The 56,993-nt window shown below is 55.0% G+C and carries 59 protein-coding genes (2 of these 59 cut by a window edge); 37 read left to right on the plus strand and 22 right to left on the minus strand.

Annotated features, from left to right (window positions below; translation table 11 throughout):
• The 10 genes from miaB to rihA form a co-directional block, all read left to right on the plus strand.
• Window positions 1–843 carry the 3' portion of a tRNA (N6-isopentenyl adenosine(37)-C2)-methylthiotransferase MiaB gene (gene miaB / locus SK51_RS20310; protein ID WP_023305691.1) on the plus strand. The gene continues 582 nt to the left of window position 1, outside the view, so only the last 843 of its 1,425 coding nucleotides appear in the window; its start codon lies off the left edge, out of view; it ends in the stop codon at window positions 841–843.
• A gap of 163 nt (window positions 844–1,006) precedes the next feature.
• Window positions 1,007–2,053 (plus strand): PhoH family protein, encoded by a 1,047-nt coding sequence (locus tag SK51_RS20315; RefSeq protein ID WP_003858674.1) that lies wholly within the window; start codon window positions 1,007–1,009, stop codon window positions 2,051–2,053.
• Window positions 2,050–2,517 carry an rRNA maturation RNase YbeY gene (gene ybeY, locus SK51_RS20320; RefSeq protein WP_003858677.1) on the plus strand — a complete coding sequence of 156 codons (468 nt, stop codon included), beginning with the start codon at window positions 2,050–2,052 and terminating at the stop codon, window positions 2,515–2,517. The genes SK51_RS20315 and ybeY overlap by 4 nt, the downstream gene beginning before the upstream one ends.
• Window positions 2,518–2,601: 84 nt before the next feature.
• Window positions 2,602–3,480, plus strand: a complete 879-nt coding sequence (gene corC / locus SK51_RS20325; protein ID WP_003858679.1) for a CNNM family magnesium/cobalt transport protein CorC — start codon at window positions 2,602–2,604, stop codon at window positions 3,478–3,480.
• Between the two features lie 5 nt (window positions 3,481–3,485).
• Window positions 3,486–5,024: an apolipoprotein N-acyltransferase gene (gene lnt, locus SK51_RS20330; RefSeq protein ID WP_022647439.1), complete on the plus strand. Its 1,539-nt coding sequence runs from the start codon at window positions 3,486–3,488 to the stop codon at window positions 5,022–5,024.
• Window positions 5,025–5,407: 383 nt separating this feature from the next.
• The gene (locus SK51_RS20335; RefSeq protein ID WP_048207007.1) at window positions 5,408–6,313 is read left to right on the plus strand and encodes an amino acid ABC transporter substrate-binding protein; all 906 of its coding nucleotides are present in this window, start codon (window positions 5,408–5,410) and stop codon (window positions 6,311–6,313) included.
• A gap of 155 nt (window positions 6,314–6,468) precedes the next feature.
• Window positions 6,469–7,209, plus strand: a complete 741-nt coding sequence (gltJ, locus tag SK51_RS20340) for a glutamate/aspartate ABC transporter permease GltJ (protein ID WP_015571133.1) — start codon at window positions 6,469–6,471, stop codon at window positions 7,207–7,209.
• Window positions 7,209–7,883, plus strand: a complete 675-nt coding sequence (gene gltK / locus SK51_RS20345) for a glutamate/aspartate ABC transporter permease GltK (RefSeq protein ID WP_022647437.1) — start codon at window positions 7,209–7,211, stop codon at window positions 7,881–7,883. Before gltJ ends, gltK begins: the two co-directional genes overlap by 1 nt.
• Window positions 7,883–8,608, plus strand: a complete 726-nt coding sequence (locus tag SK51_RS20350; RefSeq protein ID WP_006809622.1) for an amino acid ABC transporter ATP-binding protein — start codon at window positions 7,883–7,885, stop codon at window positions 8,606–8,608. Before gltK ends, SK51_RS20350 begins: the two co-directional genes overlap by 1 nt.
• A 119-nt stretch (window positions 8,609–8,727) precedes the next feature.
• Window positions 8,728–9,669, plus strand: a complete 942-nt coding sequence (rihA, locus tag SK51_RS20355) for a pyrimidine-specific ribonucleoside hydrolase RihA (protein ID WP_023305690.1) — start codon at window positions 8,728–8,730, stop codon at window positions 9,667–9,669.
• Window positions 9,670–9,736: 67 nt separating this feature from the next.
• On the opposite strand, the gene SK51_RS20360 is transcribed toward rihA, so the two are convergent.
• Complete coding sequence (locus tag SK51_RS20360) at window positions 9,737–10,219, minus strand: zinc ribbon-containing protein (RefSeq protein WP_032621827.1); 483 nt, start codon at window positions 10,217–10,219, stop codon at window positions 9,737–9,739.
• Window positions 10,220–10,433: 214 nt separating this feature from the next.
• Here SK51_RS20360 and leuS point away from each other — a divergent pair, with 214 nt between their 5' ends.
• From leuS to lipA, 14 genes are all read left to right on the plus strand, one after another.
• Window positions 10,434–13,016 carry a leucine--tRNA ligase gene (leuS, locus tag SK51_RS20365; protein WP_015571136.1) on the plus strand — a complete coding sequence of 861 codons (2,583 nt, stop codon included), beginning with the start codon at window positions 10,434–10,436 and terminating at the stop codon, window positions 13,014–13,016.
• A 14-nt stretch (window positions 13,017–13,030) separates the two neighbouring features.
• On the plus strand, window positions 13,031–13,600 hold the full coding sequence (lptE, locus tag SK51_RS20370) for an LPS assembly lipoprotein LptE (RefSeq protein ID WP_022647432.1): 570 nt from the start codon (window positions 13,031–13,033) through the stop codon (window positions 13,598–13,600).
• The gene (holA, locus tag SK51_RS20375; RefSeq protein WP_023305689.1) at window positions 13,600–14,631 is read left to right on the plus strand and encodes a DNA polymerase III subunit delta; all 1,032 of its coding nucleotides are present in this window, start codon (window positions 13,600–13,602) and stop codon (window positions 14,629–14,631) included. Before lptE ends, holA begins: the two co-directional genes overlap by 1 nt.
• Entirely contained in the window at window positions 14,624–15,289 is a 666-nt protein-coding gene (gene nadD / locus SK51_RS20380; RefSeq protein WP_032670982.1) for a nicotinate-nucleotide adenylyltransferase, read from the plus strand. Before holA ends, nadD begins: the two co-directional genes overlap by 8 nt.
• A gap of 268 nt (window positions 15,290–15,557) precedes the next feature.
• Complete coding sequence (gene rsfS, locus SK51_RS20385; protein ID WP_003858696.1) at window positions 15,558–15,875, plus strand: ribosome silencing factor; 318 nt, start codon at window positions 15,558–15,560, stop codon at window positions 15,873–15,875.
• Window positions 15,876–15,878: 3 nt separating this feature from the next.
• Window positions 15,879–16,346, plus strand: coding sequence for a 23S rRNA (pseudouridine(1915)-N(3))-methyltransferase RlmH (rlmH, locus tag SK51_RS20390; protein WP_048207010.1), 468 nt, complete (start codon window positions 15,879–15,881; stop codon window positions 16,344–16,346).
• Window positions 16,347–16,374: 28 nt separating this feature from the next.
• Window positions 16,375–18,276, plus strand: a complete 1,902-nt coding sequence (gene mrdA / locus SK51_RS20395) for a peptidoglycan DD-transpeptidase MrdA (protein ID WP_015571138.1) — start codon at window positions 16,375–16,377, stop codon at window positions 18,274–18,276.
• Between the two features lie 2 nt (window positions 18,277–18,278).
• Complete coding sequence (gene mrdB / locus SK51_RS20400) at window positions 18,279–19,391, plus strand: peptidoglycan glycosyltransferase MrdB (RefSeq protein ID WP_022647428.1); 1,113 nt, start codon at window positions 18,279–18,281, stop codon at window positions 19,389–19,391.
• 16 nt (window positions 19,392–19,407) lie between these two features.
• Entirely contained in the window at window positions 19,408–20,514 is a 1,107-nt protein-coding gene (gene rlpA, locus SK51_RS20405) for an endolytic peptidoglycan transglycosylase RlpA (RefSeq protein WP_023305687.1), read from the plus strand.
• 139 nt (window positions 20,515–20,653) lie between these two features.
• Window positions 20,654–21,865 carry a D-alanyl-D-alanine carboxypeptidase DacA gene (gene dacA / locus SK51_RS20410; RefSeq protein WP_003858714.1) on the plus strand — a complete coding sequence of 404 codons (1,212 nt, stop codon included), beginning with the start codon at window positions 20,654–20,656 and terminating at the stop codon, window positions 21,863–21,865.
• Window positions 21,866–21,972: 107 nt separating this feature from the next.
• Complete coding sequence (ybeD, locus tag SK51_RS20415) at window positions 21,973–22,236, plus strand: DUF493 family protein YbeD (RefSeq protein WP_003858718.1); 264 nt, start codon at window positions 21,973–21,975, stop codon at window positions 22,234–22,236.
• Window positions 22,237–22,330: 94 nt separating this feature from the next.
• Window positions 22,331–22,972: a lipoyl(octanoyl) transferase LipB gene (gene lipB, locus SK51_RS20420; protein ID WP_023299587.1), complete on the plus strand. Its 642-nt coding sequence runs from the start codon at window positions 22,331–22,333 to the stop codon at window positions 22,970–22,972.
• 291 nt (window positions 22,973–23,263) lie between these two features.
• Window positions 23,264–24,217, plus strand: a complete 954-nt coding sequence (locus SK51_RS20425; protein ID WP_022647425.1) for a YbeF family transcriptional regulator — start codon at window positions 23,264–23,266, stop codon at window positions 24,215–24,217.
• Between the two features lie 206 nt (window positions 24,218–24,423).
• Window positions 24,424–25,389, plus strand: coding sequence for a lipoyl synthase (lipA, locus tag SK51_RS20430; RefSeq protein WP_023305686.1), 966 nt, complete (start codon window positions 24,424–24,426; stop codon window positions 25,387–25,389).
• An 80-nt stretch (window positions 25,390–25,469) separates the two neighbouring features.
• On the opposite strand, the gene tatE is transcribed toward lipA, so the two are convergent.
• On the minus strand, window positions 25,470–25,673 hold the full coding sequence (gene tatE, locus SK51_RS20435) for a twin-arginine translocase subunit TatE (RefSeq protein ID WP_022647424.1): 204 nt from the start codon (window positions 25,671–25,673) through the stop codon (window positions 25,470–25,472).
• Between the two features lie 128 nt (window positions 25,674–25,801).
• Entirely contained in the window at window positions 25,802–26,590 is a 789-nt protein-coding gene (locus tag SK51_RS20440; protein ID WP_022647423.1) for a deaminated glutathione amidase, read from the minus strand.
• 67 nt (window positions 26,591–26,657) lie between these two features.
• Here SK51_RS20440 and crcB point away from each other — a divergent pair, with 67 nt between their 5' ends.
• A complete protein-coding gene (crcB, locus tag SK51_RS20445) occupies window positions 26,658–27,041 on the plus strand; it encodes a fluoride efflux transporter CrcB (RefSeq protein ID WP_017382474.1) in 384 nt (127 codons plus the stop codon).
• A gap of 219 nt (window positions 27,042–27,260) precedes the next feature.
• Here crcB and cspE read toward each other — a convergent pair whose 3' ends face one another.
• From cspE to SK51_RS20480, 7 genes are all read right to left on the minus strand, one after another.
• Complete coding sequence (gene cspE / locus SK51_RS20450) at window positions 27,261–27,470, minus strand: transcription antiterminator/RNA stability regulator CspE (protein WP_002439184.1); 210 nt, start codon at window positions 27,468–27,470, stop codon at window positions 27,261–27,263.
• A 190-nt stretch (window positions 27,471–27,660) separates the two neighbouring features.
• On the minus strand, window positions 27,661–28,236 hold the full coding sequence (gene pagP / locus SK51_RS20455; RefSeq protein WP_032621658.1) for a lipid IV(A) palmitoyltransferase PagP: 576 nt from the start codon (window positions 28,234–28,236) through the stop codon (window positions 27,661–27,663).
• A 161-nt stretch (window positions 28,237–28,397) separates the two neighbouring features.
• Window positions 28,398–31,514, minus strand: coding sequence for an efflux RND transporter permease subunit (locus tag SK51_RS20460; RefSeq protein WP_032676365.1), 3,117 nt, complete (start codon window positions 31,512–31,514; stop codon window positions 28,398–28,400).
• Entirely contained in the window at window positions 31,511–32,710 is a 1,200-nt protein-coding gene (locus SK51_RS20465) for an efflux RND transporter periplasmic adaptor subunit (RefSeq protein ID WP_023305684.1), read from the minus strand. The genes SK51_RS20460 and SK51_RS20465 overlap by 4 nt, the downstream gene beginning before the upstream one ends.
• Window positions 32,707–33,963: a TolC family protein gene (locus tag SK51_RS20470; protein ID WP_023305683.1), complete on the minus strand. Its 1,257-nt coding sequence runs from the start codon at window positions 33,961–33,963 to the stop codon at window positions 32,707–32,709. The genes SK51_RS20465 and SK51_RS20470 overlap by 4 nt, the downstream gene beginning before the upstream one ends.
• A gap of 11 nt (window positions 33,964–33,974) precedes the next feature.
• Window positions 33,975–34,268, minus strand: a complete 294-nt coding sequence (locus SK51_RS20475) for a copper-binding protein (RefSeq protein WP_022647418.1) — start codon at window positions 34,266–34,268, stop codon at window positions 33,975–33,977.
• 53 nt (window positions 34,269–34,321) lie between these two features.
• Window positions 34,322–34,723: a hypothetical protein gene (locus tag SK51_RS20480; RefSeq protein WP_023305682.1), complete on the minus strand. Its 402-nt coding sequence runs from the start codon at window positions 34,721–34,723 to the stop codon at window positions 34,322–34,324.
• Between the two features lie 342 nt (window positions 34,724–35,065).
• Here SK51_RS20480 and dcuC point away from each other — a divergent pair, with 342 nt between their 5' ends.
• Window positions 35,066–36,433, plus strand: coding sequence for an anaerobic C4-dicarboxylate transporter DcuC (gene dcuC / locus SK51_RS20485; RefSeq protein WP_017382481.1), 1,368 nt, complete (start codon window positions 35,066–35,068; stop codon window positions 36,431–36,433).
• Window positions 36,434–36,527: 94 nt separating this feature from the next.
• On the plus strand, window positions 36,528–37,337 hold the full coding sequence (gene rna, locus SK51_RS20490) for a ribonuclease I (RefSeq protein WP_023305681.1): 810 nt from the start codon (window positions 36,528–36,530) through the stop codon (window positions 37,335–37,337).
• Here the strand turns inward: rna and SK51_RS20495 are convergent.
• Window positions 37,331–37,957: a flavin reductase family protein gene (locus SK51_RS20495; protein ID WP_023305680.1), complete on the minus strand. Its 627-nt coding sequence runs from the start codon at window positions 37,955–37,957 to the stop codon at window positions 37,331–37,333. The genes rna and SK51_RS20495 overlap by 7 nt on opposite strands.
• A 262-nt stretch (window positions 37,958–38,219) precedes the next feature.
• Here SK51_RS20495 and rnk point away from each other — a divergent pair, with 262 nt between their 5' ends.
• The gene (gene rnk / locus SK51_RS20500; protein ID WP_023305679.1) at window positions 38,220–38,630 is read left to right on the plus strand and encodes a nucleoside diphosphate kinase regulator; all 411 of its coding nucleotides are present in this window, start codon (window positions 38,220–38,222) and stop codon (window positions 38,628–38,630) included.
• 138 nt (window positions 38,631–38,768) lie between these two features.
• Here rnk and SK51_RS20505 read toward each other — a convergent pair whose 3' ends face one another.
• Window positions 38,769–40,007 (minus strand): zinc-dependent alcohol dehydrogenase, encoded by a 1,239-nt coding sequence (locus SK51_RS20505; RefSeq protein ID WP_048207014.1) that lies wholly within the window; start codon window positions 40,005–40,007, stop codon window positions 38,769–38,771.
• 181 nt (window positions 40,008–40,188) lie between these two features.
• On the opposite strand from SK51_RS20505, the gene uspG reads away from it, so the two are divergent.
• On the plus strand, window positions 40,189–40,617 hold the full coding sequence (gene uspG / locus SK51_RS20510) for a universal stress protein UspG (RefSeq protein WP_022647413.1): 429 nt from the start codon (window positions 40,189–40,191) through the stop codon (window positions 40,615–40,617).
• A gap of 59 nt (window positions 40,618–40,676) precedes the next feature.
• On the opposite strand, the gene ahpF is transcribed toward uspG, so the two are convergent.
• A complete protein-coding gene (gene ahpF / locus SK51_RS20515; RefSeq protein WP_032676369.1) occupies window positions 40,677–42,242 on the minus strand; it encodes an alkyl hydroperoxide reductase subunit F in 1,566 nt (521 codons plus the stop codon).
• 241 nt (window positions 42,243–42,483) lie between these two features.
• A complete protein-coding gene (gene ahpC / locus SK51_RS20520) occupies window positions 42,484–43,047 on the minus strand; it encodes an alkyl hydroperoxide reductase subunit C (protein WP_014882974.1) in 564 nt (187 codons plus the stop codon).
• Window positions 43,048–43,668: 621 nt separating this feature from the next.
• Here ahpC and citR point away from each other — a divergent pair.
• The 3 genes from citR to SK51_RS20535 all read left to right on the plus strand — a co-directional run bounded on the left by citR (window position 43,669) and on the right by SK51_RS20535 (window position 46,552).
• Window positions 43,669–44,589: a DNA-binding transcriptional repressor CitR gene (citR, locus tag SK51_RS20525; RefSeq protein WP_022647411.1), complete on the plus strand. Its 921-nt coding sequence runs from the start codon at window positions 43,669–43,671 to the stop codon at window positions 44,587–44,589.
• A gap of 128 nt (window positions 44,590–44,717) precedes the next feature.
• Window positions 44,718–45,941: a phosphoadenosine phosphosulfate reductase gene (locus tag SK51_RS20530; protein WP_048207017.1), complete on the plus strand. Its 1,224-nt coding sequence runs from the start codon at window positions 44,718–44,720 to the stop codon at window positions 45,939–45,941.
• A complete protein-coding gene (locus SK51_RS20535; RefSeq protein WP_023305676.1) occupies window positions 45,926–46,552 on the plus strand; it encodes an IbrB-like domain-containing protein in 627 nt (208 codons plus the stop codon). The genes SK51_RS20530 and SK51_RS20535 overlap by 16 nt, the downstream gene beginning before the upstream one ends.
• On the opposite strand, the gene SK51_RS20540 is transcribed toward SK51_RS20535, so the two are convergent.
• Complete coding sequence (locus tag SK51_RS20540) at window positions 46,553–47,713, minus strand: pyridoxal phosphate-dependent aminotransferase (protein WP_032676370.1); 1,161 nt, start codon at window positions 47,711–47,713, stop codon at window positions 46,553–46,555.
• Window positions 47,714–47,835: 122 nt separating this feature from the next.
• On the opposite strand from SK51_RS20540, the gene SK51_RS20545 reads away from it, so the two are divergent.
• The 3 genes from SK51_RS20545 to SK51_RS20555 are packed head-to-tail and all read left to right on the plus strand — an operon-like array spanning window position 47,836 to window position 49,675.
• The gene (locus SK51_RS20545) at window positions 47,836–48,450 is read left to right on the plus strand and encodes a methylthioribulose 1-phosphate dehydratase (RefSeq protein WP_022647407.1); all 615 of its coding nucleotides are present in this window, start codon (window positions 47,836–47,838) and stop codon (window positions 48,448–48,450) included.
• Window positions 48,447–49,136 (plus strand): acireductone synthase, encoded by a 690-nt coding sequence (mtnC, locus tag SK51_RS20550; protein WP_023305674.1) that lies wholly within the window; start codon window positions 48,447–48,449, stop codon window positions 49,134–49,136. Before SK51_RS20545 ends, mtnC begins: the two co-directional genes overlap by 4 nt.
• Complete coding sequence (locus tag SK51_RS20555; RefSeq protein ID WP_023305673.1) at window positions 49,133–49,675, plus strand: 1,2-dihydroxy-3-keto-5-methylthiopentene dioxygenase; 543 nt, start codon at window positions 49,133–49,135, stop codon at window positions 49,673–49,675. The genes mtnC and SK51_RS20555 overlap by 4 nt, the downstream gene beginning before the upstream one ends.
• A gap of 109 nt (window positions 49,676–49,784) precedes the next feature.
• On the opposite strand, the gene SK51_RS20560 is transcribed toward SK51_RS20555, so the two are convergent.
• Complete coding sequence (locus SK51_RS20560; RefSeq protein WP_023299573.1) at window positions 49,785–50,009, minus strand: helix-turn-helix transcriptional regulator; 225 nt, start codon at window positions 50,007–50,009, stop codon at window positions 49,785–49,787.
• Between the two features lie 106 nt (window positions 50,010–50,115).
• Between SK51_RS20560 and SK51_RS20565 the strand changes: the two genes are divergently transcribed.
• On the plus strand, window positions 50,116–50,388 hold the full coding sequence (locus SK51_RS20565; protein WP_023305672.1) for a helix-turn-helix domain-containing protein: 273 nt from the start codon (window positions 50,116–50,118) through the stop codon (window positions 50,386–50,388).
• A 61-nt stretch (window positions 50,389–50,449) separates the two neighbouring features.
• Here SK51_RS20565 and SK51_RS20570 read toward each other — a convergent pair whose 3' ends face one another.
• Window positions 50,450–50,920, minus strand: a complete 471-nt coding sequence (locus SK51_RS20570) for an SRPBCC family protein (protein WP_022647402.1) — start codon at window positions 50,918–50,920, stop codon at window positions 50,450–50,452.
• Between the two features lie 43 nt (window positions 50,921–50,963).
• Entirely contained in the window at window positions 50,964–51,980 is a 1,017-nt protein-coding gene (mtnA, locus tag SK51_RS20575) for an S-methyl-5-thioribose-1-phosphate isomerase (protein WP_032676371.1), read from the minus strand.
• Window positions 51,981–52,082: 102 nt separating this feature from the next.
• Here mtnA and mtnK point away from each other — a divergent pair, with 102 nt between their 5' ends.
• The gene (gene mtnK, locus SK51_RS20580) at window positions 52,083–53,282 is read left to right on the plus strand and encodes an S-methyl-5-thioribose kinase (RefSeq protein WP_023305670.1); all 1,200 of its coding nucleotides are present in this window, start codon (window positions 52,083–52,085) and stop codon (window positions 53,280–53,282) included.
• An 87-nt stretch (window positions 53,283–53,369) separates the two neighbouring features.
• Here mtnK and SK51_RS20585 read toward each other — a convergent pair whose 3' ends face one another.
• The 4 genes from SK51_RS20585 to SK51_RS20600 all read right to left on the minus strand — a co-directional run.
• A complete protein-coding gene (locus SK51_RS20585; RefSeq protein WP_023305669.1) occupies window positions 53,370–54,611 on the minus strand; it encodes an LVIVD repeat-containing protein in 1,242 nt (413 codons plus the stop codon).
• Between the two features lie 83 nt (window positions 54,612–54,694).
• Window positions 54,695–55,759 carry a sugar ABC transporter substrate-binding protein gene (locus SK51_RS20590; protein WP_032676373.1) on the minus strand — a complete coding sequence of 355 codons (1,065 nt, stop codon included), beginning with the start codon at window positions 55,757–55,759 and terminating at the stop codon, window positions 54,695–54,697.
• 19 nt (window positions 55,760–55,778) lie between these two features.
• The gene (locus SK51_RS20595; RefSeq protein WP_022647397.1) at window positions 55,779–56,774 is read right to left on the minus strand and encodes an ABC transporter permease; all 996 of its coding nucleotides are present in this window, start codon (window positions 56,772–56,774) and stop codon (window positions 55,779–55,781) included.
• On the minus strand, window positions 56,771–56,993 hold the 3' end of the coding sequence (locus SK51_RS20600) for a sugar ABC transporter ATP-binding protein (RefSeq protein WP_023305667.1). It continues 1,280 nt past the right edge of the window; 223 of the gene's 1,503 nt are visible here — the last part of the coding sequence; its start codon lies off the right edge, out of view; its stop codon occupies window positions 56,771–56,773. The genes SK51_RS20595 and SK51_RS20600 overlap by 4 nt, the downstream gene beginning before the upstream one ends.

Consider the following 56,993-nt stretch of genomic DNA (forward strand, 5'->3'; position numbering starts at 1 on the left):
GAAGTGAACCTGCTGGGCCAGAACGTGAACGCCTGGCGCGGGGAAAACTACGACGGCACCACTGGCAGCTTTGCTGAACTGCTGCGTCTGGTGGCGGCGATTGACGGCATTGACCGCATTCGCTTTACCACCAGCCATCCGATGGAATTTACCGACGACATTATTGACGTCTATCGCGATACGCCAGAGCTGGTGAGCTTCCTGCACCTGCCGATCCAGTGCGGCTCTGACCGCGTGCTGAACATGATGGGTCGTCCACATACGGTGCTGGAGTATAAGTCCACCATCCGCAAGCTGCGTGAAGCACGCCCGGATATCCAGATTAGCTCCGACTTTATCGTCGGCTTCCCTGGCGAAACCGCTGATGACTTCGAGCGCACCATGAAGCTCATCGGCGAGGTGAATTTCGACGTCAGCTACAGCTTCATCTTCTCAGCACGCCCGGGCACCCCAGCGGCCGATATGGTTGACGATGTGCCGGAAGAAGAGAAAAAGCAGCGTCTGTATATTTTGCAGGAGCGTATCAACCAGCAGGCCAACGCCTGGAGCCGTCGTATGCTCGGCACTGTCCAGCGTATTCTGGTGGAAGGCACTTCCCGTAAGAGCATCATGGAACTGTCTGGTCGAACCGAAAATAACCGCGTGGTGAATTTTGAAGGCACCCCGGACATGATTGGTAAGTTTGTGGACGTCGAGATTGTCGAAGTGCTCACGAACTCGCTGCGCGGGAAGGTGGTACGTACTGAGGACGAAATGGGTCTGCGTATTGCACAGACTCCGGAATCCGTTATCTCTCGCACCCGTAAAGTCAACGATTCTGGCGTAGGTATTTACCAGCCCTGATCCCTCTGGCCTGCCTGTCCGGCAGGCCTTGTATTTCCTCTCATCACCCCCAATATCTACCGCAACGCTTGCGCCTTTATTCTATGGCGTGAATAATTTCGGTAATGACCGTTTTATTACGCCGTGTGGCCACAGGTCAGTTAACCAAATAAAGAGGAACAGTTTGAACATAGATACGCGTGAAATTAGCCTTGAGCCCGCAGACAACGCTCGCCTGCTGAGCCTGTGCGGGCCGTTTGATGACAACATCAAACAACTGGAGCGACGTCTGGGTATCGAAATCAATCGTCGCGATAACCATTTCAAACTCACCGGACGCCCAATCTGCGTCAACGCCGCGGCAGATATTCTCCGCAGCCTGTATGTTGATACCGCCCCGATGCGCGGTGAGATCCAGGATATTGAACCTGAACAGATCCACCTGGCCATCAAAGAGGCGCGCGTGCTTGAGCAGAGCGCGGAAAGCGTGCCGGACTATGGCAAAGCCATCAACATTAAAACCAAACGCGGCGTGATTAAGCCTCGTACCCCGAACCAGGCACAGTACATCGCCAACATTCTCGACCATGACATCACCTTTGGCGTGGGTCCGGCGGGTACGGGTAAAACCTATCTGGCCGTTGCTGCTGCTGTCGATGCGCTTGAGCGTCAGGAGATCCGCCGTATCCTGCTGACCCGCCCTGCTGTAGAAGCCGGTGAGAAACTCGGCTTCCTGCCGGGCGATTTAAGTCAGAAAGTGGACCCCTACCTGCGCCCGCTGTACGACGCGCTGTTCGAAATGCTCGGCTTCGAGAAAGTTGAAAAGCTCATCGAGCGTAACGTGATTGAAGTGGCCCCGCTGGCCTACATGCGTGGGCGTACACTTAACGACGCGTTCATCATTCTGGATGAGAGCCAGAACACCACCATCGAACAAATGAAGATGTTCCTGACGCGTATTGGCTTTAACTCGAAAGCGGTTATTACCGGTGACGTCACCCAGATTGACCTGCCGCGTAACACCAAATCGGGTCTGCGTCACGCCATCGAAGTCCTGGCCGAGGTAGAGGAAATCAGCTTCAACTTCTTCCACAGCGAAGACGTGGTACGCCACCCGGTGGTCGCGCGTATCGTTAACGCTTATGAGGCCTGGGAAGAGGCAGATCAGAAGCGCAGGGCCGAGCTGGCCGCAGAACGTAAGCGCGAAGCGCAGGAGCATGAACAGAAATGAGTCAGGTGATCCTCGATTTACAGCTGGCCTGTGAAGATAATTCCGGCATGCCAGAAGAGGCACAGTTTCAGAAATGGCTGGATGCCGTTATCCCCCAGTTTCAGGAAGAATCAGAGGTCACGATTCGCCTGGTGGATGAAGCAGAAAGCCATGAGCTCAACCTGACCTATCGCGGGAAAGATAAGCCGACCAATGTGCTCTCTTTCCCATTCGAAGCCCCTCCGGGCATTGAGATGCCGCTGCTGGGCGATCTGATCATCTGCCGTCAGGTGGTTGAGCAGGAAGCCAAAGAGCAGCAAAAGCCGCTGGAAGCGCACTGGGCACACATGGTGGTGCACGGTAGCCTGCATCTTCTGGGTTACGACCATATTGAAGATGACGAAGCGGAAGAGATGGAATCCCTCGAGACAGAGATAATGCTTGCTCTGGGCTATGAGGATCCGTACATTGCCGAGAAAGAATAGTCAGTCACTGACTACCATGCCGCCGCGCAGGGACATAGCGCGGCGGTTAACGTTGAACTAACAAGAGAACCCTTAACAAACGCCATGAGCGACGACAATTCACACAGTAGCGACACGACAACCACTAAAAAGGGATTTTTCTCCCTCATCCTGAACCAGCTTTTCCACGGCGAACCGAAAAACCGTGACGAACTGCTGGAGCTGATTCGTGATTCCGGGCAGAACGACCTTATCGACGAAGATACGCGCGAAATGCTCGAAGGGGTGATGGACATCGCCGACCAGCGCGTCCGCGACATCATGATCCCCCGCTCGCAGATGATTACCCTGAAACGCAACCAGACGCTGGACGAGTGCCTCGATGTGATTATCGAATCGGCTCACTCACGTTTCCCGGTCATCAGCGAAGACAAAGATCACATCGAAGGGATTTTGATGGCGAAAGATCTGCTGCCGTTTATGCGCAGCGATGCCGAAGCCTTCAGTATGGAAAAAGTGTTACGCCCGGCCGTGGTTGTGCCGGAAAGTAAACGTGTGGATCGGATGCTGAAGGAGTTTCGCTCCCAGCGCTATCACATGGCGATTGTTATTGATGAATTTGGTGGCGTTTCCGGTCTGGTCACAATCGAAGACATCCTTGAGCTGATCGTGGGCGAAATCGAAGATGAGTATGACGAAGAAGAGGATATCGACTTCCGTCAGCTGAGCCGCCACACCTGGACCGTGCGCGCGCTGGCCTCCATTGAAGACTTCAATGACACCTTTGGCACCAGCTTCAGCGATGAAGAAGTGGACACCATTGGTGGTCTGGTGATGCAGGCCTTCGGCCATCTTCCGGCCCGCGGTGAAACCGTTGACATCGATGGTTACCAGTTCAAGGTCGCAATGGCTGACAGCCGACGTATTATTCAGGTTCATGTCAGAATGCCGGACGACTCACCGGTGCCAAAACTGGAAGATTAATGTAAATGGCATTTGCCCCACTCTTTGAACGCCAGCGCGTCCGTTTGCTGCTGGCGCTGTTACTCGGAGCCAGCGGTACGCTGGCTTTTTCTCCTTACGATATTTGGCCAGCCGCTATTCTCTCCCTGATGGGGCTACAGGGTCTTACCCTGAACCGTCGTCCGGTACAGGCCGCGGCCATAGGCTACTTCTGGGGGCTGGGGCTGTTTGGCTCTGGTATCAACTGGGTCTACGTCAGTATCGCGCAATTTGGCGGAATGCCGGGGCCGGTTAACGTCTTCCTGGTTGTGCTGCTCGCCGCCTATCTTTCGCTCTACACTGGCCTGTTCGCCGGTATTCTATCTCGTCTGTGGCCTAAAACGACCTGGCTGCGCGTCGCGATAGCGGCTCCCGTTGTCTGGCAAATCACCGAATTTCTGCGCGGCTGGGTACTGACCGGCTTCCCGTGGTTGCAGTTCGGCTATAGCCAGGTGGACGGCCCGCTGAAAGGTCTGGCTCCCGTCATGGGCGTGGAGGCGATTAACTTCCTGCTCATGGCGGTCAGCGGCCTGCTGGTGCTGGCTCTGGTGACACGTAACTGGAAGCCGCTGGTTGCCGCGTTAATCCTGTTTGCCCTGCCTTTCCCACTGCGTTATATCCAGTGGTTCACGCTGGAGCCCGCGCGCGCCACGCAGGTATCGTTGATACAGGGCGATATCCCGCAGTCATTGAAATGGGATGAGAATCAGCTGCTGAACACGCTGAAAATCTACGCCAACGCCACTGAAAAGGTGATGGGCAAATCGCAGCTCATCATCTGGCCTGAGTCTGCGATCCCGGATCTGGAGATCAATCAGCAGCCCTTCCTGAAGATGATGGACGATCTGCTGCGCGCGCGCGGCAGTACGCTGATTACCGGAATTGTGGATGCGCGTCTCAATCAGCAGAACCGCTATGACACGTACAACACGATCATTACGCTCGGTAAGGACAGCGAATACAGCTATACCTCCACCAATCGTTACAACAAAAATCACCTTGTACCGTTTGGCGAGTTTGTTCCGCTGGAGTCTATTCTGCGCCCACTGGCACCGTTCTTTGACCTGCCGATGTCCTCATTCAGCCGGGGCCCTTACGTTCAGCCGCAGCTGCATGCGCACGGTTTTGCCCTGACGGCCGCTATTTGCTACGAGATTATCCTCGGCGAGCAGGTGCGCGATAACTTCCGCCCGGACACCGACTATCTGCTGACCATCTCAAACGATGCGTGGTTCGGTAAATCGATCGGCCCGTGGCAGCACTTCCAGATGGCACGAATGCGTTCTCTGGAGCTGGCACGTCCGCTGTTGCGCAGCACCAATAACGGCATCACCGCCGTGATTGGCCCGCAGGGTGAAATCCAGGCCATGATCCCGCAGTTCACCCGTGAGGTGCTGACCACGAAAGTCACGCCAGCTACGGGCCTGACGCCTTATGCGCGCACCGGGAACTGGCCGCTGTGGATCCTGACCACGCTGTTCGGTTTTGCCGCCGTAGTGATGAGCCTGCGTCAGCGTCGTAGATAACCTGGCCTTCTGTTGCCGGGTGGCGGCTACGCCTTACCCGGCCTACTCTCCGGCGCAGCCGCCACCCGACAATTTCCTCCTAAACTTCAATTCTGGCACGCCTGTTGCTTTGTTTAATTACGCAAACGCTGTCTGGCTTAACGTGCAACCTTGTCGCACCAGCATGGATCTCCGGTAGCACCGAAACGGTGCAACGAGAGATTATTGCCTCTGAATGGTGCGGCGCGCTTCGCAAAAATAAACAATAACGCAGCAAAATCTTTACATTAAGCCAGACTAAATGTTAACAAGCTTGCATAACACTGCACTCGCATTGCGCGAGATATAACAACATCACAATGGGTATCAAAGCGTCACTGGCGCTGATAAGAAAGGAGTTGGGTATGCAATTACGTAAACTGGCCACAGCAATGCTGGTTATGGGAATGTCTGCGGGCATCGTTCACGCTGAAGAGGCTCCGGCAGCAGGAAGCACTCTCGACAAGATTGCCAAAAACGGCGTGATCGTGGTCGGCCACCGTGAATCTTCTGTCCCGTTCTCTTACTACGACAACACGCAAAAAGTCGTGGGCTATTCACAGGATTACTCCAACGCCATCGTTGAAGCCGTGAAGAAAAAGCTGAACAAACCTGACCTGCAAGTGAAGCTGATCCCCATCACTTCACAGAACCGTATTCCTCTGCTGCAAAACGGCACATTTGATTTTGAATGTGGCTCAACCACCAACAACCTTGAGCGTCAGAAACAGGCCGCTTTCTCGGACACCATCTTCGTTGTAGGCACCCGCCTGCTGACGAAGAAAGGCGGCGATATCAAAGATTTTGCTGACTTGAAAGGCAAAGCGGTTGTCGTGACCTCCGGTACCACGTCCGAAGTGCTGCTGCACAAGCTGAACGACGAGAAGAAAATGGACATGCGCATCATCAGCGCGAAAGATCACGGCGACTCCTTCCGTACCCTGGAAAGCGGTCGTGCCGTTGCGTTTATGATGGATGACGCTCTGCTGGCAGGCGAGCGCGCCAAGGCGAAGAAACCAGACAACTGGGAAATCGTCGGGACTGCGCAGTCGAAAGAAGCTTACGGCTGTATGCTGCGTAAAGGCGATGAAGGCTTCAAAAAGCTGATCGATGACACCATCGCTCAGGCGCAAACCTCTGGCGAAGCGGCAAAATGGTTCGACAAATGGTTCAAGAACCCAATTCCACCAAAAAACCTGAACATGAACTTTGAACTGTCTGACGACATGAAAGCGCTGTTCAAATCACCAAACGACAAAGCTCTTAACTAACTAGAACGACAGGGGCGGGATCTCCTGCCCTCTCGATTGTCGGGAAGCATGGACAGACTATACGTTGAGTGGTCGTTCCCCACTCAGCGCAAAAATTGAGCTTCTCACCAATCTTCGAGGGTAGCGCTGCTACCCTCTTTTTTCTGGAGTTTACTATGTCAATTGACTGGAACTGGGGCATCTTTCTGCAACAAGCCCCGTTCGGCAACACCACCTATCTCGGCTGGCTGTGGAGCGGCTTTCAGGTTACCGTTGCGTTATCGATAACGGCGTGGATTATCGCGTTTCTTGTCGGTTCGCTGTTCGGTATTCTGCGTACCGTCCCTAACCGTTTTCTCTCTTCGATTGGCACGCTCTATGTGGAACTGTTCCGTAACGTTCCGCTGATCGTGCAGTTCTTTACCTGGTATCTGGTGATCCCGGAACTGCTGCCGGAAGATCTCGGCATGTGGTTCAAGGCCGAGCTGGATCCTAACGTACAATTCTTTGTCTCCTCCATGCTGTGTCTGGGACTGTTCACCGCTGCGCGCGTCTGCGAGCAGGTGCGTGCCGCCATACAGTCACTGCCACGCGGACAAAAGAATGCGGCACTGGCGATGGGCCTGACCCTGCCACAAGCCTACCGTTACGTACTGCTGCCTAACGCTTACCGCGTCATCGTTCCGCCGATGACCTCCGAGATGATGAACCTGGTAAAAAACTCGGCCATCGCCTCAACCATTGGTCTGGTAGATATGGCGGCGCAGGCGGGCAAACTGCTGGATTACTCCGCTCACGCATGGGAATCCTTCACGGCAATCACGCTCGCCTATGTTCTGATTAACGCTTTCATCATGCTGGTGATGAACCTGGTTGAACGCAAAGTACGCCTGCCGGGCAATCTGGGGGGCAAGTAATGTACGAATTTGACTGGAGTTCCATTGTTCCCTCCATGCCTTATCTGCTGGATGGACTGGCGATCACCTTAAAGATCACCGTAATCGCCATTATCGTCGGTATTGTCTGGGGCACCCTGCTGGCAGTGATGCGCCTGTCGAGCTTTAAACCGCTCGCCTGGTTTGCTACGGCTTACGTTAACGTGTTCCGCTCCATTCCACTGGTCATGGTGCTGTTGTGGTTTTACCTGATTGTTCCCGGCTTTTTACAGAACGTGCTGGGACTGTCGCCGAAAACCGATATCCGCCTGATCTCTGCCATGGTGGCATTCTCCATGTTTGAAGCCGCCTACTACTCCGAGATCATCCGCGCAGGTATTCAGAGTATCTCGCGCGGGCAGTCCAGCGCTGCGCTGGCGCTCGGTATGACGCACTGGCAGTCCATGAAGCTCATTATTCTGCCGCAGGCGTTTCGCGCCATGGTTCCGCTGCTGCTGACGCAGGGCATCGTCCTGTTCCAGGATACCTCCCTGGTCTACGTGCTGAGCCTGGCAGACTTCTTCCGTACCGCCTCCACCATTGGCGAACGTGACGGAACGCAGGTTGAGATGATCCTCTTCGCGGGCGGGGTCTATTTTGTGATTAGTTTAAGCGCATCGCTGTTGGTCAGCTGGCTGAAGAAAAGGACCGTATAATGATTTCCCTGAAAAATGTTTCTAAATGGTATGGGCACTTTCAGGTGCTGACCGACTGCTCAACAGAAGTGAAAAAAGGCGATGTGGTGGTGGTATGCGGCCCGTCCGGCTCCGGTAAGTCGACGCTTATCAAAACCGTTAATGGGCTGGAACCTGTCCAGCAGGGCGAGATTGTCGTTAACGGCACCAAAGTGAATGACCGCAAAACCAACCTTGCCCAGCTTCGCTCCCACGTTGGGATGGTGTTCCAGCATTTTGAGCTGTTCCCTCACCTCTCCATCATTGAGAACCTGACGCTGGCGCAGGTGAAAGTGCTGAAGCGCGACAAAAAAGCGGCGCGTGAAAAGGGGCTGAAGTTGCTGGAACGCGTCGGGCTGTCTGCACATGCGGATAAGTTCCCTGCGCAGCTTTCAGGTGGCCAACAGCAGCGCGTGGCAATCGCGCGTGCGCTGTGCATGGATCCGGTGGCGATGCTGTTTGATGAGCCGACGTCCGCGCTCGATCCTGAGATGATCAACGAAGTGCTGGACGTTATGGTGGAACTGGCGCACGAAGGGATGACCATGATGGTGGTGACGCACGAAATGGGCTTCGCCCGTAAAGTGGCCAACCGTGTGATCTTCATGGATGAAGGGAAAATTGTTGAAGACTCACCGAAAGAAGAGTTCTTCGCAAATCCTAAATCTGAACGTGCAAAAGACTTCCTCGCCAAAATCCTGCATTAATCTTTTTAGTGCGCAATCTGTGGATTGCGCACTGCTTCACGCTTTAGATCTCTTTTTCTATTCGGCGTCACATCGCAGCGTTAACCTTGTCACAAATAATGCTAAGAATGGAGAACGCCATGGCACAGCCTATTATTCTCGACTGCGATCCGGGTCATGATGACGCAATCGCACTCGTCCTTGCTCTTGCCTCCCCTGAACTGGACGTAAAAGCTGTCACCTCCTCTGCAGGGAACCAGACGCCGGATAAAACCCTGCGAAACGTGTTGCGCATGTTAACGCTGCTAAAACGCACCGATATTCCGGTCGCAGGTGGCGCCATTAAGCCGCTAATGCGCGAGCTGATCATTGCGGATAACGTTCACGGTGAAAGTGGGCTGGATGGCCCGGCGCTGCCGGAGCCGGGTTTCGCACCACAAAACTGTACTGCCGTCGAGCTCATGGCGAAAGTTCTGCGTGAAAGCGCAGAGCCCGTGACGCTGGTGTCGACCGGCCCACAGACCAACGTAGCGCTGCTGCTGAACAGCCATCCTGAACTGCACAGCAATATCGCCCGTATCGTCATCATGGGCGGGGCAATGGGGCTGGGGAACTGGACGCCAGTCGCGGAGTTCAACATCTTTGTTGACCCGCAAGCCGCGGAAATCGTCTTCCAGTCGGGCCTGCCGATTGTGATGGCGGGGCTGGACGTTACCCACCGCGCACAAATTATGGCGCAGGACATCGAACGATTTCGTACTGTGGGTAACCCGGTTGCAACAACCGTGGCAGAGCTGCTCGATTTCTTTATGGTGTATCACAAAGCCGAGAAGTGGGGATTCCACGGCGCCCCGCTGCATGACCCATGCACCATCGCCTGGCTACTGAAGCCGGAAATGTTTACCACGGTCGAGCGTTGGGTTGGTGTGGAAACACAGGGGAAATATACCCAGGGAATGACGGTGGTGGACTATTACTCGCTGACGGGAAACAAGCCGAATACCACAGTGATGGTGGATATCGATCGGAAAGCGTTTGTGGATTTGCTGGCGGAGAGGCTGGCTTATTATTCTGCGGCCTGATGCCCTCACCCACAGGGAGAGGGAGCAGACACTAAAAACGGCAACGACGTTGCCGTTTTGCTTTTACCTACGGCTCAAACGGCCGACGCTGGAACTGGTCGTGCCCGCATTTCGGACACAGCGACAGCACCTCCGGCGTATAAACGGCGATATGGTGGTGGCACTTCTCACACACCAGGTTCCCCAGCCCCACCACTTCGCCGCTGTGATAGACACCGTGGTGGTTTAAATCCTGGAATACCTCGCGCCACTCCAGTTGGGTTTTATCGGTAATATCCGCCAGCTCCTGCCACAGGCTCTCTTTAATTACCCGCATAAAAACACTGTCGGCGATTTCGTCCTGGCTCTCTTCATAGCTTCGCGCAAACTCTTCCAGGTCGCGGCGCACGGCGCGCGTCACCTCTTCCACTTCGGTTCGCGATAACTCACCCGTTTGCGTCACGCGTGCGCGTGCCTGTTCGACCAACGCGTCGATATCACGCTCGCCGTTACGCAGCCTTTCCGTCAGAGTCGCTACCAGTTCACGGTAAAATTGAGCAACCTTGTTCATCATTTTGCCTCCCGGGTAAGTAACTGTCTCTAATAATAGACCTTATTTCGTCGCAGCTTTGTCAGGTGAAGCACAGACCCGGTAAATTCCTGCAAAGTGCATTTGCGTGAAAGGCTGTTTTGACGCGGGCGTTTGGGCTATGCTATGCGGATCTGAATTACCACATCCATTGGCTACATTTGTAGCTGTATTGAACACAGGACCACTGGCTGCCATGCAAGAGCAATACCGCCCGGAAGAGATAGAATCAAAAGTCCAGCAACACTGGGACGAGAAGCGCACCTTTGAAGTAACCGAAGACGAGAGCAAAGAGAAGTATTACTGCCTGTCGATGCTTCCCTATCCTTCTGGTCGACTACACATGGGCCACGTGCGTAACTACACCATCGGTGACGTGATTGCACGCTACCAGCGTATGCTGGGCAAAAACGTACTTCAGCCTATCGGCTGGGATGCGTTCGGCCTGCCTGCTGAAGGCGCGGCGGTGAAAAACAACACGGCACCGGCTCCGTGGACGTACGACAACATCGCGTACATGAAAAACCAGCTGAAAATGCTGGGCTTTGGCTATGACTGGAGCCGCGAGCTGGCAACCTGTACCCCGGAATACTACCGCTGGGAGCAGAAGTTCTTCACCGAGCTGTATAAAAAAGGCCTGGTCTACAAGAAAACGTCCGCCGTTAACTGGTGCCCGAACGACCAGACCGTTCTCGCGAACGAGCAGGTTATCGATGGCTGCTGCTGGCGCTGCGACACCAAAGTTGAGCGTAAAGAGATCCCGCAGTGGTTTATCAAAATCACCGCCTACGCTGACGAACTGCTGAACGATCTGGATAATCTGGATCACTGGCCTGACACCGTTAAGACCATGCAGCGCAACTGGATCGGCCGTTCCGAAGGTGTGGAAATTACCTTTAACGTAGAAAACTACGACCAGACGCTGACCGTCTACACCACCCGTCCGGACACCTTCATGGGCGCGACCTACCTGGCCGTGGCCGCAGGTCACCCGCTGGCGCAAAAAGCGGCGGAAAACAATCCGGAGCTGGCGACCTTTATCGACGAATGCCGCAACACGAAAGTGGCCGAAGCCGACATGGCGACGATGGAGAAAAAAGGCGTTGATACCGGCTTCAAAGCGATCCACCCGCTGACGGGCGAAGCCATCCCCGTCTGGGCCGCCAACTTCGTACTGATGGAATACGGCACAGGCGCCGTGATGGCCGTGCCGGGTCACGATCAGCGCGACTACGAATTTGCCACCAAATACGGCCTGACCATCAAGCCTGTTATTCTTGCTGCTGACGGCTCTGAACCCGATCTCTCTGAGCAAGCGCTGACTGAAAAAGGCACCCTGTTTAACTCCGGTGAGTTCAGCGGCCTGAGCTTCGAAGAGGGCTTCAACGCCATCGCCGACAAACTGGCCTCGCTGGGCGTGGGCGAGCGTAAAGTCAACTACCGTCTGCGCGACTGGGGCGTTTCCCGTCAGCGTTACTGGGGTGCGCCAATCCCAATGGTGACCCTGGAAGACGGCACCGTGATGCCAACGCCGGAAGATCAGCTGCCGGTGATCCTGCCGGAAGACGTGGTCATGGACGGCATCACCAGCCCGATCAAAGCCGATCCTGAGTGGGCAAAAACCACCGTCAACGGTCAGCCAGCGCTGCGTGAAACCGACACCTTTGACACCTTTATGGAATCCTCCTGGTACTATGCGCGCTACACCTGCCCGCAGTACAAAGAAGGCATGCTGGATTCCGATGCTGCAAACTACTGGCTGCCGGTAGACATCTATATCGGTGGCATTGAACACGCCATCATGCACCTGCTCTACTTCCGCTTCTTCCACAAACTGATGCGTGACGCAGGCCTGGTCAACTCCGACGAACCGGCAAAACAGCTGCTGTGTCAGGGTATGGTGCTGGCAGATGCGTTCTACTACGTTGGCGCGAACGGTGAACGTAACTGGGTTTCTCCGGTTGATGCGATTGTGGAGCGCGACGAGAAAGGCCGTATCGTGAAGGCGAAAGACGCCGAAGGTCATGAACTGGTTTATACCGGCATGAGCAAGATGTCCAAGTCTAAAAATAACGGTATCGACCCGCAGGTGATGGTTGAGCGTTACGGCGCTGACACCGTGCGTCTGTTCATGATGTTCGCCTCCCCGGCAGATATGACGCTGGAATGGCAGGAATCCGGCGTTGAAGGGGCAAACCGCTTCCTGAAACGCGTCTGGAAACTGGTTTACGAGCACACCTCACAAGGTGATGCGCCAGCGCTGAACGTAGCTGCACTGAGCGAAGATCAGCAGGCGCTGCGTCGTGATGTTCATAAAACCATTGCGAAAGTCACCGATGATATTGGTCGTCGTCAGACCTTCAATACCGCAATTGCGGCTATTATGGAACTGATGAACAAGCTGGCGAAAGCCCCGCAGGACGGCGAGCAGGATCGCGCGTTAATGCGCGAAGCGCTGCTGGCGGTCGTTCGCATGCTGAACCCGTTCACGCCGCACGTTAGCTTCACCCTGTGGCAGGAGCTGAAAGGCGAAGGGGATATCGACAACGCGCCGTGGCCAGTGGCGGATGAATCCGCTATGGTGGAAAACACCACGCTGGTTGTGGTGCAGGTTAACGGTAAAGTGCGCGGTAAAATTACCGTCGCGGTCGACGCAACCGAAGAACAGGTTCGCGAGCGCGCAGGCCAGGAGCATCTGGTCGCGAAATACCTTGAGGGCGTTACCGTACGTAAAGTGATCTACGTACCCGGTAAACTGCTGAATCTGGTCGTTGGCTAAGCGCGGGAGGAAACGTGCGACACCTGGCAACAATACTCTTATCTCTGGCGGTGCTGGTCACCGCTGGCTGCGGCTGGCACCTGCGCAATACCACGGCAGTGCCTGCTCAGATGAAAACAATGATCTTCGACTCATCCGATCCGAATGGACCGCTGAGCCGGGCCATTCGTAACCAGCTGCGTTTGAACGATGTTGAGCTGATCGAGAAGGGAACCCTGCGTCAGGATGTTCCTTCGCTCCGCGTCCTGAAATCAACGCTGTCACAAGACACGGCATCGATCTTCCAGGATGGACGAACCGCGGAATATCAAATGGTGCTTACCGTTGATGCGGCCGTTTTAATGCCAGGTAAAGATATTTACCCTATCAATACCAAAGTCTACCGCTCGTTCTTCGATAACCCGCAGACGGCCCTGGCAAAAGACGCCGAACAGCAGATTATCATCAAGGAAATGTATGATAAGGCCGCGGAGCAACTGATCCGCAGACTGCCTGCCATTGCCGCGTCGACGAAAAAAGGCGCTGACGTTATCGAAACACCGGATGCCAGCACGCCGGATATGCCAACGTCGCTGGGTAACTGATGATCAGGTTGTATCCTGAACAACTCCGCGCGCAGCTCAACGAAGGGCTGCGCGCGGCCTATCTGCTACTCGGCAATGACCCCCTGTTACTTCAGGAAAGCCTTGATGCGGTTCGCCATGCGGCAGCCGCGCAGGGTTTCGATGAGCATCATACGTTCCAGATCGATAACAGTACCGACTGGAACGCTATCTTCTCGCTTTGTCAGGCCATGAGCCTGTTTGCCTCTCGTCAGACAATCCAGATCGTGCTGCCAGAGAATGGTCCTAACGCGGCCATCAATGAACAGCTGACCATGCTGGTGAGTTTATTACACGGCGATCTGCTGCTTATCGTACGCGGTAACAAGTTCACGAAAGCGCAGGAAAACGCGGCCTGGTTTACCCAGCTTGCCACCAATGCGGTACTGGTTACCTGCCAGACGCCAGAACAGGCGCATCTGCCAAAATGGGTTGCCGCGCGCGCAAAGCTGCACAATCTGCAACTGGATGATGCCGCCAGCCAGCTCCTTTGCTATTGCTATGAAGGCAACCTTCTGGCACTGGCGCAGGCGCTGGACAGGCTCGCCCTACTGTGGCCCGATGGCAAGCTGACGCTACCGCGCGTGGAACAGGCGGTGAATGATGCCGCGCACTTTACTCCCTTCCACTGGGTTGATGCGCTGCTGTCGGCGAAAAGTAAGCGAGCCCTGCACATACTGCAACAGCTGCGCCTGGAAGGGAGTGAGCCGATCATTCTGCTCCGCACGCTCCAGCGCGAATTACTGCTGCTGAACAACCTTAAACGTCAGTCGGCACATACGCCCCTGCGCGCCTTATTCGATAAACATCGCGTCTGGCAGAACCGTCGGGCGATGACCACGGAGGCGATAAACCGCCTGAGCCAGGAGCAGTTGCGTCAGGCAGTGCAACTTCTGATGCGCGCCGAACTGACGTTAAAACAGGACTACGGCCAGTCTGTCTGGGCGGAGCTGGAGAGCCTCTCTTTGCTGCTCTGCCATAAGGCGCTGGCAGACGTATTTATCGATGGGTGATATGCATTCTTTACGGGCAATGTATGGCGGGACCTTCGACCCGGTACACTATGGGCATCTTAAACCGGTAGAAATCCTCGCGAATTTGATTGGGTTGCAGCGGGTAATCATCATGCCCAACAATGTTCCTCCGCATCGTCCTCAGCCAGAAGCAACCAGCGAGCAGCGCAAAGCGATGCTCGCGCTGGCTATCGCAGATAAGCCTCTCTTCACGCTGGATGAGCGCGAATTGCGCAGGGATACCCCTTCCTGGACATCGCAAACGCTGCGGGAGTGGCGCGCTGAGCAGGGGCCTATGCAACCGCTGGCGTTTATCATCGGCCAGGATTCCTTGCTCAACTTTCCCAGCTGGTACCAGTACGAAACCATTCTGGAAAACAGTCATCTGCTGGTCTGCCGCCGTCCGGGCTACCCGTTGACCATGCGCGACGCGCAGCATCAGCAGTGGCTTGACGCGCATCTGACGGACAATATAGAAGACCTGCACAGTCTACCCGCCGGGAAAATTTACCTCGCTGAAACGCCGTGGTTTGATATTTCCGCGACCCTCATCCGCGAGCGTCTCCAGCAGGGTTTAGACTGTGACGATCTCCTGCCCTCGCCCGTGCTGGCCTATATCCACGCACACGGTTTGTATCAGAAAAGTACAGATGCCTGATCATCACCGGCGAAATTGTCTGTTAATGTTTATCCTGCCTTGACAGGCTAAGCCATACTGATATCCTCCGCTGCCAGACTTTCCCGCCGATCGCTGCTTTACAGAAATTGTTTTACAAAAATGGCGATGCAATCTCAGGCGGAGGGTGGGATGATACCCGCCTTCAAAAGCCGGGCGGTGACATTTGTCCCGCGACTGGCGTCAGTTCAGGTATACTGACTGGCCACGAATTCATAGTTGTACAATCTCATTCACCCAGGGGGAAAACTTGCAGGGTAAAGCACTCCAGGATTTTGTTATCGACAAAATTGATGACCTGAAAGGTCAGGACATCATCGCTATCGACGTTAAGGGTAAATCCAGCATCACCGACTGCATGATCATCTGCACCGGGACCTCAACTCGTCACGTTGTTTCGATTGCTGACCATGTTGTTCAGGAATCGCGCGCGGCAGGGCTGCTTCCGCTGGGCGTTGAAGGTGAAGCGACCGCTGACTGGGTGGTTGTCGATCTCGGCGATGTGATTGTCCACGTCATGCAGGAAGAGAGCCGTCGCCTGTATGAGCTGGAAAAACTCTGGGGTTAATGCGTGAAGTTGCAACTGGTCGCCGTCGGCACCAAAATGCCGGACTGGGTACAAACCGGTTTTACTGAGTATCTGCGTCGTTTCTCAAAAGATATGCCGTTCGAACTGGTGGAGATCCCAGCAGGAAAGCGCGGCAAGAACGCAGATATCAAACGTATTCTCGATAAAGAGGGAGAGCTGATGCTGGCTGCCGCAGGCAAAAACCGCATCGTGACCCTCGATATCCCGGGAAAACCCTGGGATACGCCGCAGCTGGCGCACGAACTGGAGCGCTGGAAGCAGGATGGTCGTGATGTCAGTCTGTTGATTGGCGGACCAGAGGGGTTATCTCCCGCCTGCAAAGCGGCAGCAGAACAAAGTTGGTCACTCTCGGCGCTGACGTTGCCCCACCCGCTTGTGCGGGTTCTCGTGGCAGAAAGTTTGTATCGCGCATGGAGCATCACTACCAACCACCCTTATCACCGCGAGTAATGACAGACCAGGGTAATTTAAGCAGCGGATGAAACTACAGAATTCTTTTCGCGACTATACGGCTGAGTCCGCGCTGTTTGTGCGCCGGGCGCTGGTCGCCTTTACGGGGATTTTGCTGCTTACCGGCGTGCTGATCGCCAACCTCTATAATCTGCAAATTGTCCGCTATACCGATTACCAGACCCGCTCAAACGAAAACCGTATCAAGCTGGTACCCATCGCGCCCAGCCGCGGCATTATCTACGATCGTAACGGCACCCCGCTGGCGCTAAACCGCACCATCTACCAGATAGAGATGATGCCGGAGAAAGTGGATAACGTGCAGGATACGTTGAACGCGCTGAGAAGCGTTGTCGACCTGACTGATGACGACATCGCTGCGTTCAAAAAAGAGCGCGCACGTTCTCACCGCTTCACCTCTATTCCGGTAAAAACCAACCTGACGGAAGTGCAGGTCGCCCGTTTTGCCGTTAACCAGTACCGTTTCCCCGGTGTGGAAGTCAAAGGCTATAAACGCCGCTACTATCCTTACGGCTCCGCGCTGACGCACGTCATTGGCTACGTCTCCAAAATTAACGATAAAGACGTCGAACGCCTTGATAAAGACGGCAAGCTGGCTAACTACGCCGCAACCCATGATATTGGCAAGCTTGGGATTGAACGTTATTACGAAGATGTCCTGCACGGTCAGACCGGGTATGAAGAGGTTGAAGTTAACAACCGTGGCCGCGTGATCCGTCAGCTCAAAGAGGTTCCCCCACAGGCGGGACATGACGTTTATCTGACGCTCGACCTGAAGCTACAGCAGTATATCGAAACGCTGCTGGCGGGTAGCCGGGCCGCCGTGATCGTGACCGACCCGCGTACCGGCGGTATTCTGGCGATGGTTTCTATGCCAAGCTACGATCCGAACCTCTTCGTGGATGGCATCTCCAGCAAGGATTACTCCGGCCTGCTCAACGATCCAAACACCCCGCTGGTGAACCGCGCCACGCAGGGGGTTTATCCTCCAGCCTCAACGGTAAAACCGTATGTCGCCGTTTCTGCGCTGAGCGCGGGCGTCATTACCCGTAATACCAGTCTGTTTGACCCTGGCTGGTGGCAGTTACCTGGCTCTGAAAAACGCTACCGTGACTGGAAAAAATGGGGTCACGGCCATCTGAACGTGACCAAATCACTGGAGGAGTCGGCGGATACCTTCTTCTATCAGGTCGCCTACGACATGGGAATTGATCGTCTGTCTGAATGGATGAGCAAATTCGGCTACGGACATTACACCGGTATAGATTTGGCGGAAGAACGTTCCGGCAACATGCCAACCCGCGAATGGAAGCTGAAGCGCTTTAAAAAACCCTGGTATCAGGGTGATACCATTCCGGTGGGCATCGGCCAGGGCTACTGGACGGCAACGCCGCTGCAAATGAACAAGGCGATGATGATCCTCATCAACGATGGCGTTGTGAAAGTACCGCACCTGCTGCAAAGCACCGTAGAAGACGGCAAAAAAGTGCCATGGATACAGCCGCACGAGCCGCCGGTGGGTGACATTCATTCCGGGTACTGGGAAATCGCCAAAGACGGGATGTATGGCGTAGCCAACCGCCCTAACGGGACGGCGCACAAATATTTCGCTGGCGCACCGTATAAGGTTGCCGCGAAATCAGGTACGGCTCAGGTCTTCGGTCTGAAAGCGAATGAAACCTATAACGCACATAAAATTGCCGAACGTCTGCGTGACCACAAGCTCATGACGGCGTTTGCCCCTTATGATAACCCGCAGGTTGCGGTGGCGATGATTCTTGAGAACGGCGGCGCAGGCCCGGCGGTGGGTACCATCATGCGTCAAATCCTCGACCACATCATGCTGGGTGATAACAACACCGAACTGCCAGCTGAAAACCCGGCAGCCGCTGCGGCGGAGGACCAATAATCATGACGGATAATCCGAATAAAAAATCGCTGTGGGATAAGATCCACATCGACCCTGCCATGCTGCTGATCCTGCTGGCTCTGCTGGTGTACAGCGCCCTCGTTATCTGGAGCGCCAGCGGCCAGGATATCGGCATGATGGAGCGTAAAGTTGGCCAGATCGCCATGGGTCTGGTCATTATGGTGGTGATGGCGCAAATACCACCGCGCGTGTATGAGGGCTGGGCGCCCTATCTCTATATTTTCTGTATCATTTTGCTGGTGGCAGTAGATGCGTTCGGTGCTATATCGAAGGGGGCGCAACGCTGGCTGGATCTGGGGATTGTCCGCTTCCAGCCGTCAGAAATCGCCAAAATCGCCGTTCCGCTGATGGTGGCGCGCTTCATTAACCGCGACGTCTGCCCGCCGTCGTTGAAGAATACCGCCATTGCGCTGGTGCTAATTTTCCTGCCGACGCTGCTCGTGGCCGCACAGCCTGACCTCGGTACCTCGATTCTCATCGCCCTCTCCGGCCTGTTCGTCCTGTTCCTGTCCGGCCTGAGCTGGCGTCTGATCGGCATCGCGGTGGTCCTGCTGGCTGCCTTTATTCCTATTCTCTGGTTCTTCCTGATGCATGATTACCAGCGCCAGCGCGTGATGATGCTGCTCGATCCCGAGACCGATCCGCTGGGCGCAGGCTATCATATTATTCAGTCGAAGATTGCGATTGGCTCCGGCGGCCTGCGCGGAAAAGGCTGGCTGCACGGGACTCAGTCGCAGCTCGAATTTTTACCGGAACGCCACACCGACTTTATCTTTGCCGTTCTGGCTGAGGAGTTAGGGCTGGTTGGCATCCTGGTGCTGCTTGCACTCTACGTGCTGTTGATCATGCGTGGGCTCTACATTGCCGCACGCGCACAGACCACCTTTGGCCGGGTTATGGCGGGTGGATTAATGTTGATTTTGTTCGTTTATGTCTTCGTAAATATTGGTATGGTGAGTGGTATTCTGCCGGTTGTTGGCGTACCGCTGCCGCTGGTGAGTTACGGGGGCTCGGCACTGATCGTGTTGATGGCCGGGTTTGGTATCGTCATGTCGATCCATACCCACAGGAAAATGTTGTCCAAAAGCGTATAAAAATAAGGGGATCGCAATGCGTAAGCAGTGGCTGGGGATCTGCATCGCAGCAAGTTTACTTGCCGCCTGTACAAGTGATGATGGTCAGCAACAGGCAACCGTCGCGCCGCCGCAGCCTGCGGTCTGTAATGGCCCGATTGTTGAAATTAGCGGTGCCGATCCCGTTTATGAACCGCTGAACGCCAGCGTGAATCAGGATTATCAGCGCGACGGTAAAAGCTATAAAATCGTTCAGGATCCTTCCCGTTTCAGCCAGGCCGGCTTTGCTGCCATCTATGACGCTGAGCCAGGCAGCAATCTGACCGCGTCAGGTGAAACCTTCGATCCGATGCAGATCACGGCGGCACACCCGACACTGCCTATTCCAAGCTATGCGCGCATCACTAACCTGGCGAATGGCCGGATGATCGTGGTACGTATCAACGATCGTGGCCCTTACGGCAACGATCGCGTGATCTCCCTGTCACGCGCGGCAGCCGACCGTCTGAATACCTCAAATAATACAAAAGTGCGTATCGACCCGATTATCGTGGCGCAGGATGGTTCGCTGTCTGGCCCGGGCACGGCCTGTACCACGGTCGCGAAACAGACCTACGCCCTGCCCGCGCGCCCGGATCTAAGCGGTGGTATGGGGGGCGCTTCAATGCCAGCAGAGCCCGCGCAGCCGCAGGGTGAAGTGCACGCCATCAGCAACGATACGCTACAAAGTGAAGATGCGACAGGCGCCCCGGTGAAAAGCAGTGGTTTCCTTGGTGCACCCACCACGTTAGCGCCGGGCGTGATTGAATCAAATGAACCTGCCCCAGCGCCTGCGCCCGTTGTTGCTGCACCCGCTACACAACCCGCCCCGGTGACCGCACCGGCTGCTACGCAGACTGCGGCGCCTGCGACGGCGAGCGGCAGCTACGTGGTTCAGGTTGGCGCCGTCAGCGATCGGGCCCGTGCAGAGCAGTATCAGCAGCGTTTAAGCCAGCAGTTTGGCGTGCCAGGCCGCGTTGAGCAAAACGGTGCGGTATGGCGTATCCAGATGGGTCCGTTTGCCAGCAAATCGCAGGCAGCGTCCCTGCAACAGCGTTTGCAGAGCGAGGCTCAGCTCCAGTCGTTTATCGCTGTTGCGAAGTAATTAATCGGTGGTATCCGAAATGTCAGTTTGTGTAAACCACGTTAACACTCTCATGATGAAAGTCGGATGCCTGCCCGTATAGCATTTGCTATAGTAAGGCACTTTTTTTAATTCCATCACGGATGTCGTAGTTCTGACCATGAAGACCACTTTTTCTGCTCGTTTTGTGCAGCGCATGGCGCTGACCACGGCCCTTTGCGCTGCTGCGTTCTCCGCAGCTCACGCGGATGACCTGAACATCAAGACCATGATCCCTGGCGTTCCGCAGATCGACGCGGAATCCTACATCCTGATTGATTACAACTCCGGCAAAGTTCTGGCAGAACAGAACGCCGATGCCCGCCGCGACCCGGCCAGCCTGACCAAAATGATGACCAGCTATGTTATCGGCCAGGCCATGAAAGCGGGTAAATTTAAAGAAACCGATCTGGTGACTATCGGTAACGATGCGTGGGCAACCGGCAACCCGGTGTTCAAAGGTTCATCGCTGATGTTCCTGAAGCCAGGCATGCAGGTTCCGGTCTCTCAGCTTATCCGTGGCATCAACTTGCAGTCCGGTAACGACGCCTGCGTGGCAATGGCCGATTTTGCAGCGGGCAGCCAGGACGCGTTTGTGGGCCTGATGAACAGCTACGTCTCTGCGCTGGGCCTGAAAAACAGCCACTTCCAGACCGTTCACGGCCTGGACGCCGAAGGTCAGTACAGCTCCGCGCGTGACATGGCGCTGATCGGTCAGGCGCTGATCCGCGACGTGCCAAACGAGTACTCTATCTATAAAGAGAAAGAGTTCACCTTCAACGGCATTCGTCAGACCAACCGTAACGGCCTGCTGTGGGACAATAGCCTGAACGTCGACGGCATCAAAACTGGTCACACCGACAAAGCCGGCTATAACCTGGTGGCTTCTGCCACTGAAGGCCAGATGCGTCTGATCTCTGCCGTGATGGGAGGCCGCACGTTTAAAGGACGCGAAACGGAAAGTAAAAAACTGCTGACCTGGGGCTTCCGCTTCTTCGAAACCGTGAATCCGCTGAAAGCCGGTAAAGAATTTGCCTCTGAACCTGTCTGGTTTGGCGATAACGACCGTGCTTCCCTGGGTGTGGACAAAGATCTCTATCTGACGATCCCACGCGGTCGTATGAAAGATCTGAAAGCCAGCTACGTGCTGAATACCACCGAGCTGCACGCCCCGCTGCAAAAGAATCAGGTCGTGGGTACCATCAACTTCCAGCTGGATGGCAAAACCATCGATCAGCGCCCGCTGGTGGTGCTGGAGGAAATTCCTGAAGGCAATTTCTTCGGCAAAATCATTGATTACATTAAGCTGATGTTCCATCACTGGTTTGGTTAAAAATTGAACACTTGAAAGTGTGATTTTGATCCCCATATACTACGTATCAGTAAAACTCCCGCCCCGTGGCGGGAGTTATTATTTTTTATACACACGCCGGAGCTGACATGAAAACCAAACTTAACGAACTGCTTGAATTCCCTACCCCTTTTACTTACAAAGTAATGGGTCTGGCGAAACCTGAGCTGGTTGATCAGGTGGTTGAAGTGGTACAGCGCCATGCGCCGGGCGACTACTCTCCATCAGTCAAACCGAGCAGCAAAGGTAACTACCACTCGGTCTCAATCACCATCACTGCGACACACATTGAGCAGGTTGAGACGCTGTACGAAGAGCTCGGCAATATTGAAATTGTTCGTATGGTGCTGTAGTCCTTCTGCGGTTACCCGGTTTGCCGGGTAACCCACTTCCCCGCTGTGATATACTCCCCGTTACCTATTCTCCCTTGTCTTCGGAGACATCCTTTTGTACCAGGATAAAATTCTTGTCCGCCATCTTGGGCTACAGCCTTACGAGCCTGTCTCTCAGGCTATGCATGACTTTACCGACAGGCGCGATGACACCACGCCTGATGAAATCTGGCTGGTTGAACACCTGCCGGTGTTCACTCAAGGCCAGGCAGGAAAAGCCGAACATTTATTGATGACGGGCGATATCCCGGTGATCCAGAGCGATCGCGGTGGACAGGTGACCTACCACGGCCCGGGCCAGCAGGTGATGTATGTTCTGCTTAACCTGAAACGCAGAAAGCTGGGCGTGCGTGAGCTCGTGACCTTACTGGAGCAAACCGTGGTGAATACGCTGGCTGAGTACGATATTGACGCTCACCCTCGCGCCGATGCCCCGGGCGTTTATGTGGGAGAGATGAAGATCTGTTCGCTGGGGCTGCGTATCCGAAAAGGCTGCTCGTTCCACGGGCTGGCGCTGAATATCAATATGGATTTGGCCCCCTTCCAGCGCATCAACCCATGTGGGTATGCCGGTATGGAAATGACGCAAATGCGCCAGTGGGTCGATACCGCCACGCCTGACAATATCCGGCCCGTGCTTCTGAAGAACTTTTTAGCACTGCTTAACAATCCCACCTACGAATATATTGCTGCTTAACTTACCTTGGGCAGTGGCTCAATTATTTGACCAGCCACTGCTTAATTACCGCATTTACGCTTTACAATAAACCGCATATTCTATATTTTCGAGTCGCCCATATATTAGCGTCACATATTAATTAGAACCTTAATAGAACCATCACCGGGTTTCGTGTAACGTGCGTGACAATCACCCAACTGCTTGTTTTCGATAAATAATGGAAACTTACTAAACACTTTACGAATCTCTGCAAGCATAATAAATAAATTCAACTATCATTCATATTGTGAATGGATACGGAGTAAGAGCGTGGAGCCTACTAATTTACCAGCCAAACGCCTGAATGAAACCAGCGGCGAAGATAAGCCGCAAATTTTTCGGACTTTACGTAATATTGATCTCAATTTATTGACTATTTTTGAGGCGGTATATGTCCATAAAGGTATCGTTAATGCTGCGAAAATTCTTAATCTCACGCCCTCTGCTATTAGCCAGTCAATTCAAAAATTGCGCGCGATATTTCCCGATCCGTTATTTATTCGTAAAGGCCAGGGCGTAACCCCAACCGCGTACGCCACCCATCTGCACGAGTACATCAGCCAGGGTCTGGAATCAATACTGGGCGCGCTGGATCTCACCGGCAGTTACGATAAGCAACGAACTATCACCATAGGCACCTCTCCCTCAGTGGGCGTTCTGGTCATGCCGGCCATCTATCAGGCGGTGAAACAGCATGCGCCACAGTTGCTTATCCGCAACGTGCCCGTCACCGATCCGGAAACACAGCTGGCGCAATTCCAGACGGACCTGATCATCGACGGCAATAGCTTTACGGCCAGAGCGTTAGGGCATAACGTACTTTATACCGACACTCTGGCGCTCGTTTGTCGTCAGGCTCACCCTGCGTTGAGCGCACCTTTGACGCCAGAAAATTTGCGCCATTACGAACATGCGACATTTATGTCCGAAGGACAGGGGCAGGATCCGCTGCGACAACGTATTGACGAACTCTTCCCGGACCGTCCGATCAGCTTTAGCAGTTACAATATGTTTACCCTCGCGGCCCTGATTGGCAGCAGCGACTTGCTCTGTATCATGCCTGTGCGTCTCTTCACTTTGCTTCAAAAGTGCTGGCCACTGGAGAGCATTCCATTAAGTCAACTTACGACGGAATCTATTGAAATCTCACTGCATTACAACAAGCTAAGCCTGCGCGATCCGGTGCTGGAAAACGTCATCAATGTGATCCGCCAGACTTTTTGATCCGCCTTTCAGCGTAAGGCCCTGCCGCATGCGGGGCAAAAGGCACAAAACAACAACTATTTTACAAATTGGCGACCTGGCAGGCTGCTTTACCGCCCCTTTAAATGATATACTGCCTGTCGTTCGTTCAAAAATAGTTGATAATTACAACATTCCCTTGAATTGAAACGCTTTCCTTCGATATTCGCAACTGGAACACGCACGCTATGAGTAAACCCATTGTGATGGAACGCGGTGTTAAATACCGCGATGCCGATAAAATGGCCCTTATCCCGGTTAAAAACGTGGCTACAGAGCGCGAGGCGCTGTTAAGAAAACCGGAATGGATGAAAATTAAACTTCCGGCTGACTCTTCGCGTATTCAGGGGATCAAAGCGGCGATGCGCAAAAATGGCCTCCACTCTGTCTGTGAAGAGGCCTCCTGCCCTAACCTTGCTGAATGTTTCAATCACGGTACCGCGACGTTTATGATTCTGGGTGCCATCTGCACCCGCCGCTGTCCGTTCTGTGACGTTGCTCATGGCCGTCCTGTTGCGCCTGACGCTAACGAACCGCAAAAACTGGCGCAGACCATTGCCGATATGGCGCTGCGTTATGTTGTTATCACCTCCGTTGACCGTGACGATCTGCGCGATGGCGGTGCTCAGCATTTCGCTGACTGCATTACCGCCATCCGCGAAAAAAGCCCGAACATTAAGATTGAGACGCTGGTGCCGGACTTCCGTGGCCGTATGGACCGCGCGCTCGATATCCTGACCGTGACGCCACCAGACGTGTTCAACCACAACCTGGAGAACGTACCGCGTATCTACCGTCAGGTGCGTCCAGGTGCAGATTACAACTGGTCGCTGAAGCTGCTGGAGCGCTTTAAAGAAGCCCATCCGCATATTCCTACCAAGTCTGGCCTGATGGTGGGACTGGGTGAAACCAACGCTGAGATCATTGAAGTGATGCGCGATCTGCGCCGCCACGGCGTCACCATGCTGACGCTGGGGCAGTATCTACAGCCAAGCCGTCACCATCTGCCTGTACAGCGTTACGTGAGTCCGGATGAGTTCGATGAAATGAAAGCCGAAGCGATGGCGATGGGCTTTACCCACGCTGCGTGCGGTCCGTTTGTTCGCTCCTCTTATCACGCCGATATGCAGGCGAAGGGCGAAGAAGTGAAATAAAGCTGTAAAACTTATTTACAGTAAAACAAAAAACCGGCCTCGTGAGCCGGTTTTTTTATGCAAGCCTTGCAGCATTGCCATTACTCTTTGTGTGAAAGCTTCTGTGCTGCGATGTCATCTTCGGCACTTTTCTTCGCTGCCGCGTCGTCATCGTTCATTGCTTTCTTAAAGCCCTTAATGGCAGCACCCAGGTCTCCACCCAGCGTGCGTAACTTCTTGGTACCGAACAGCAGGACGACCAGTGCGGCAACCACCAGCAGTTTGGTAATACTAATCTCACCCATAAATACCTTCTTTACATGAAACAGGCTGCATTCAGCGCCAAAGAAACCTGAACGTATTAACGGTCATCAGGCGCGCGCACACAATAGCAATCTGTAACAAGGTGAATCAAGCATTGTTGAAAAAAACATCATATTAATTGCGGTGGCGCAAACCTGCGGTTGCGCAGAACAGGTAATTGCTGACGCGCAAGCGTTATTCGTGCTGACGTTATCTCCGTCAGCAGTAAAGCAGGCGCTTCCGCCGCCGCGGCTACGGTCACTCCCAGCGGATCGACAACCCTGCTCTGTCCAATATTTTTATTGCCACATTCACCCGCAGCCACTACATAGCAGGTGGTGTCCAGCGCGCGTGCGGCCAGTAGCGTTACCCAGTGATGCTCCTTAAGCGGTCCTCTGACCCACGCGGCGGGCAGAACCAGCACCTCGGCCCCCTGTAGTGCCAGGTTCAGCGCCAGCTCCGGAAAACGGATATCGTAGCAGGTCATCAGGCCAACCTTAAAACCCTCCACCTCAATCAGCGGCGGAATTACACTCCCCGGATCGACCAGTCGCGACTCCTGGACGCTGAACGCATCATACAGATGAAGTTTGGCGTAGCTTGCGACAATAGCGCCTTCACGTATCGCCACCAGCGTGTTCACCGCCCGCCCCGGCGTGGAGGGAACATGGATAGTCAAAATGGTGGTGAGCGCGTTACCGACGCTTTCGGCCAGCAGTCGTTTCAGAAACGCCCCTTCCAGCATTTGCGCAGACTTTACCGACAGGTCCGGATCGCCATCATCGCGCGCCAGTAACGCTTCAGGAAGCACCAGCAGCGCCGCCCCTTTTTGCTTCGCCTGGTTCATCAGGGAGATGCACTTGTCCGCGTTTTCATTCCAGTCCGGCGTCACCGCAAACTGCCCTACTGCAACATACATAATTGTCTCCCGGTTAAAAACAGCGTTACACTCGACGCACTTACACAGCAAATAGCAGGTATTGACAGTGTTACAACTACTTATAGCCGTTTTTATTGGTGGGGGCACGGGTAGCGTTGCGCGCTGGCTCTTAAGCATGCGGTTTAACCCGCTGCATCAGGCCATTCCGATGGGGACACTGGCGGCAAACCTGATCGGGGCATTTATCATCGGGATGGGGCTGGCGTGGTTTAATCGCATGACCAATATCGACCCTATGTGGAAGGTATTGATTACGACCGGTTTCTGCGGCGGTTTAACGACGTTTTCTACCTTCTCTGCGGAGGTGGTGTTTCTGTTTCAGGAAGGCCGGATGGGCTGGGCGCTGACGAACATTGCTGTTAACATGCTTGGCTCGTTTGCGATGACTGCGATCGCATTCTGGTTATTTTCCTCCGCCAGCGGACATTAAGCGCGACAACCTTAATGTTGGCTTAATTTTTGTCTGTCATTCTTGGCTCAATATTGAACGAGGGTGATAGCATGAGAGAGAATCTGTCAGGCGTGGGTATGGTATTGCTAAGCGTCGCGATCGTCGCCAGCTTTCTGAAGATCTATCTTTTTGGTTGATTCATAACGAAAAAAACCCGCTCATTGAGCGGGTTTTGAAATTCTTGCTGACGCGTCTGAATTACAGAGCGATTACGTTAGCAGCAGAAGGGCCTTTGGCACCGTTAGTGATTTCGAACTCTACGCGCTGACCTTCAGCCAGAGTTTTGAAACCATTAGACTGGATTGCAGAGAAGTGTACGAACACGTCTTTGCTGCCATCTTCAGGAGTAATGAAACCGAATCCTTTGGACTCATTAAACCACTTAACGTTACCTTTAATCTTAGACATCAAAATTACCTTTACATTAAAAAACGACACAAATGCTGTGTCGGGTATCAGTACAACAATTGTGAGGCGTTTTGTCCAGCGGATCTTTGATAAAAAGTGACAAAAGTCGCGTTAATTTTCGCTGTCCGATTTTTATCCTTTACATTTCATTGTCTGTGCGTTTTTTGGCCGATTTACCAGGCAAATTCAGTTAAAACTGAAACCGCATCCAGGCAAAGTAAACGTTACCGTTGTTATACGTACCCGGTATGTAGGTCATCTGAAACGTTGCAGGACCATAGCCGATGGAGGCAAGCGGCAACAGTACCGGAACAGGAATGTACTTCCAGTTATCACGCGCCGTAAACCCTGCCGTATAGCCCAGTCCCAGACGGAAGTTGTCGTCTGATAACGGACGCCAGGTTTTTTCCCAGCCGTAGCCACCAATAGGCTCCCATTTATTGTAGGAGTCCTTAAACGCCATCAGGTACAGGCCATGCCAGTTACCTTTTTCATCCCAGCGAGACTGACCGAAACCAGCCCCCCACGGACGCTCGTTATAACGGTCTGTTTTTTCTTTATCGTAGGCAAAACGTGCATGCCACGTAATGGCCGGAATATAGAGATCGTAATGTTCAGGTTCGTTCCATGTTTGCGCAACGTTATCCGTGAAGGTGGTGAACCAGCTTTTATCCGCTGTATTGCTCTGTGCATTAACAGCAGACGCAAATGATAACTGCGCAATAATAAACAATAAAATCAGGGGGAATTTAATTCGTACAATCACAATGCCATTACCATATTTAGTATTCGGTGCAGACCTTAGCACAGAATACTTGAATGAACGCTTAACAGCATGGGTGTTATTCCTAATTACCATCCCGTTCCTGAGAATAGTCTGACGATACATAAACTGCATGCCTGAATAAGCACATGCAGTTGACATTTTTAACGTTGATGTAACAATTTGTAGAGTGCGGGAATAACTAACATCGACAATAACGGTGCAGTAACCATGCCACCAATCATCGGTGCAGCAATACGTTGCATCACCTCCGAGCCACTCCCATTGCCCCACATGATGGGCAGCAGTCCCGCCATAATCGTGGCGACCGTCATCACCTTCGGACGCACGCGCAGCACGGCACCTTCGTGGATCGCACGCAATAGCACCGTATTTCCCCCTTCTGGCTCAAGCCTGTGATATTTATCAAGCGCATGATTCAAATATAGAACCATAATTACGCCGAATTCTGCTGCCACCCCGGAAAGGGCGATAAAGCCAACGGCCCCCGCCACAGACAAATTATATTCAAGCAGCCATAATAACCACACCCCACCAATAAGCGCGAAAGGCAATGTCCCCATTATTATCAGGACATTTGATATCCGCCTGAAGGTTAACCATAAAAGGACGAATATAATCATCAGCGTGACAGGTAAGACTATTTTAAGCGTCGCGGTCGCCCGTTCCAGATATTCAAACTGCCCGGACCAGGAGAGAGATACGCCCTGCGGCAATACCATCTTCTCCTCCACCCGTTTTTGCATTTCATCTACGGCGGACTTCAGATCGCGCCCGCGTAAGTCCACGTAGATCCAGCTGGAAAGGCGCGCGTTTTCACTTTTTAGCATCGGTGGGCCTTCCGTCACGACGATATCGGCCAGTTCCCCCAGCGCCACCTGGCTACCGCTGGCGGTTACTACCGGCAACACCCGCAACGTGTCGACGTTATCACGCAAATCGCGGGGATAACGCAGGTTGATGGGGTACCGCTCGCGTCCCTGGATCACCTCACCAATGTTATCGCCCCCGACCAGCGTGGAGACCAGGCTTTGCAGTTCATCGACGGAAACGCCGTAGCGCGCGGCTTTTTGCCGGTCGATACGAATATCCACGTAGCGCCCGCCTTCCAGTCGCTCCGCCAGCGCCGAGGAGACGCCAGGAACGTCCTTCACCACCTGCTCAATCTGCCGGGCCACGCGCTCAATGTCGGCAATATTATTGCCGTTCACCTTAATGCCGACCGGGCTTTTGATCCCGGTTGCCAGCATGTCCAGACGGTTACGGACAGGGGGCACCCACACATTGGCAATGCCCGGCAGCGACACGGTTTTATCGAGCTCCTCCACCAGCTTTTGCGGCGTCATTCCAGGCCGCCACTGCTCGCGGGGCTTAAAGTGGATAGTTGTTTCCAGCATGGTTAATGGCGCGGGATCGGTTGCCGACTCCGCCCGACCAGCTTTGCCAAACACGCTCGCCACCTCCGGTACGCTTTTGATCAAGCGGTCCGTCTGCTGAAGCAGCCGCGATGCCTCGCGAGCAGAGATCCCCGGCAGCGTGGAGGGCATATAGAGTAAATCCCCTTCATCCAGCGGCGGCATAAACTCACTCCCCAGGCGGCTCAGCGGCCAGAGCGTGGCGATCAGCAGCAGACATGCCAGTGCCAGGGTCGTTTTCGGGAAGGTCAGTACCTTATCAAGCAACGGCTCATACAGGCGGATCAGGAGGCGGTTTATTGGGTTTGCCTTCTCATCCGGGATTTTCCCGCGAATAAAGAAGCCCATTAGCACCGGTACAAGGGTGATCCCAAGCCCGGCGGCCACGGCCATCGACCAGGTTTTGGTGAACGCCAGCGGCGAGAACATTCGCCCCTCCTGCGCTTCCAGCGAAAATACCGGTATAAATGACAGCGTGATGATTAACAGGCTGCAAAACAGCGCCGGTCCCACTTCAACCGCCGCCTTTTCCGCCAGACGCCAGTACTCTCCCGGCGCGGGCTCCTTGTCCGGATTATCATGCCGCCACTGCTCCAGCACCTTGTGCATATTTTCAATCATGACAATTGCCGCATCCACCATCGCTCCGATGGCAATGGCGATCCCGCCGAGCGACATCATATTCGCGTTAATGCCCTGATAGTGCATCACCACAAAAGCCCCGAGGATCCCCAGCGGCAGAGAAACCATCGCCACCAGCGCGGAACGCAGGTGGAACAGGAACAGCGCGCACACCAGTACCACCACGGCAAACTCTTCGAGCAGCTTGTGCGTCAGCGTTTTGACCGACTCCTCAATCAGCGTGGAGCGATCGTAGACCGGAACAATCTCGACGCCCTGCGGCAGCGTTTTTTGCAGCTCGCTCAGTTTCGCTTTTACCGCGCGAAGGGTTTCCAGCGCGTTCTGCCCGTAGCGCATCACGATTACGCCGCCAGCAACCTCCCCTTCACCGTTAAGCTCCGCCACGCCCCGGCGGATCTCCGGGCCAATGCCAATGGTGGCGACATCTTTCAGCAGGACAGGTACGCCATCGCGGGTGGCGATCACCACATTGCGAAAATCCTCCAGCGAGCGCAAATAGCCCGTTGTCCGCACCATATACTCCGCTTCGCCCATCTCCAGCAGGGCGCCGCCGCTCTCTTTATTGGCGGCCTGCACCGCGCCGGATAGCTGGCTGTGGGTAATATTCAGCGCGCGCATTTTCGCCGGGTCCGCCACGATCTGATACTGACGCACCATTCCGCCAATGCTTGCCACTTCAGATACATTCGGTACCGTCTTAAGCTCGAACTTAAGCGTCCAGTCCTGAAGGGCCCGCAGATCTGCCAGGCTGTGTTTTCCACTACGGTCGATCAGCGCATATTCGTAGATCCAGCCGACGCCCGTCGCATCCGGCCCCAGCGACACCTTCACACCCGGCGGAAACTGCGCCTGTACCTGGCTTAAATATTCCAGCACCCGGGATCGCGCCCAGTAGAGATCGGTGCCATCCTCAAACAGCACATACACATAAGCGTCACCAAACATTGAAAAACCGCGCACGGTTTTGGCGCCCGGCACAGACAACATAGAGGTTGTCAGCGGCCAGGTCACCTGATCTTCAATCACCTGCGGCGCTTTCCCGGGGTAACTCGCTTTGATAATGACCTGCACATCAGACAGATCGGGCAACGCGTCCAGCGGCGCGCGCTGCACCGCCCACCAGCCCCAGCTGGCCATCATCAGCGCGGCCAGGATCACCAGCAGGCGGTTACGCAACGAGGCGCGAATCACAGCGGCAATCATGGCGTCACCTCCGGCATCACGCTACGCAGGCTGGCTTCGGAATCAATCAGGAATTGCCCGGACGTCACCACCTTATCGCCCTCTTTGACCCCGGACAGGATCGCCGTCCAGCCCTGCGCCGTCAGGCCGGTTTTCACCGTCACAGGCTGAAAATAACCGTCCCCGGTAGCCAGCAGCAGACGCGCAGACTCTCCGCTGTTAATCACCGCTTCTTCCGGCACCGCCAGCACCGGCGGGCCTTTCAGCTCTTCCGCACACCTGACGGAGAGGTACATGCCCGGCTTCAGCTTATGTGCGGAATTTTCCAGCACGATACGGGCTTTCAGGGTTCGCGTGGCCGCCTCCATCTGCGGCAGCAATTCGCTGACCGTGCCGTGGAACTGCTCCCCCGGCCAGCTTTCTGAGGTTGCTACCACCTTGCTGCCCACCGCCAGAGACTGCGCCTGCGTTTGCGGGTAGTCGACCACCAGCCAGACCGGATCGAGGCTGGCGATCTCAAACAGCGGCGCCGTTGCGGTGATTTGCGCCCCTTCCCGCACGTCCAGCTTCACCACATAGCCCGCCCGGTTGGTGCGCAGAATGAGCGTGGTCTGCGGCTTACCGCTACGCTCCAGCAAACGAATGACCTCTTCTGGCATAAACTGCAACGCCAGCCGCTCGCGTGCGGCGCGGGTCAATGCGGCATCGCCAAGCTGACGAACCGCGAGATACTCCTGCTGGGCGGCGGTCCACTGCGGGATCCACAGTTGCGCCAGCGCCTCTCCGGCTTTTACCTGCTGCTGCGGCGCATTAACAAACAATTTTGACACCACGCCATTGGCCGGGGCTGACAACACCGAGACGTTACGTTCATCCGTTGCAACCGTGGCAAAGGCCGAGAACGGCGAAACCAGCTGGCGCATCTCAACGTTGGCGGTTTTCATCCCCAGGTTTTGCTGCTGTTGAGTGCTGATGGCCACGCCTGACGCCGCCTGCGCTTCATCGGCGTAGCGTGGGACCAGATCCATATCCATAAAAGGGGATTTACCCGGCTTATCGAAGCGCTGACCGGGCACCATGGGGTCGTACCAGTAAAGCACCTTGCGTTCTGAGGGTTGTGAAGCCGCATCCGGCTGATGCGTCTGCTTCTGTCCGACAAAATAGCCGCCAGCGACAGCTATCGTGATGGCAATCGCCATTAACGTTGTTTTTTTCATTGCGCCAGCTCCTGCGGGATCAGCCAGTTCACGGCAGCCCAGGTTCGCGCCATTTCGCGCTCCGCCTGGTTCGCCGCCAGTTCCGTATCCAGTACGCCACGACGCGCCTCCAGCAGGGCCGGAAGCGCCGACTGTCCAGAACGATATTGCGCCGTCAGCACCGCCAGCCGTTGTCGCTGCAACGGTAGTACCTCATCCCGCTGACGCTGCCACACCGTTTGCGCAGCCTGATACTGCGCCACCAGCGTTTGCACCTGGGCAATGTGTTCGCGTTTGAGCAGCGTCAGTTGATCCACCGCCTGCATTGAGCGGGAAACATCGGCGGCGTAATCCTTGTCCTGACGTTTTGACTGGAACAAAGGCAGATCCACGCTGAACATCACGCCAGCCATATCGTCATAGCCTTCGGCGCGGTGGGCGTAATAGACCTCCACATCCACATCGGGTATCGCTGCCACGGCAGATTGCGCTGAACGCGCTTTCGCGGTCTCTGCTTCACGTCGCGCGGCCTCCACTTCCGGGTGTCTGGCAATCCCCTCCTGCAACGTTTTTTCATCGGCAGGAAGGCGCTGATAGCGCGGCAGCGGACCGCGAACCGCCGTAATAGCGTGCCCTGTTAGCTCCAGCAGACGGCTTTGCGCCAGCTGCACATCCCGCTGCGCCAGCGTCTCTTTGTCGCGCATGGCGCTGAGGATCATTTGCAGGGCCAGTACGCTGTCCGGCGTTGCGCCTCCCGCCCCGACGCTCGCCTTCTGCACGCCCCGCTGGCGTTCCGTTTCACGGACCAGCGTTCTGGCTGTTTTCAGCGCCTGCTGTGCCAGCGCCAGATCCAGCCAGGCCTGGGCGGTATCACGCTGAAGCGCGGCACGTACGGCCTCGGATTTTGCCAGCACGCTTCGCGCCTGCGCCTGAAAAGTCTGTGCTTTACGTTCCCGCTTCTCTGAGCTGACGTAGCTTTGCATGATGCCAACCTTCTGCATGGTCATCCCTTCGCGCGTAAGCCGCCGATCGTTGCTGCCCTGTACCGGCACGTTTTCAATACCGAATTTCAGTTTTGGATCAGGTAATTGCGTGGCGGAATCCGCCATCGCATCCAGCGCCTGCGCTTCGTTACGGCTGGCGGAGAGTTCTGCCGAGTAGCGCTGGGCTTCGGTCAGGGTGTGTTCGAGCGTCCACGGCTCCGCCTGCGCGGCGGAGGTTAACAGGCCGAACAACACCCCACCGAGCCACAGACTCAGTGTGTGTTGTTTCATGGTGACCTCGCTTAGCGCGCTGGCGTCAGCGAGATAATCTGGAAACCGTCACCCGCACGCTCAAGCGTGAAGGTCACCTCATCCCCCGGTTTGGCGCCATTCAGCGTGGTGCCGGCAGATAAAGTAAACGGCATGGTCATCGCTGGCCATTTTAGTTCCGGTATGGCCTCGTGACGGAGCATGACGGCATTGTCAGAGATCGACTGAACCACGCCGCGGCCCTGCCAGGTCTGGTTTGCCTGAACGGTATAAGAAGCGAAAGAGATGGACGCGCCAACCAGCGCGGAAAGGAATAGGGTACGCATGATAAAACTCCTGTTAAACGTTAAGTAAATAAAATCAACGAATTAACAGGTTTTTACTCCCGAAACCGGCAATAGCGGATCGTTGCCGGCGGCCCCACAGCAGGAGGGGTAACAGACCACGCAGAATGGCTTGCAGATGAACACTCTGGCGTCGTTAAGGTCAGGGTCATGGCGGCAGGCAGCGCCACCAGATGCGGCTGGGCAGGATCTTTTTGTACCTGATCCGGCACACAATGTTTTTCACACAGCGGTGAAGCACCGGCAGCATAATGCGGCCCCGGTTCCGCCATCATATCCATATGCTGGATGGTGGCCACCTCACCGCGCAAATCCATTGAACATTGATGGGAGGCGACGGCCACCTGACTCTGGATTAACAGCCAGCCAAACGCCAGCAAAAACATCAGCAGATGTTTTTTGATAAAGCGCAGGCGATACGTCCAGCTGGCGTGCATATTCAGATCGTCGGATAGGGTAAAAGTGAACCGAGTATAAGCAGGCAAAAGAATGAAAGAGAAGTAGTTTTAAAGAGATTTACGTTTTTAAATCGATTGTCGGCAAGTAATACTCAAAACCTTAACACTTCACCATCAATTTAATGACATATAATATCTATTCATCAGGTCAATAACGTCTTAATATAAATGACGCAGGGTTAGCAAAAATATCGTCATCATTGCCTTTAGTAGTCTCTTTCTTGATTTTAATCAGCAAGGACTGGCCATTTATTCGGCACATTTCAGGCTTCTTTTTTATTGATTATTTGTCTCTCGGGCAGCAAAGATACAGGGGAAATCATGCTTACTTTTCTCGAACTCCTCATTGGAGTCGTGGTCATTGTCGGTGTAGCACGCTACATCATTAAAGGTTACTCAGCCACCGGCGTGCTATTTGTCGGCGGCCTGACGCTGCTGATCATTAGCGCGCTAATGGGTCATCAGGTTTTACCCGCCAGCGAAGCCAGCACCGGATATACCGCTACCGATATTGTGGAATATATAAAAATTCTGCTGATGAGCCGCGGCGGCGACCTGGGCATGATGATCATGATGCTCTGCGGATTTGCTGCCTATATGACCCATATCGGCGCGAATGATATGGTGGTGAAGCTGGCTTCTAAGCCGCTGCAATATATTAACTCCCCCTATCTGCTGATGGTCGCGGCTTATTTCCTGGCCTGTCTGATGTCATTAGCCGTTTCCTCAGCAACGGGCCTTGGCGTGCTGTTAATGGCGACGTTATTCCCGGTAATGGTTAACGTCGGGATCAGCCGTGGCGCAGCGGCGGCTATTTGCGCCTCTCCGGCGGCGATTATTCTCTCCCCTACTTCCGGTGACGTGGTGCTGGCCGCGAAAGCCGCGGAAATGTCGCTGATTGACTTCGCCTTCAAAACCACACTGCCAATCTCCATCACCGCTATTCTCGGCATGGGCGTGGCGCATTTCTTCTGGCAACGCTACCTCGATAAGAAAGAGAACGTCAGCCATGAGATGATGGACGTCAGTGAAATCACCACTACCGCCCCGGCGTTTTATTCCATCCTGCCCTTCACGCCGATTATTGGCGTGCTTATTTTTGACGGCAAATGGGGCCCTCAGCTGCACATCATCACTATCCTGGTGATCTGTATGCTGCTGGCGGCCATCCTGGAATTTGTTCGAGGCTTTAATACCCAGAAGGTGTTCACGGGTCTTGAAGTCGCCTTCCGCGGCATGGCGGATGCCTTCGCGGGCGTGGTGATGCTGCTGGTTGCCGCAGGGGTGTTTGCTCAGGGGCTGAGCACCATCGGCTTTATCCAGAGCCTGATCTCTATCGCCACCTCGTTCGGCTCGGCCAGCATTATCCTGATGCTGGTGCTGGTGGTACTGACCATGCTGGCGGCGATGACTACCGGCTCCGGTAACGCGCCGTTCTATGCGTTTGTTGAGATGATCCCTAAGCTGGCACACTCCTCCGGCATCAACCCGGCTTACCTGTCCATTCCGATGCTCCAGGCCTCCAACCTGGGTCGTACCATTTCTCCGGTATCGGGCGTGGTGGTTGCGGTTGCAGGGATGGCAAAAATCTCTCCGTTTGAAGTGGTAAAACGCACGTCAGTGCCGGTGCTGGTTGGCCTGATTATCGTTATTATCGCCACCGAAGTGCTGGTTCCCGGCGCTGCCTAAGCGAAATTCCTGCTTTCCAAAAAGCGCCTGCGGGCGCTTTTTGTGCTTTAATAACCTCCAGAAATTAATCGCGCCCAACCAATCAGGAAAGCAAATGTTCAGGAAGGATATCGTTATCCCGTCTGGCGCAGTAGCGCTTGCACTCTGTGTCTTCTCAATTCAGGCAGATCCGCTTAAGCCAACCCAGTATGGCGATTTCGATCGCTACGTTCTGGCTCTTTCCTGGCAAACGGGATTTTGCCAGAGTATGGTCGAACGCAACCGTGACGAACCGGAAGAGTGTCGCCTGCAAAAAGAGAGCAGCAACAAAACCGATTTTCTGACCGTCCACGGCTTATGGCCAGCGCTGCCGAAATCTATTGCCGCTCGCGGAGTGGATGAACGCCGCTGGATGCGCTTCGGCTGTGCCACTCGTCCGGTTCCGAATATGCCGGAAGCAAAAGCCAGCCGCAAATGTGACGCCGCAGAGACCGGACTATCGCTAACGGGCGCGGCGAAGCTGAACAGCGTGATGCCCGGCGCGGGCGGCAACTCCTGCCTTGAACGTTATGAATACGCGAAACACGGCGTCTGCTTTGGTTTTGATCCCGACGCTTACTTCGGCACCATGGTGCGCATGAACCAGGAAGTGAAAAATAGTGCGGTTGGGAAATTTCTGGCGGAAAACTATGGCAAAACCGTCCGTCGTAGCGACTTTGATGTAGCCGTGGCCAAAAGCTGGGGGAAACAGAACGTAAAAGCGTTCAAGCTTACCTGCCATGGCAATCCGGCTTATCTGACCGAGATGCAGATCTCGCTAAAATCCAGCACCATTAACAACTCGCTCTCAGCCAGCACCTTTGCGCCACAGCCGCATCCGGGCAACTGCGGCAAACAGTTTGTTATCGATAAAGCTGGTTACTGATTGTTCCTGCGCGCATCCGGGCGTACCAGATCGAAGCGATGGCTGTCGCTGATGCCGTAGTAGGCGGACGGTCCACCCGCACGCAGAATGGGCTGCGCTTTCGCGGTCTGGTAAATCCCCTCTTCCAGCAAACTCTCAGCGATATGGACGCCCACCACTTCGCCGAGCACCAGCCAGGTATCAATCGGTGTCCCATCCGCGCCGGTCAACTGAATGCACTGTGACAATCGACACTCGAAATTCACCGGGCTTTCCGCCACGCGCGGCGAGCGCACAAGCTGGCTGGCTACGGGCGTCAGGCCGGCAAAGGTAAATTCATCCTCGCCATGAGGGAGTGTGGCGGAGGTTTCATTCATCGCCTCAGCCAGCTCGCGCGTTGCGAGGTTCCAGACAAACTCTTCCGTTTCGGTAATATTCCGCACGCTATCCTTCCAGCCGTTGCTGGAAAAACCAATGATCGGTGGGCGATAGTTAAAGCAGTTAAAGAAGCTGTACGGGGCAAGGTTCAGTTGACCGGCCTTATCACAGGATGAAATCCAGCCAATCGGACGCGGACCGATAATGGCGTTCAGCGGGTCGTGCGGCAGGCCGTGCCCCTGAGACGGTTGGTAAAAGTACATATCGCTCTCTCTACGCTGGGGCTGCAACGCGCATTGCCCGGTTTAAGTTTTACCAGCGTAACGAAATTTCCGTTCAGCGTGAATCGGGATGCCGGGTTTATTGCCAAAAATTCATATGGCGCACGAATGTGACCTTCATCACTTCAAACTTAGGGTTTCAGACAGTATCATCAGATAAGTTAAACCCTCGCTGCCAGACGGCGAGGGTTTTCTTTTGGATTGGTTTCTGCGTTACACGCAGCATTAACGACATGGAGTAAAAATGTCCAGACCTACGATTATCATCAATGAACTCGACGCAGAACGTATTGACCGACTGTTGGAGAAACCAGAATTCGCCTCGCTGCCGGTTGCCGATGCGCTGAACGAAGAGCTAGACCGGGCGCAAATGTGTACGCCTGAGACCATGCCGCATGATGTGGTCACCATGAACAGCCAGGTGAAGTTCCGCAACCTGACCACCGGGGAGGAACTCACCCGTACGCTGGTCTATCCGGCGCAGATGACCGACAGCAGCATGCAGCTTTCGGTGCTGGCACCCGTGGGCGCGGCGCTGCTTGGACTGCCCACGGGCGATACTATCCACTGGGAACTCCCGGGCGGCGCCTCAGCCCATCTGGAAGTGCTTGAGCTGCTCTACCAGCCCGAAGCCGCTGGCGATTACCTGCGTTAATCCCTTCTGAACAAGCGACCCCGCTTTGCACAGAGGATGCACCTGCATCCTCTTTCCGCAAATTCACCGATTGTCTTATATCGGACAAAAACCGCTTAATCCATGTTTACTCTGTCGTAGTGCCGTGGGGACGAAACCTCACACAACGCCGCCGGGGAAGGCATTCACCAGTCCCTTCACTTTCTGCTGCGCAGCCTCCGGGGTGTCTGCGCCAGGCACCAGGATCACCTTGCGGCACTCCTCCTCCCGTTTTTCGAAGATCTTATAGGCGCGCTCCGCATCAGCCAGCGGAATATAGTGGGTCACAATATCTTCCGGTGTAAGCAACCCTTTTTCGATAAGCGGCAGCAGCTCTCCCAGCCAGGCGTGGACGTGCGTCTGCCCCATCTTAAAGCTCAGCCCTTTATCGAAGGCATCGCCAAACAGGAAGCCATGGATGAAACCGGCGTACACGCCCGGCACGCTGACCACGCCGCCGCGTCGCACCGCAGCAATGCACTGGCGCAGGGCTTTGCCGCTGCTGCCTTCAATTTTCAGGTTACTGAGGATCGTTTCCGTCGTGCTGCCTTTGGCCTCAAACCCGACGGCATCAATCACCGCATCCACCCCGCGCTGCCCGGCCGTTTGCTCAATGATTTTCTCCGCCGCGTCGTTATCGTCATCAAAGTTAATCGGGATCGCGCCGTAGCGCTCCTGGGCAAACCGCAGTCGATAGGGATGATGGTCAACCACAAAAATCTGCTCTGCGCCGAGAAGCCGCGCGCAGGCAATGGTCAGCAACCCCACCGGCCCGGCCCCGAATACGGCGACGCTGGAGCCTTTCTGGATCTGCGCATTTTTCGCCGCCTGCCAGGCGGTAGGCAGAATATCTGACAGGAAAAGCGCTTTGTCGTCTGACAGCAGCTGAGGCACTTTAAACGGCCCCACGTTGCCTTTCGGCACGCGCACATACTCCGCCTGTCCGCCCGGCACGCCGCCGTAAAGATGGCTGTAGCCAAACAGCGCGGCAGGGGCGGGAATTTGCTTTTTGTTCAGCGCCGCGCCCTGCCCGCGGTTCGTGTTTTCGCAGGCCGCGTACTGTTGCATCTGGCAAAAGAAACAGTCACCGCAGGCAATCACAAACGGGATCACCACCCGGTCACCTTTCTGCACGTTCTTCACTTCGCTCCCGCACTCCACCACCTCGCCCATAAATTCATGACCCAAGATATCGCCGTGCTGGACCTTGGGAATTTTTCCGCGATAAAGATGCAAATCGGAACCACAGATCGCCGTGGCTGTTACGCGCAGGATGATATCGTCAGGCTGTTCGATGCCCGGATCGGGGACATTATCGACCCGAACATGATGTGGACCGTGATAGGTGAGAGCTTTCATGCAACCTCCGAAAGGGTGTGGGTAAGCTTATAAAAGGGTAGCTACCTCTCGGGATCTGCCCCGGAATCCGGCTGTTTTGAGATTTATCCTGGCGAGATAAAAAAGTGCTGTCGGGATTACAGAAACCTTTTATATTTTGTGGTTGAATGATTTCAGCGTTTATAAACAAGGAGAAACGGTTATGTATCAAACAATCATTATGCCGGTTGATGTTTTCGAAATGGAACTGAGTGATAAGGCTGTACGTCACGCGGAATTTCTCGCGCAGCAGGACGGAGTTATTCATCTTCTGCATGTTTTACCGGGCTCTGCCAGCCTGAGCCTGCATCGTTTCGCTGCTGATGTGCGTCGTTTTGAAGAGCATTTACAGCATGAAGCCGAGACGCGCCTGCAAACCATGGTCGGGCACTTCAGCATCGATCCTTCCCGCATAAAAACCCACGTCCGGTTCGGTAGCGTGCGTGACGCCGTTAATGAACTGGCCGCGGAGCTGAACGCAGACGTGGTGGTGATTGGTTCGCGCAACCCGTCTATTACCACGCACCTGCTGGGGTCGAACGCCTCCAGCGTGATCCGCCACACCCACATTCCGGTGATGGTCGTCAGATAAAAAAAGAGGCCACCTTTTGGTGGCCTCTTGTATTGCAGGTGTCGTCTTGCTTTCTTTTATTATGCAGTTTTGGTGCGGATCAGGTAATCAAACGAGCTCAGCGAGGCTTTCGCACCTTCACCGGTAGCGATGATGATCTGCTTGTACGGCACGGTGGTGCAGTCGCCCGCCGCAAATACGCCCTTCACGCTGGTTTCGCATTTCGCATCGATGATGATCTCGCCCATGCGGTTGCGCTCAATTGCGCCTTCCAGCCAGGTGGTGTTTGGCAGCAGGCCAATCTGAACAAAGATCCCCGCCAGCGCTACGCTGTGGATATCGCCACTCACGCGGTCACGGTATTCCAGACCGGTCACTTTGCTGCCGTCGCCTTTCACTTCTGTCGTCTGGGCATTGAGCACAATGTCGACGTTATTCAGGCTACGTACTTTATCCTGTAACACCTGGTCCGCTTTCATCTCAGGGGCGAACTCCAGCAGGGTAACGTGTTCAACAATCCCCGCCAGGTCGATAGCCGCTTCCACGCCGGAGTTACCGCCGCCGATCACCGCTACGCGTTTACCTTTGAACAGCGGGCCGTCACAGTGCGGGCAATAGGTCACGCCTTTGGTGCGATACTGATCTTCGCCCGGCACGTTCATGTTGCGCCATTTCGCGCCAGTGGCAATGATCACGCTGCGCGCCTTCAGCACCGCGCCGGACGCCGTTTCAATCTGGTGCAAACCACCCTCGACCGCTGCCGGAACCAGTTTGCTGGCGCTCTGGCTGTCAATGACATCCACGTCGTAGTCGCTGACGTGCGCTTTCAACGCCCCGGCCAGCTTCTGGCCTTCGGTTTTCGGCACGGAAATGTAGTTTTCAATGTCTACGGTATCCAGAACCTGACCACCGAAACGCTCGCCCATCAGACCGGTACGGATCCCTTTACGTGCGGAGTAAACCGCTGCCGCCGCGCCCGCCGGGCCGGAGCCAACAATCAGCACGTCGTACGCATCACGTTGGTTCAACTCTTCCGCCGCACGTTTTTCTGCGCCGGTATCCACTTTGGCGACGATTTCGGTCAGCGTCATACGCCCCTGGCCGAACTCCTGACCATTCAGGTAAACCGCCGGAACGCCCATCACGTTGCGCTCGGTGATTTCGTTCTGGAACGTACCGCCGTCAATCGCCGTGTGCTTAATGCGTGGGTTGAGCACTGACATCAGGTTCAGCGCCTGCACCACGTCCGGGCAGTTGTGGCAGGAGAGCGAGTAATAGGTTTCAAACTCAAAATCACCGTCGATATCGCGGATCTGCTCCAGCAGCGCCTGCGCTTCTTTTGACGGATGACCACCGGTCCACAGCAGCGCCAGCACCAGGGACGTAAATTCGTGCCCCAGCGGAGAACCCGCGAAACGCGGCCCCTGGTCAGACCCTGGGTTGGCGATCAGGAAAGAAGGCTTACGGACTGCCAGCGTGTTGTCTTCTTTGATGGTCACTTTCGGCGACAGCTCAGCAATCTCTGTCAGCAGCGCTTTGATTTCTGCCGATTTCGCGCTGTCGTCCAGCGTGGCAATCAGCTCAACAGGTTTGGTCAGTTTCTCAAGGTAGGCCTTGAGCTGGGTTTTCATGTTAGTGTCGAGCATTATTCTTCCCTCTCTTAAAACGTCATCATGCAAGCCGCCTTATACGGGCTGCCTGAATGCAACTTGCATCATGGTGCTGGAATGAAATGGGCGCGGGTGCGCCCATGACTGAAACAATTTCCAGAGTATTTCGCGTCAGAGCAAGGCGGCTAGCCTGAGAATCCCCGGGAGCTTACTGAAGTAAGTGACCGGGGTGAGCAGGCGACGCCAACGCAGCTATGGCGTGAAAGACGACGGAAATTTAGATCTTGCCGACCAGGTCCAGAGATGGCGCCAGCGTCGCTTCGCCTTCTTTCCATTTCGCCGGGCACACTTCGCCTGGGTGAGAAGCAACGTACTGAGCCGCCTTCACTTTGCGCAGCAGGTCAGATGCATCACGGCCGATACCTTCAGCGGTAACTTCGATAGCCTGGATAATGCCCTGCGGGTCAACAACGAAGGTCGCACGGTCAGCCAGGCCTTCATCTTCACGCATGTTGTCGAAGTTACGGGTCAGGGCGCCAGTCGGGTCGCCGATCATCGCGTATTTGATTTTCGCGATAGTTTCAGAGCTGCTGTGCCACGCTTTGTGGGTGAAGTGGGTATCGGTAGAAACAGAGTAAACGTCTACGCCCAGCTTTTGCAGTTCTTCGTAGTGGTCTGCCACGTCGCCCAGTTCGGTCGGGCAAACGAAGGTGAAGTCAGCCGGATAGAAGAAGAACACGCTCCAGCGGCCTTCGGTATCTTTCTCAGTAACTTCGATGAACTCACCGTTTTTGAACGCCTGGTTTTTGAAAGGTTTAATTTTGGTGTTAATCAAGGACATCTGTACTTCCTCCGTGTTTTCGTTGAGGTGTAAGGTAACCAACTTTGTTCATCGGGGCTAATGCGTATGCTTTATCAAATCAATCAGCCAAACCTTACAACAGCAACAAGACAGCAAGGTGAACCTTTTACAGGAAAGCCTGAAAGTAAAAAGGCCGCCTCAACGGGCGGCCCTGATACCTGAATTCCCCGCAGGTACATTCAGTGCCAGCCGAAGCTGGCGTTGCGTTGCGCTCTACATACCTTGTATCAAGGCCGTAACAGCGGTTTGATTACAGCACCCCTGCGCGCAATGAGCAATGCATAAGAGGGATAGTCCTGCCTATGGCTGTGATAGGCAGATTCGAACAGGTCATTGAAACATTATAAATTTAATTTCATTATGGGTTTCACGCTATATATAAACGCCATTTGTCATTCAAATAATTCAATCACACTTTAAAGATAAAATTATCTTAATAACTCTTGAAGATATGTTTCAATAATCCAAAGCCGTGATATATTAAGATCACTTAAATTTTAAATTAAGCGAGTTATTCACACGGATTGTAAAGGGTAACTACACTCTGTCGTACTCCATGGTGTGATAACGACAGCAAACTCAACTCACTCAGGACGAAACATGGCAAACCTCTACGACCTAAAAAAATTCGATCTCAATCTGTTAGTTATCTTCGAATGCATTTACCAACATCTCAGTATCAGTAGGGCTGCCGAGACGCTTTATATCACACCATCCGCCGTCAGCCAGTCGCTGCAACGCCTGCGCGGTCAGCTTGATGACCCCCTGTTTATCCGTTCAGGGAAGGGAATTACGCCCACCACGGTAGGTACCAACTTGCATCATCATCTGGAAAAAAATCTCAATCAGCTTGAGCAGACGATCAACATGATGCATCACTCGGACATCAAGAAAAAGTTCGTTATCTATTGCACTCAAATGGTGTCTCCTGGTTCGATGCTGGAACCGTTGAAGCTTTTAATATCTGAGGAGAATTATGAGATAGAACAAAGAGATATGCTTATTTCCTCCGAATCAGCGGAAGATTTGTTGGCCTATCGTAAAGCCGATCTCATCTTCTCTATCGCACCTATCCACAATCGCTCTGTGGTCTGCACCCACTTCACTACGGTGCCGATAGCCTTAATCTGTAGAGCAGACCACCCAAGGCTCGCTGACACAGCTACGGTGGACGCGCTATACCAGGAGAAATTCACTTTTTACCAGAGTGCTCATCCGGGTGTAAAAGAGTTCCAGAGTCGGGCCAATGACGCTTTTCCGGAAAGAAATATTGCTTTTCGCACCGACTCCCTTAGCTCTCTCATCTCTATGGTCAGTTCATCTGATTTGTTAGGCTATATCCCCGTGTCGATCTATGAAACATTTAAAGAATCTTTGAAATTAAAAAGGCTTGAGCCACCGTTTGCGCTGCCTGAATTAAAGATCTATATGCTCTACGGCCGTTCATCACTGAATAGCTCTGTTTTTTCAACATTCATTGAAAAAATGCATAAGCTCTGCGTTTCTCCGCCGTCTGCGTAAAATACATTTGCATGGTGAATATAATTAAAGCGAACCGAAAAAAATGACTCCGTGAAATTAAGGGTAAATAATTCCATAATATCGTTTTGATTTTACCAAGACATTTAACACGCAGGACGCGATTAATCATGTCGAACTATAAAATCCCTTTACAGGAAAATGTTTTAGACGCTTCTGCGGAACGCATACACTGGACGCTTAACAATTTCCCCAAGGTATGCGTTTCCTTTTCCGGTGGAAAAGATTCTACCGTGATGCTGCATCTTGTTGCCCAGAAAGCACGGCAATTAAAGCGAAAAATAGACGTCATCTTTCTGGACTGGGAAGCGCAATTCTCGTCGACCATTCAGCATGTTGACGCTATGAAAACGCTCTATCGGGATGTTATCCACCAGTTCTGGTGGGTAGCGCTTCCGCTCACGACCCAGAACGCCCTGTCACAGTTTCAACCTGAATGGCAGTGCTGGGAACCCGGAACAAACTGGGTTCGCCAGCCACCAGAAGATGCCATTACCGATTATCACTATTTCGATTTTTATCAGCAGGGAATGACGTTTGAAGCCTTCGTGCGCGAGTTTGCCGAATGGTATGCGCAAAGACGTCCTGCCGCAGTCATGGCAGGGATCCGCGCCGATGAATCTTACAACCGCTTTCTGGCTATCGCGTCGGCGCGTAAGCAGCGCTTTTCTGACGATAAACCCTGGACGACCGTCGCCCCGGGTGGGCACGCCTGGTATATCTACCCACTATACGACTGGAAAACCGCCGACATCTGGACGTGGTTCGCGAAATCAAAATGTTGCTATAACCCGTTATACGACCTGATGTACAAGGCGGGGGTGCCGCCGCGTTATATGCGCATCTGCGAACCGTTTGGTCCGGAACAGCGTCAGGGCTTATGGCTCTATCATGTCATTGAACCCGAACGCTGGGCGGCTATGTGTGAACGCGCCTGCGGCGTGCGAAGTGGAGGTATTTATGCCGGGCACGATAACCATTTTTATGGCCACCGGAAGATCCTGAAACCTGACCATCTCGGCTGGCGCGAATACGCCATGCTGCTACTCGACAGCATGCCGCAAAATACGGCGGAACATTACCGAAATAAAATCGCAATTTATCTCCACTGGTATCAAAAGCGAGGCCTGGAGGATATTCCCGATACGCAGGAGGGTGACATTGGCGCAAAAGATATCCCTTCCTGGCGACGCATTTGCAAGGTTTTACTCAACAATGACTACTGGTGCCGGGCTCTCTCATTTAGTCCAAACAAACCTAAACACTATCAACGCTACAGCGAAAGAGTGAAAGCCAAACGCAAGGAATGGGGGATTTTATGCAGCAGCAAATAATCAGAGAAATGCAGACGTACCTGCAGGCCCTTTCTGAAGAAGAGAAAATCGGCGCTATTAATGCCTTTCGCCAGGCATTACACGAAATCAGCCCTTTTAATAATCAACCCGTCGACTGCGTATTGTGGATAAAACAGACTGACATCACCGCCAATGACTACAACCCAAATAATGTCGCTCCGGCGGAGAAGCGGTTACTCAGCAAATCACTGGAGCTGGATGGATTCACACAACCTATCGTTGTGACGGAAAATGCGCCTGAGAGCTATGAAATTGTCGATGGATTCCATCGCCATGAGCTTGGCAGTCATCGGGCTATTCTGAAGCGTCAACTTAAAGGTTACCTCCCTGTTACCTGCCTGCGTAAAGCACGCCAGGAAAAGTTCGATCGCATGGCTGCAACCATTCGTCACAACCGCGCGCGTGGACGCCACCAGATCAATGCCATGTCAGAAATCGTGCGAGAACTGGTGCTTATGGGCTGGAGTGAGCAGAAAATTGGCCTGGAGTTGGGTATGGACAGCGATGAAGTGCTGCGACTGAAGCAAATCAACGGTCTGCTGGAACTCTTCGCGGACCGTCGTTTTTCAGAAGCCTGGACGGTTAAATAGTCAGAGCGAATTTAAGCGCGCAGCCGCTGCCAGCAGCGTCGACTCCTGCTTCGCAAAGCAAAGACGAATCAGTTTATGCGGGAAGGGATCGGCGCAGAACACCGACAGCGGAATGGCCGCCACGCCCACCTCTTTCGTCAGCCACTGGCAAAAACTGACATCATCCAGATCGGAAATCGCACTGTAGTCCGCCAGCAGGAAGTAGGTGCCTTCGCATGGCAGGATCTCCAGCCGACTCTCGCTCAAGGCAGTCACAAACCGATCCCGCCGCGCACGGTAAAAAGCTGGCAGATCCCGGTAATGTTCAGGTTCAGCGCGCAGCATATCCGCCAGCGCCAGCTGGGCGGGTGTGTTTACGGCAAACGTCAAATACTGGTGCACTTTACGCAGCTCAGCGCTGATGGCGGCGGGCGCTACGCAGTACCCTACTTTCCAGCCGGTCATATGGTAGGTTTTCCCAAATGATGATACCGCGATTGCGCGCTCGCGAAGCTGCGGATGCGCCAGCACGCTGGCATGACCCTCTTCGGCAAAGCAGATGTGCTCATACACCTCGTCGCTCAGAACATAGATTTCACGTTCGGCGATGGCCTGCCACAGGGCGGCAAAATCGCTTTTCTGCCACACCGTCGCCGATGGGTTGTGTGGCGTATTCAGGATCACCAGCCGGGTTTTATCGCTCAGCAGCGCGGCAAACGCCTGCCAGTCCGGACGAAAATGCGGCGGCTGGAGCGCCACGCGTTTCACCACGCCACCGGCCAGTTCAATCGCCGGGGCGTAGCTATCGTAGCTCGGGTCAAAACAAATCACCTCATCGCCCGTACGCACCAGGGCGGTTATCGCCGCATACAGCGCTTCGGTGGCCCCTGCGGTTACCGTGATATCGCTGTTCGCGTCAGGCTTATGGCCGTATAACTCCGCCGTTTTATCCGCAATGGCTTCACGCAACGCCTGCACGCCGGTCATCGGCGCATACTGGTTGGCTCCCTGCGCAACGTGGTACGCCAGACGCTCCTGCAAATATTTCGGCCCGTCAAAATCCGGGAAACCTTGTGAGAGGTTAATGGCGTTGTGCTGCTGCGCCAGGGCGCTCATCTGCGTAAAAATCGTCGTGCCGAGATTCGGAAGTTTACTCTGCGGGATCAACGGGTTATTGCTCATTGTAGTGTGCCTGCCTGTAATACTTATGTTGCTGACACTATAACACGATGTTAGTCTCTGGCAATCAAGACGCTTAGACGTCTAAATGATATAAATATTCCTGACCGAGAGGGTAAAAGGAAATGACAGACAACCTGCAACTCACACACCTGGTCGAGGCCTGCCGCTGGATTGGCGCTAAAGGCTGGGCGCCCGCTACCGGCGGCAATATGTCCGTGCGTCAGGATGAACATCTGTGCTGGCTGAGCGAATCCGGAAAAGACAAAGGCAGCCTGACCACCGCCGATTTTCTACAGGTTGAAATCGCCACCAACCGTGCGCCTTCTGGCCGTAAACCGTCGGCAGAGACCGGGCTGCATACCCTCATCTACCGCCTGTTCCCCGAGGCTAACGCCGTCCTGCACGTTCACACCGTCAATGCCACGGTGCTGTCGCGGCTGGTCAACGAGACCGAGCTGAAGATCTCCGGCTTCGAGATGCAAAAATCCCTTACCGGACAGACCACGCATCGGGATACGGTGGCCATCCCGGTGTTTGATAATGACCAGGACATCGACGCCCTCGCCTCTCGAATCGCCCATTACGCGCAGGAACGCCCGCTTAATTATGGTTTTCTTCTGCGCGGTCATGGCTTAACCTGCTGGGGACGCGACGTGGCCGAAGCCCGCCGTCATCTGGAAGGTTTAGAATTCTTATTTGAATGCGAAATGCGTTTACGACAATGGGAGAGAGTATGATTCGCGCGATTGTGACGGATATTGAAGGGACCACCAGCGATATCCGTTTTGTCCATGATGTTTTGTTCCCCTACGCGCGTGAGCGGCTGGCGGCCTTTGTGACCGCGCAGCAGTACGCCGAGCCGGTCAAATCGATTCTGGACAACCTGCGCGATGAAATCAGCACTCCGCATGCCAGCGTCAGCGATCTCATCAACGTGCTGTTTACCTTTATGGATGAAGACCGCAAATCGACGGCGCTCAAAGCCCTGCAAGGCATCATCTGGCAGGACGGTTACATCAACGGTGACTTTACCGGCCATCTCTACCCTGATGTACTGCCCGCGCTGGAAAAATGGAAGGCACAAGGGATTGATCTCTATGTTTATTCCTCTGGCTCCGTCGCCGCGCAGAAACTGTTATTTGGCTACAGCGACGAAGGTGATATTACTCATCTGTTCAGCGGCTATTTTGATACCCGCATCGGCGCCAAGCGTGAGGTGCAGTCTTATCAAAATATTGCGGCGCAAACGGGCATCGCCCCGTCGCAGATCCTGTTCCTGTCAGATATTCATCAGGAGCTGGACGCGGCTGAACAGGCGGGTTTTCGCACCCTGCAACTGATACGCGGTGAAGATGACGGCGCAAGCCATCACCATCAGATCCACCAGTTTGACGAGATTAACCCGGAGCAGATCCCTTCATGAGCGCATTGACCATTTATTCCGATAAAGACGCCAGTCATCACCTGTGGCACAGCACCGACGCCGCCGAGATCGCCCGACAGCTCAACGCGAAAGGCGTGCGGTTTGAACGCTGGGCGGCAGACCGTGATTTAGGGCAGGATCCCGCGCCTGAAGCCGTGATTGAGGCGTATCAGCATGCAATCGACAAGCTGGTGGCAGAGAAAGGTTACCAGAGCTGGGACGTGATTAGCCTGCGCGCCGACAATCCGCAGAAAGAGGCGCTGCGCGCGAAGTTTCTGAACGAACACACCCACGGCGAAGACGAAGTGCGCTTTTTTGTGGAAGGCGCGGGCTTGTTCTGCCTGCACATCGGCGATGAGGTGTATCAGGTGCTGTGCGAGAAAAACGACCTGATTTCCGTACCCGCAGGCACGCCGCATTGGTTTGACATGGGTTCAGAGCCGAACTTTACCGCCATTCGTATTTTCGACAATCCGGAAGGCTGGGTTGCCCAGTTTACGGGCGATGCAATCGCGGATGCGTATCCACGCCTGGCCTGATCTTTTCTCCCTACCCCGCACACCGTGCTATCCCCTCGCCCCTCTGGGGAGAGGGTTAGGGTGAGGGGAACATACGGCTCAGGGGGTCAGTTCCATACTCAGGCATTAATTAAATACTGGCGATAATCCTCTGCACATCTGCGCCAACCAGCCTCGCCAGATGCACAAACTCCACCACGTCCAACCTACGCTCACCGTTTTCCACTTTAGCAATAAACGATTGTGGTTTTCCCAGTGCCTCCGCAAGCTGCGCCTGAGTCATCCCCTTCTCTTTACGCGCTTTCTTCAACGCATTGATAACACGCTGGTATTCATCCGAGTAAACTGAAGCCATTGTTCCGATTCCATACAAATATCCTGAAATCGAATATCCTCCCGTTGCCTTCTTATCCCAAAATAGGATAATTGAGCACGTAACGAACACATGTAAGGAGGACACAATGCAGCATCAGAACTGGCCCCCGGCCGATATTATCGCTGCACTAAAGAAACATGGAACAAGCCTGGCTGCGTTGTCCAGAAAGGCTGGCCTTTCCTCATCCACACTGGCAAATGCGCTTACCCGACCATGGCCCAAAGGTGAACTGCTTACCGCTCAGGCGCCAGACATTCCACCCGATGTGATATGGCCGGAAAGATACTTTGATGAAAAGGGAGAGCGAGTATTTCGTCAGATGAGGAATACCAAAAAGAGAAATCTGTCTTCAACATAATCAATGAATTCTCCCCCCTCACCCCAGCCCTCTCCCTCAAGGGAGAGGGGGTCTTAGAGCACTACCGTTTTAGCCCTTTCACATACCCCACCAGCTGATCCAACACCACGCCCCACCCTTCGTGGAAGCCCATCTGTTCATGCTGCTCGCGGATTTCCTTCGTTGGGTGACGCGCTATCGCCGTGTAGCGGGTCTTGCCCTCCCCCACATCTTCCAGCAGCAGGATCGCCGTCATAAACGGCGTTTCAGCCGGCTTCCAGCCCTCAGTATAGCCATCGGTAAAGACCAGCTTGTTCCCCGGATCGATTTCAAGAAATACGCCCCGGTTATCCATCCGCTGCCCGTCCACCTCAAACACGGTATTGAATCGCCCACCCACGCGCAGATCGAGGTCGCATTCAGTCACCTTATGGGGAGCAGGAATGAAGAAGTTTTTGATGTGCTCCGGTGTGGTCCAGCAGAGCCACAGCAGGTCGCGCGGTGCATCCACCACGCGTTCCAGTTTTAAGTCTGTTTCAGGATCGAGCGTCACGATAACGTCCTCTAAAGGGAACCCCTTACAAGGATAGTCCCACTCAGGCGAATTTCCCTTTCGCTACCTCTTCAGGGGTGACCACGCCCGTATCCAGCACCCAGCCGCTAATCAGCGAGGCGGGGGTAACGTCAAACGCCGGGTTATAGACCTGCGCCTCTTGCGGCGCCCACTGCACCGCGCCAAAGCTTCCCGCCACGCCCGTCACTTCGCTGGCCGCGCGCTGCTCAATCGGGATCGCGTCACCGTTCGGGCAGTCCCGGTCGAGGGTCGTTTGCGGGGCGGCGACGTAGAACGGAATACCGTGGAACTTCGCCAGCACCGCCAGGGAATAGGTGCCGATTTTGTTCGCCACGTCGCCGTTGGCGGCAATGCGGTCTGCCCCCACCCACACGGCATCCACCTGCCCTTTTGCCATCAGGCTGGCGGCCATGGAGTCAGTAATCAGCTGATAAGGCACGCCCAGCTCGCCCAGCTCCCATGCGGTCAGCCTGCCGCCCTGCAACAGCGGACGGGTTTCATCCACCCAGACGTTGCTGACATTCCCTGCCTGATGCGCGCGGGCAATCACACCCAGCGCCGTCCCGACGCCCGCCGTTGCCAGCCCGCCGGTATTGCAGTGGGTCAGCAGGCGGCTGCCGGGCTTCACCAGCGCGCTACCCGCTTTCGCAATCGCGTCGCAAAGCCGTTTGTCTTCATTAATCAGGCGCAGCGCTTCAGCCACCAGCGCCGGAACGAACGCTTCCTGCCACAGCGCAATCTTCATGCGGTCGAGATTGTTCATCAGGTTCACCGCCGTCGGGCGGGAGGCACGCAGGGTCTCCAGCGCCGCCGCCAGCTCGTCGCGGCTTTTACCGCTTTCCGCTAACAGCGCCAGCAGCAGGCTTGCAGAGAGACCAATTAACGGCGCGCCACGCACGCGCAGAGCGTGGATATGCCCAACCAGAGCCTCCACCGTCGAGGCATTCAGCCAGCGTTTCTCCTGCGGAAGCGCCTGCTGGTCGAGAATATAGAGCTGATTATTCGCCACCCGCAGGCTGGTCGTCTGTAATGTCTGCATGTCGTTAATTCCCTGTTGCGTTGTTGTAGCACATTGTGTCAGGATGAAATCCAGATGTATAGACGTCTACATGTCTTAATTAGCAAAACTGAGGAGCAGGCCATGTCGCAATACCGTACCTTTACCGCTCAGGACGCCGTGGAGTATGCCAGGCAGTTTGGCGGACTTGACGATCCGTCATCGCTGGTGGAGGCGCAGGAAATCGGCGACGGCAACCTCAACCTGGTCTTTAAAATATTCGATAGCGCGGGGGTGAGCCGCATCGTCGTTAAGCAGGCGCTGCCCTATGTGCGCTGCGTCGGCGAGTCCTGGCCGCTGACGCTGGATCGCGCTCGCCTGGAGGCGCAAACCCTGGTCGAGCATTACAAGCACAGCCCTGAGCACACGGTGAAAATCCACCACTTTGACCCGGAACTGGCGGTGATGGTGATGGAAGATCTCTCCAGCCATCGCATCTGGCGCGGCGAGCTGATTAACAACATTTACTACCCGCAGGCGGCGCGGCAGCTGGGTGAATATCTGGCTCACACCCTGTTCCACACCAGCGATTTTTATCTGCATCCGCACGAGAAAAAAGCGCAGGTGGCAAAATTCATCAACCCGGAGATGTGCGAGATCACCGAAGATCTGTTCTTTAACGATCCGTACCAGATCCACGCGCGCAACAGCTACCCGGCCGATCTGGAGAACGATGTTGCCGCCCTGCGCGACGACGCCCAGCTTAAAATCGCTGTGGCCTCCCTGAAGCACCGCTTCTTTTCGCATGCCGAAGCCCTGCTGCATGGGGACATTCACAGCGGCTCAATTTTTGTGGCCGACGGCAGCCTGAAGGCCATCGACGCCGAGTTCGGCTACTTTGGCCCGATTGGCTTTGACGTTGGCACTGCCATCGGCAACCTGCTGCTGAACTTCTGCGGCCTGCCGGGGCATCTGGGCATTCGCGATGCCGCCGCCGCGCGCGAGCAGCGCCTGACCGATATTCAGGAACTGTGGAACACCTTCGCGGAGCGCTTCCAGGCGCTGGCGAACGAGAAAACGCGCGACGCCGCGCTCAGCGCGCCGGGCTATGCCTCTGCGTTCCTGAAAAAGGTCTGGCACGATGCCATCGGATTCTGCGGCACCGAGCTGATTCGCCGCAGCGTCGGGCTTTCCCATGTGGCGGATATCGACACCATTCAGGATGAAGCGATGCGTCACGAATGCCTGCGCCACGCGATATCCCTCGGCAAGGCGCTGATTGTGATTGCTGACCGCATCGACAGCGCGGAAGAGCTGGTCGCGCGAGTGCGGCAGTACAGTTGAGAACGTTTGCCCGGTGGCGCTGCGCTTACCGGGCCTACGGGTGCAAAATGTAGGCCGGGTAAGGCGAAGCCGCCACCCGGCAAAAACTCATCCTAAATACTCAATCACCGACATCCCACCGTTATAATCCGTGCTGTAAATAATCCCCTGCGCATCCACAAACACGTCGCACGACTGGATCACCTGCGGGCGATTGGGCCGCGTATCCATCATCTTTTCCGGCGCCGCGGGCACCAGCGCCCCCGTTTCCACCGGGCGATACGGATTGGAAATGTTATACGCGCGCACGCCCGCGTTCTGGTACGTCGCGAAGATCAGCGTTGAGCTGACAAAGCTCCCCGGCCGGTTTTCGTGCAGGTTGTGCGGGCCGAAATGCGCCCCTTTCGCCACGTAGTCGGTTTCATCCGGCTGCGGGAAGGTAGAAATGCTCACCGGGTTCGACGGCTCGCGGATATCAAACAGCCAGATCAGCTTCTCGCCGTCCTGCTGGTTATCCAGCACCGCCTCGTCCAGCACCACCAGCAGGTCGCGATCCGGCAGCGGAAGCGCGGTGTGCGTCCCGCCGCCAAACGGCGGGCTCCAGTTACGATGGCTAATGAGCTTAGGCCGGGTGCGGTCCTTCACGTCCAGCAGCGTCAGGCCACCGTCGCGCCAGCTGCCGTACGCGGTATCGCCTGCAATAATCGCATGGTGCAGGGCGTAGCGTTTGCCTTCCGGCCAGTTCGGCTGTTCGCCTTCGGCCTGATTCATCCCCGGCAGCCACCAGCGTCCCGCCACTTCAGGCTTGCGCGGGTCCGCCAGATCGATGGTCAGAAAGATGTAGTCGGTAAAGCCGTCTATCAGCGCTGAGACATACGCCCAGCGGCCACCGACGTACCAGATGCGGTGAATGCCGATGCCGCTCAGCGATAAAAAGCCTATCTCGCGTGGCCTGTCCGGTGTGGAGATATCAAAGACGCGAAGCCCGGCGCTCCAGCCTTTATCCTGCACGTCACTGACGGTCTCCCCCACCTGGCGGGTGTAGTAGACCTTCTCGTCGGCAAAACGCGCATCGGCAAACAGATCCCGGGCGTTGATCACCAGCAGCAGGTCGTCATGCGCCTGGAGATGCACATTCCAGGTACCCGGCGGCGCAGGCACGTATCCTGCGGCTTTTGGTTTTTTCGGGTCGCGCACATCCACTATCGAAAAGCCCTGCGACACCATATGGCCGATATAGGCGAAACCGCGGTGTACCATCAGCTGCACGCCGTCCGGGCGACCGCCCTGATCGCTATGGCCAATCAGCCGCATATTGCGGCTGTATTCGGGTTGAGGTAATGCAGACATGTATAAGTCCTTTCGCCGGATGGCGGCTGCGCCTTATCCGGCCTACAACACCGTAGGCCCGGTAAGCGAAGCGCCACCGGCCATTATTTTGACCTGCCTTCCAGCGTCGCAAACCACGGCGCAACAAAATCTTCCGTCTGGCCCCAGCCCGGAATGATTTTCCCCAGAGACGCCACGTTCACCGCGCCCGGCTGGGCGGTCAGCAGCGCCTGCGGAATGGCCGCCGCCTTGAAATCGTAAGTGGCAGGCGTCGCTTCTCCGGCAATCTTATTGGCAATCAGGCGTACGTTGGTCGCGCCAATCAGCTTCGGATCCACCGCCACGCTCACTGCCCAAGGGCTACCCGGCTCGCGCATCAGCTGTAAATCCTGGTTGGAGATGTCGATGCTGTAGAGTTTGATCTCGGTTCGGCCGTTCTCTTTCAGCGCCTTATACGCGCCCTGGCTGAAGGCATCCCAGGTACCCCAGATGGCATCGATTTTACCTTTCGGGTATTTCGCGAGGATCGCGCCCACCTTGTTGGCAGTGTCGCCCTGCACGTCAGAGGAGACCGCGCCGATGGACTCCAGCTCTTTAATCTCCGGGTACTGCTTTTGCAGTTCTTTGTAGGCCGCCTGACGGCGCTCCATCGGCGGGAAGCCCGCGACCCATAGCTTGACGATATTGGCCTTGCCGTTGAAATCTTTCGCCAGCTGGCCGAAAGAGAGGTTGGTCAGGGAGGCATCGTCCTGCTGGGTAACGGTTACGCCCGGGATCTCGCCGTTCACAGCGGTATCAAACACCGAAACTTTGATCCCGGCATCCACCGCCTTCTTCACCAGCGCGGTGGAGTACGGATCGCGCCCCTGAGAGAGAATAATCCCGTCGTATTTCTGGCTGATGGCCTGGTTAACGAAATCCTGGAATTTGGCGTCGTCCCCGTTACTTAAAAAGGTGCTGACCTTAAAGCCGAGCTTTTTCCCTTCCTGAATCGCCCCGGCAACAAACTGCGTGGTGTTGTCGTCCGAGCCCAGGTTGCGGATCACCGCGATGCGGATCGGGCCGTCATGGCTGGCAATGGCGGTCGGAACCGGCGCGGGGGTAGCCGCCAGGCCCGGCAGAGAAGTGAGTAACCCAAGAGCTACCAAAGAGAGCGCAATCTTTTTCATTTATTATCCCGTTGTGTTGTCAGCGTTTTTGTATGTAGGTAATCGCCAGCGCTACCGCGAGCACCAGCCCTTTTATAATGTCCATGGCGTAATACGGCACGGAGAGCATCACCAGCCCGTTCGACAGCACGCCGAGGATCACCGCCCCCACCAGCGTACCCAGCGCGTTCGGCTTGCCGGATCCGGCCAGCGAGAAGCCGATCCACGCCGCCGCCACCGCGTCCATCAGGTAGCCGCCGCCCGCATTCACCTGCGATGAACCAATACGCGAGGCCAGCAGAATGCCGCCCAGCCCCGCCAGCAGAGAGGCAATCACGTAGGCTGCCACTTTGTAGCGGGTGGTGCGAATGCCGGAGAGGCGCGCGGCTTCGGGGTTGCCGCCAATGGCGTACATCCGGCGTCCATGGGTGGTCAGCGACAGGCCCAGCTGTGCCAGAATCGTCACCACCAGCATGACGATCACAATGGTCGGCACCTGCCCCAGCAGGCCAAACGCCGCCGGAATGGTCCCTTCCGCCATGTCGCCGCTCGGCAGTACCATGTTCTCGGTAATCGACCCGCCGTAGCTGTAGGTCATCGCCACACCCTGAATGACAAACAGGCTGGCAAGGGTCGCGAGCATGTCCGGAATGCGCAGGATGACGATCAGAAAGGCGTTAAACAGGCCGACCAGCGTACAGAGCGCGAGGGTCAGCAGAATCGACTCGGTGGTGCCAAAGCCGTGCCAGACGAAAAGCGAAATCACCAGCGCGTTCGCCAGCGACGCGGTAGATCCCACGGAGAGATCGAACCCGCCGACGGTCAGCGAAATAGAGACGCCAACGGCAATCACCGTCACGATGGCAATCGAGCGCAGAATGTTGATGATGTTGTTCGGGTCGAGGAAGCTGTCCGACGCCAGGCCAAACACCGCCACCAGCGCGACGACGGTCAGCAGCATGCCCCACTTATAAAGAAAATCGAAAATCTGCTGACGGCCAGACGCCGCCGTGGTCACTGAAAGGGCCTTGCTCACGACGCCGTTCCTCCGGTTGAATAATAAAGTAGTGTCTCTTCCCGGGCCTCTGCCCCGGCGATTTCCGCCACGATGCGCCCGTCCCACAGCACGCAGATGCGGTCGCACAGACCGACCAGCTCGGCAAATTCACCCGAGGCGTAAATCACCCCTTTGCCCTCGCGCGCCAGGCCGTCGATCAGCTGAAACAGATCGGTTTTGGCCTTCACGTCCACGCCT

Source organism: Enterobacter sp. MGH85, from assembly GCF_001037655.1.
Taxonomy (GTDB): Bacteria; Pseudomonadota; Gammaproteobacteria; order Enterobacterales; family Enterobacteriaceae; genus Enterobacter; species Enterobacter intestinihominis.

Bases quoted from the DNA above. Each gene is read 5' to 3' on its own strand.
- SK51_RS20360 (WP_032621827.1), bottom strand. From the start codon at position 10,219: ATGAACAAGGTTGCTCAATTTTACCGTGAACTGGTAGCGACTCTGACG.
- ahpF (WP_032676369.1), bottom strand. From the start codon at position 42,242: ATGCTCGACACTAACATGAAAACCCAGCTCAAGGCCTACCTTGAGAAA.
- ybeD (WP_003858718.1), top strand. From the start codon at position 21,973: ATGAAAACCAAACTTAACGAACTGCTTGAATTCCCTACCCCTTTTACT.
- SK51_RS20555 (WP_023305673.1), top strand. From the start codon at position 49,133: ATGAGCGCATTGACCATTTATTCCGATAAAGACGCCAGTCATCACCTG.
- SK51_RS20585 (WP_023305669.1), bottom strand. From the start codon at position 54,611: ATGTCTGCATTACCTCAACCCGAATACAGCCGCAATATGCGGCTGATT.
- ahpC (WP_014882974.1), bottom strand. From the start codon at position 43,047: ATGTCCTTGATTAACACCAAAATTAAACCTTTCAAAAACCAGGCGTTC.
- corC (WP_003858679.1), top strand. From the start codon at position 2,602: ATGAGCGACGACAATTCACACAGTAGCGACACGACAACCACTAAAAAG.
- SK51_RS20495 (WP_023305680.1), bottom strand. From the start codon at position 37,957: ATGTACTTTTACCAACCGTCTCAGGGGCACGGCCTGCCGCACGACCCG.
- dcuC (WP_017382481.1), top strand. From the start codon at position 35,066: ATGCTTACTTTTCTCGAACTCCTCATTGGAGTCGTGGTCATTGTCGGT.
- rlpA (WP_023305687.1), top strand. From the start codon at position 19,408: ATGCGTAAGCAGTGGCTGGGGATCTGCATCGCAGCAAGTTTACTTGCC.
- SK51_RS20465 (WP_023305684.1), bottom strand. From the start codon at position 32,710: ATGAAAAAAACAACGTTAATGGCGATTGCCATCACGATAGCTGTCGCT.
- tatE (WP_022647424.1), bottom strand. From the start codon at position 25,673: ATGGGTGAGATTAGTATTACCAAACTGCTGGTGGTTGCCGCACTGGTC.
- mrdB (WP_022647428.1), top strand. From the start codon at position 18,279: ATGACGGATAATCCGAATAAAAAATCGCTGTGGGATAAGATCCACATC.
- SK51_RS20460 (WP_032676365.1), bottom strand. From the start codon at position 31,514: ATGATTGCCGCTGTGATTCGCGCCTCGTTGCGTAACCGCCTGCTGGTG.
- lipA (WP_023305686.1), top strand. From the start codon at position 24,424: ATGAGTAAACCCATTGTGATGGAACGCGGTGTTAAATACCGCGATGCC.
- gltK (WP_022647437.1), top strand. From the start codon at position 7,209: ATGTACGAATTTGACTGGAGTTCCATTGTTCCCTCCATGCCTTATCTG.
- rihA (WP_023305690.1), top strand. From the start codon at position 8,728: ATGGCACAGCCTATTATTCTCGACTGCGATCCGGGTCATGATGACGCA.
- citR (WP_022647411.1), top strand. From the start codon at position 43,669: ATGGCAAACCTCTACGACCTAAAAAAATTCGATCTCAATCTGTTAGTT.
- SK51_RS20540 (WP_032676370.1), bottom strand. From the start codon at position 47,713: ATGAGCAATAACCCGTTGATCCCGCAGAGTAAACTTCCGAATCTCGGC.
- nadD (WP_032670982.1), top strand. From the start codon at position 14,624: ATGGGTGATATGCATTCTTTACGGGCAATGTATGGCGGGACCTTCGAC.
- SK51_RS20590 (WP_032676373.1), bottom strand. From the start codon at position 55,759: ATGAAAAAGATTGCGCTCTCTTTGGTAGCTCTTGGGTTACTCACTTCT.
- SK51_RS20505 (WP_048207014.1), bottom strand. From the start codon at position 40,007: ATGAAAGCTCTCACCTATCACGGTCCACATCATGTTCGGGTCGATAAT.
- SK51_RS20475 (WP_022647418.1), bottom strand. From the start codon at position 34,268: ATGCGTACCCTATTCCTTTCCGCGCTGGTTGGCGCGTCCATCTCTTTC.
- gltJ (WP_015571133.1), top strand. From the start codon at position 6,469: ATGTCAATTGACTGGAACTGGGGCATCTTTCTGCAACAAGCCCCGTTC.
- SK51_RS20470 (WP_023305683.1), bottom strand. From the start codon at position 33,963: ATGAAACAACACACACTGAGTCTGTGGCTCGGTGGGGTGTTGTTCGGC.
- mtnA (WP_032676371.1), bottom strand. From the start codon at position 51,980: ATGCAGACATTACAGACGACCAGCCTGCGGGTGGCGAATAATCAGCTC.
- SK51_RS20535 (WP_023305676.1), top strand. From the start codon at position 45,926: ATGCAGCAGCAAATAATCAGAGAAATGCAGACGTACCTGCAGGCCCTT.
- SK51_RS20530 (WP_048207017.1), top strand. From the start codon at position 44,718: ATGTCGAACTATAAAATCCCTTTACAGGAAAATGTTTTAGACGCTTCT.
- mtnK (WP_023305670.1), top strand. From the start codon at position 52,083: ATGTCGCAATACCGTACCTTTACCGCTCAGGACGCCGTGGAGTATGCC.
- cspE (WP_002439184.1), bottom strand. From the start codon at position 27,470: ATGTCTAAGATTAAAGGTAACGTTAAGTGGTTTAATGAGTCCAAAGGA.
- ybeY (WP_003858677.1), top strand. From the start codon at position 2,050: ATGAGTCAGGTGATCCTCGATTTACAGCTGGCCTGTGAAGATAATTCC.
- SK51_RS20440 (WP_022647423.1), bottom strand. From the start codon at position 26,590: ATGTATGTTGCAGTAGGGCAGTTTGCGGTGACGCCGGACTGGAATGAA.
- uspG (WP_022647413.1), top strand. From the start codon at position 40,189: ATGTATCAAACAATCATTATGCCGGTTGATGTTTTCGAAATGGAACTG.
- mrdA (WP_015571138.1), top strand. From the start codon at position 16,375: ATGAAACTACAGAATTCTTTTCGCGACTATACGGCTGAGTCCGCGCTG.
- SK51_RS20560 (WP_023299573.1), bottom strand. From the start codon at position 50,009: ATGGCTTCAGTTTACTCGGATGAATACCAGCGTGTTATCAATGCGTTG.
- leuS (WP_015571136.1), top strand. From the start codon at position 10,434: ATGCAAGAGCAATACCGCCCGGAAGAGATAGAATCAAAAGTCCAGCAA.
- rnk (WP_023305679.1), top strand. From the start codon at position 38,220: ATGTCCAGACCTACGATTATCATCAATGAACTCGACGCAGAACGTATT.
- SK51_RS20350 (WP_006809622.1), top strand. From the start codon at position 7,883: ATGATTTCCCTGAAAAATGTTTCTAAATGGTATGGGCACTTTCAGGTG.
- mtnC (WP_023305674.1), top strand. From the start codon at position 48,447: ATGATTCGCGCGATTGTGACGGATATTGAAGGGACCACCAGCGATATC.
- SK51_RS20545 (WP_022647407.1), top strand. From the start codon at position 47,836: ATGACAGACAACCTGCAACTCACACACCTGGTCGAGGCCTGCCGCTGG.
- holA (WP_023305689.1), top strand. From the start codon at position 13,600: ATGATCAGGTTGTATCCTGAACAACTCCGCGCGCAGCTCAACGAAGGG.
- SK51_RS20565 (WP_023305672.1), top strand. From the start codon at position 50,116: ATGCAGCATCAGAACTGGCCCCCGGCCGATATTATCGCTGCACTAAAG.
- dacA (WP_003858714.1), top strand. From the start codon at position 20,654: ATGAAGACCACTTTTTCTGCTCGTTTTGTGCAGCGCATGGCGCTGACC.
- SK51_RS20335 (WP_048207007.1), top strand. From the start codon at position 5,408: ATGCAATTACGTAAACTGGCCACAGCAATGCTGGTTATGGGAATGTCT.
- lnt (WP_022647439.1), top strand. From the start codon at position 3,486: ATGGCATTTGCCCCACTCTTTGAACGCCAGCGCGTCCGTTTGCTGCTG.
- rna (WP_023305681.1), top strand. From the start codon at position 36,528: ATGTTCAGGAAGGATATCGTTATCCCGTCTGGCGCAGTAGCGCTTGCA.
- SK51_RS20480 (WP_023305682.1), bottom strand. From the start codon at position 34,723: ATGCACGCCAGCTGGACGTATCGCCTGCGCTTTATCAAAAAACATCTG.